This is a genomic window from Paenibacillus sp. FSL R7-0297 (assembly GCF_038009025.1).
Taxonomy (GTDB): Bacteria; Bacillota; Bacilli; order Paenibacillales; family Paenibacillaceae; genus Paenibacillus_AQ.
The window spans coordinates 1,783,470-1,841,140 of sequence record NZ_JBBPAQ010000001.1 but is presented as its reverse complement, the minus strand read 5'-3'; the positions used below and the strand labels follow the sequence as shown (position 1 = coordinate 1,841,140).

The following is a 57,671-nucleotide window of genomic DNA, read 5'->3' as shown; positions in this document are numbered from 1 at the left end:
TCGAAGAACGGAACACGTTCAAACGTGGACGCTCAGTAGTACCCTGGATCTTTTTACGAACACGCAGGTGTCTTTTGAGACGAGCCTTGTTTTTATCCTCTTTTGTAATCATGACTTCCCTTTCACTCCCTTCAGTTTGCCGTAAACAGCTTCACTTTAAGATGCACGGGGTATCTTACAATTTAGGTAGAGCTGGTTATTTCTTCTTACCAGCTTTACCTTCCTTGCGGATGATACGCTCGCCTTCATATTTGATACCTTTACCTTTGTACGGTTCTGGTTCACGTACGGAACGGATTTTGGCAGCATAAGCGCCTACGCGTTCTTTATCGATACCTCTAACGATGATCTTCGTGTTCGCAGGAACATCGAACTCAATGCCCGCTTCCGGTGTAATTTCAACCGGGTGGGAGTAACCAACGTTCAGTACGATTTTATCTCCGGATTTGCTTGCACGATATCCGACCCCAACCAGCTCCAGAGATTTCGAGAAACCTTCAGTCACACCACTCACCATGTTGTTGACAACGGAGCGGGTTGTGCCGTGAAGTGAACGATGCAATTTGTTGTCCGACGGGCGAACAACAGTGATTTCGTTATTTTCAACTGTAATCTTCATGTCTTTATGAAGCTCACGAGTCAAAGTGCCTTTAGGACCTTTTACTGTAATAACGGTGTTGTCCAAAGTGACATCTACACCGCTAGGTACTGCGATTGGTTTGCGACCAATACGAGACATGTGTTGCACCTCCTTATCTTGTGACGTTTATTACCAAATGTAGCAGACAACTTCTCCGCCGGATTTTGATTGACGAGCTTCTTTGTCGGTCATAACTCCCTTAGATGTGGAGATAATCGCGATTCCCAGACCACCGAGTACACGAGGCACTTCATTGCTCTTCGTGTAAACGCGAAGACCTGGTTTACTGATTCTTTTCAGACCAGAGATAACGCGCTCCTGGTTCGGTCCGTATTTCAAGAAAATACGGATAATCCCTTGTTTGCTATCTTCAACGAATTCAGCATCACGGATGAAACCTTCACGTTTCAAGATGTCCGCGATTTGTTTCTTCATAGTAGAAGCAGGCATTTCTACTGTCTCGTGACGCACAGTGTTGGCGTTACGAATACGAGTAAGCATATCTGCAATAGGATCAGACATAGTCATGTGTGTAAACCTCCTTCCCGTTTATAAACTTCTTACCAACTTGCTTTTTTCACGCCAGGAATCTGGCCTTTATAAGCTAATTCACGGAAACAAATTCTGCAAATTTTGAACTTTTGCAATACCGAATGTGGACGACCGCAACGCTCGCAACGTGTATATGCACGTACTTTGAACTTAGGCTCGCGTTGTTGTTTAACTTTCATTGAAGTCTTTGCCACTTAGACTGACACCTCCTAAACATTTTCGGAGAAATGGATGATTCTTATTTTGTGAAAGGCATTCCCAGCTGATTCAGCAGCTCACGGGATTCCTCGTCCGTCTTTGCAGTCGTTACAATAACGATGTCCATACCGCGGACTTTATCCACTTTGTCATATTCGATTTCCGGGAAGATCAATTGCTCTTTAAGACCCAGTGTGTAGTTACCACGGCCATCAAAGGCTTTGTTGGAAATACCACGGAAGTCACGTACGCGTGGAAGCGTTACGTTGATCAATTTATCCAGGAAGTAATACATACGCTCGCCGCGCAGTGTTACTTTAACCCCGATCGGCATATTTTCGCGCAGTTTGAAACCGGCGATGGATTTCTTTGCTTTAGTGATAACTGGCTTTTGACCAGTGATCAATTGCATGTCATTAACTGCAGCATCAAGTACTTTGGAGTTTTGAACAGCGTCACCCACACCCATGTTGATGACGATCTTCTCGATCTTAGGCACTTGCATAACAGTAGTATAGTTAAACTTCTGCATCAGAGCAGGTGTAATTTCATTCAGAAAACGTTCTTTCATTCTTGCTGCCATGAAGATTTACCTCCTTTCTTTAGGACTGTATTAGTCGATAATCTCTCCGGATCGTTTTGCTACCCGAACCTTCTTACCGTTATCGAGCACTTTGTAGCCAATACGTGTTACTTTACCGCTCTTCGGATCGATGTGCATTACGTTGGACACATGAATCGAAGCTTCTTGCTCGATGATTCCACCCTGTGGATTCAACTGGTTCGGCTTCTGGTGTTTTTTCACCATGTTCACGCCTTCTACCAGAACGCGGTTTTCACGAGGATAAGCAGCGATGACACGGCCTTTTTTACCTTTGTCTTTCCCGCTGATCACAAGTACCACATCATCTTTCTTCACGTGCAGTTTATTGTTATGGGATTCCAGAACTTTTTTCACTCTAGGCATTTATTACACCTCCTATAACTGACCTTTTCAATTAAAACCGAGACCGGCTCGATTTATTAGATTACTTCCGGTGCCAAGGAAACGATCTTCATGTAGTCCTTGTCGCGAAGTTCGCGAGCAACTGGTCCGAAGATACGTGTTCCGCGCGGGCTTCTGTCGTCTTTTACAACAACAGCTGCGTTTTCGTCGAATGCGATGTAAGATCCATCTTTACGGCGTACAGAACGTTTCGTACGAACAACTACCGCTTTAACAACATCACCCTTTTTGACAACGCCGCCTGGTGTTGCTTGTTTAACGGAACAAACGATCAAATCGCCGATTGCTGCTGTACGGCGTCCAGTACCACCTAGTACGCGGATACACATCAGTTCCTTCGCACCAGAGTTGTCAGCCACATGCAAACGTGTAAATGGTTGAATCATTATTAATTTCCTCCTTCCGGAAAGGGTTCAGCTTTGTATTAGATGATTACCGCTTTTTCTACCACTTCAACCAGTCTCCACCGTTTGTCTTTGGACAATGGACGAGTTTCCATGACTTTCACGACATCACCAATTTTAGCTACATTCTCTTCATCATGTGCCTTGAATTTCTTCGTGGACTTGATGCGTTTGTGATACAGATTGTGCTTTTTATAGGTTTCAACAGCAATTACGATGGTTTTATCCATTTTATCACTGACTACTTTACCGGTCAGCACTTTACGTGCATTACGTTCTTCGCTCATAGTTAGCCTCCTTCCTGATTACGGATTAAGAATCCGCGGTCACTTAACTGATCCCAAGTACTCTTTGATGGATAACGGTTTTAGCACGAGCTATTTCCTTGCGCACGTCACGAATCCGAGTCGGGTTATCCAGTTGGCCAGTTGCCAATTGAAAACGGAGATTGAAAAGTTCCTCTTTGAATCCAGCGATCTTTTGTTCAATCTCGGCAGTGGTTAAGTTGCGAAGTTCATTAGCTTTCATTTGCTTCACCACCCAATTCTTCACGTTTCACAAACTTAGTCTTTACAGGCAGCTTGTGAGCGGCAAGACGCATCGCTTCACGAGCGATTTCTTCCGACACGCCTCCGAGTTCGAACATAATCTTGCCCGGTTTTACTACCGCTACCCACTTCTCAACGTTACCTTTACCACTACCCATACGAACCTCGAGAGGCTTCTGAGTAATAGGCTTATCTGGGAAAATCTTGATCCAAACCTGACCGCCACGTTTGATGTAACGTGTCATTGCAATACGGGCAGCTTCGATCTGACGGTTAGTGATCCACGATGGTTCCAGTGCCTGCAAACCATATTCGCCGAAGTTCAATTCTGTACCGCCTTTTGCCATACCCTTCATGTGACCGCGTTGTTGCTTGCGGTGTTTAACGCGCTTTGGTACCAACATGATTAGTTGCCTCCTTCCTGAGCAGCTTGTTTCTTAGCTGGGGGAAGAACTTCTCCACGGTAGATCCATACTTTTACGCCGATCAGGCCGTAAGTTGTATGTGCTTCAGCTGTTCCGTAATCGATATCAGCACGAAGCGTATGAAGTGGAACTGTTCCTTCGCTATAACCTTCTGAACGGGCAATCTCAGCGCCGCCAAGACGTCCGCCTACTTGAGTTTTAATTCCCTTTGCGCCGGAACGCATAGTTCTCTGAATAGCTTGTTTCAGTGCACGACGGAACGATACGCGACGTTCCAATTGTTGTGCAATGCTTTCAGCAACCAGAATTGCATCCAGTTCAGGGTGTTTAATTTCATTGATGTTAATGTGTACTTTTTTGCCACCGGCGATAGTTGTAACTGCGCTGCGAAGTACTTCCACTTCTGCTCCGCCTTTACCAATTACCATACCAGGTTTAGCAGTGTGAATTGTAACGTTCACGCGGCTTGCCGCTCTTTCGATTTCAATGCGGGAAACAGCGGAATCCTTCAACTTGCCTTTAAGGTATTCCCGGATTTTGACGTCTTCCATTAAAAGAGTACCGAAATCTTTGCCTGCATACCATTTAGATTCCCAATCGCGAATAATACCGACTCGGAGTCCGACTGGATTTACCTTTTGACCCACGTGTTATCCCTCCTTATTTCTCAGATACCACCAAAGTAATGTGGCTGGTACGTTTGTTAATCCGGCTTGCGCGGCCCATGGCGCGCGGACGGAAACGTTTCATAGTTGGACCCTGGTTAACGAAAACTTCGCTTACGAACAAGCTGTTCACGTCCAAAGAGTAGTTATGCTCAGCGTTCGCAATCGCCGAGTTCAGTAGCTTCTCAACAACCGGAGAAGCGGATTTCGGAGTGTGGCGAAGAATTGCAATTGCTTCCCCCACTTGCTTGCCGCGAATCAAGTCAACAACCAGTTTCGCTTTACGAGCGGAAATCCGCACCGATCTTGCATGTGCTTTTGCTTCCATTGTTTTCCCTCCTTTCAAACGAAGACGTTAATTATCTTCTGGTTTTCTTATCGTCACCCGCGTGGCCTTTGTAAGTACGTGTTGGCGCGAACTCGCCCAACTTGTGACCTACCATATCTTCCGTTACGTATACAGGCACGTGTTTGCGGCCGTCATATACACCAAACGTATGTCCGATAAACTGAGGGAAAATGGTTGAGCGACGGGACCAAGTTTTAACTACAACTTTCTTATCTGCCTCGTTCAAATCCTCAACTTTTTTCAGCAGGTAGCCATCAATAAACGGCCCCTTCTTTAAACTGCGACCCATGTGTGAATCCTCCCTTCATCCGGTTCTTCAAACCGCGAATCGACGCTTCGCGCTAATCTAACTTGCCTGAAGCGTCTTATTTTGTGCGGCGACGAACGATATATTTATCAGATGCTTTGTTTTTCTTACGCGTTTTGTAGCCAAGGGTTGGTTTGCCCCAAGGTGACATTGGCGATTTACGTCCGATTGGAGCACGGCCTTCACCACCACCGTGTGGGTGATCGTTAGGGTTCATGACAACACCGCGAACTTCAGGACGACGTCCTAGCCAGCGGCTGCGTCCGGCTTTACCAATCTTGATCAATTCATGATCTTCGTTACCTACGGATCCGATGGTTGCGCGGCATACGCTGAGGATTCTGCGAACTTCGCCGGAGTTCAAACGAACGGATACGTATTTTTCTTCTTTACCCAACAACTGAGCTTCAGTACCAGCAGCACGAACCAATTGTCCGCCTTTACCTGGTTTCAACTCGATGTTGTGGATAATTGTACCTACCGGAATGTTGATCAGCGGAAGGCTGTTACCAATTTTGATATCCGCAGCAGGGCCGGACTCAACTTTATCCCCAACTTTAAGGCCTTTAGGAGCGATAATATAACGTTTCTCTCCATCAGCATAGTGGATCAAAGCAATATTGGAAGTACGGTTCGGGTCATACTCGATTGTAGCAACGCTACCTGGTATGCCGTCTTTAGTCCGTTTGAAGTCGATGATACGGTATTTACGTTTGTGTCCGCCGCCGTGGTGACGAACCGTAATTTTACCTTGGTTGTTGCGTCCCGCATGTTTGAACAGCGGAGAAAGCAACGATTTCTCTGGCTGGTTTGTTGTGATTTCTTCAAACGTAGACACAGACATGTTGCGTCTTGCCGGAGAGGTCGGTTTGTACTTTTTGATTGGCACTATAGTTTCCTCCTTACTTTAAGAGTATTATTCTACCGCTTCAAAGAATTCGAGCGGCTTGCTGTCCGGGCTAAGCTTAACGATGGCTTTTTTCCACTCCGGAGTGTAACCGGAATATTTGCCGTAACGTTTCAGTTTGCCAGGTACGCGCATTGTGTTCACACTAACAACTTTAACTTTAAAAATAGCTTCAACAGCTTTTTTGATTTCGGTCTTGTTAGAACGGATATCCACTTCAAAAGCGTATTTCAATTCGCTCATGTATTCGGATGTGCGTTCCGTAATCACCGGACGCTTGATAATATCACGCGGATCTTTCATTACGCGAACACCTCCTCTACCTTCAGAACTGCTTCTTTAGTGATAATCAGTTTGTCGTACGTCAGTACGTCAAGAACATTGATGCCGTCAGCCGCTACGAATTTCACCCCAGGGATGTTACGAGCGGAAAGTGCTACATTGTCATCATAGCTAGGAGCTACGATCAATGCTTTTGTACCAACCTTCAGGTTGTTCAGAATAGCTGCGAATTCTTTCGTCTTCGGAGCACTCATAGTCAAGCTATCCAAAACGATGATGTCATTCTCAAGTACTTTCGAGGACAACGCGGATTTGATGGCCAACCGGCGAACCTTCTTAGGCAGTTTCCAGGAATAGCTACGTGGTGTTGGTCCGAAGACTACGCCGCCGCCTTTCCATTGCGGTGAACGAATGGAGCCTTGACGAGCACGACCTGTACCTTTTTGTTTCCAAGGCTTACGTCCGCCGCCACGCACTTCAGAACGTCCTTTTACTTTGTGTGTACCACGACGAAGGGAAGCTCTCTGCATAAGTGCAGCTTCATGCAGCACATGTACGTTCGGTTCAATACCGAAAACTGAATCACTCAGTTCAACTTCGCCAACTTCGTTACCACTAATATTATAAAGTGTTACTTTTGGCATTTCATGTTCCTCCTTTCTTCAGAGATTATTTCTTAACGGTTTGTTTAACTTTCACGAAGCTGTTTTTAGGGCCCGGAATCGCGCCTTTAACCAGCAATACATTACGTTCTACGTCAACTCGGATGATTTCAAGCTTTTGAACCGTTATAGTCGTGTGACCCATATGTCCTGGCAGGCGTTTGCCCTTAGGAACACGGTTAGCTTGAATGGAACCCATGGAGCCTGGTCTTCTGTGGTAGCGCGATCCGTGTGCCATTGGTCCGCGGCTTTGTCCCCAGCGTTTGATGTTACCCTGGAAGCCTTTACCCTTCGAAGTACCTGTTACGTCAACAAATTCGCCTTCTGCGAAGATGTCAGCCTTAAGCTCTTGTCCAACCTCGAGTGACCCGAGGTCAACACCGCGAATTTCGCGAACGTAGCGCTTAGGTGTTGCGTTTGCCTTTTTGGCGTGACCTTGTTCAGGCTTGTTGGAGCGACTTTCCTTTTTATCGGAAAAGCCCAACTGCACTGCTTCATATCCGTCGATATTCAGGTCTTTCTTTTGCAGTACCACACAAGGGCCAGCTTCGATAACAGAAACCGCGATTACGTTACCTTCTGGAGTAAACACTTGAGTCATACCGAGTTTTTTTCCTAAGATACCTTTCAATGTTGACACCTCTTTTCTTTTCCTAGTTGCTTAATAATGAAATTACAATTTGATTTCGATATCTACACCGGACGGTAGATCCAAGCGCATCAAGGCATCCACAGTTTGTGGTGTTGGGTTCACAATATCGATCAAACGTTTGTGAGTCCGTTGCTCAAACTGTTCACGGGAATCCTTGTACTTGTGTACCGCACGGAGAATAGTAATGATTTGCTTCTCAGTTGGCAGCGGGATCGGCCCGGATACACCAGCACCCGAACGTTTTGCTGTTTCAACGATTTTCTCTGCGGATTGATCAAGAATTCTGTGGTCGTATGCTTTCAAGCGAATACGAATTTTTTGCTTTGCCATTTTAGTCCCTCCTTCTATCGCCCAATTTATTATCGGACATACTCCGTGAAAATTTTCTGACGTCGACCTCATGGCAAAGGGGCCGGGTGTGTCAGTAACCTCTCACATCATCGCAACGTCTCAGAACAACATTTATTATTATATATAATAGGCGGCTATATTGCAAGGGGATTTGCAAAAACAAATCAACTTTTTCCGAAAAGAATAGAAAAGGTGCCTTTCTTGTTCAGAAATGCACACTACGAGCTGCAATATAACGTTTTTCTTCTATATAAATAGCTCCGTCTATAAATTATCCGTCGCAGATTTGAATTGTCCTGCCGAAGCTGCTGTCTGCGCAGTTGCAGAACCAATACCTTCAATGGTCTGAATGAGCACCTTGATCTCTTCCTCTACCGTAACAATTCTCTGTGTACTCGTCTGCATGGAGTCTACAATATCACTGAAGAGCCTGCTAGTCTCGAGGGACTGGTGTTTACCGCTCTTCGACAGCTCCTGAACTTTGCGGATCTCCCCAACAACCTACGACGTAAGAGAGCTGGACTGAAGGGTCAGTTCACCGATCCAGACCACCGTGTTCTTGGTATCTTCGGCGAGTCTGGTCAGCAATATCCTGAACAGCCGCCACAATTTTACGGATTTTCTGTGACGAACTGCTCAGTTCATTTACTGACCGCTCCATCTCATTTCGCATATATAAGATTAATCTGACCTGTAAGGTTGTTCAGCTGTACATGTCCCTCCCTGGCCTTCCCCTGTGACTCCAGAGCGGAGGCGGCAGTTCGCTGGAATGTATTGTCGACTTCATTGCTGCTCGTCACCAGCTGCTCCACAGCGGCGTTGGTATCTATGCTAAGATCAATCAGCTCTCCGCTGAATTCAGCTATCTTATGTTTCAATTCGTTCTTAACCAGCAGATACTGTTCTTCCTTTTCCCTAATGTTCTCCTTCTCATATTCCTCAAGGACCAGTTGCTGTTCCAGATTAAGCGATTTGGTTACGGTCTGGACCAGTTTGATCCTCTCGGCATCTGTATGTGTCTCATTATAAATAGCCGTAATGAACACATTCTGCAGATTCTGAAAAGCGGAGAGATACCATTTAGGCTCCAGGCCAATCCTCTTATGAATATTTGCAATTTTTAGCCGCTTGGCTATGTACTCCTCGTTAACATTACCATCAAAAATCTCGATGATATGCTCACGCAAAGTCTTTTTAAGGCGATCAATACTGCTGTGTTCCAGAATAATTGCTTCCAGTTTGTTGACTCCAAGAACCGTATTATAGAATTGATTTGTGATATCGTCGATTCTCTGTTCTACAACAGGTTTCATCAGGCGCAGGAGTCTTAAATCTTCCTCAGTTAAATCGATCATTCGCATTTGCTTGTTCAAATCATCATGCCCGTCAGGGGTATGAAACATCTCTGTGGTAGCGGGTGCAAAGCTTTTGATGTCCATTGATGGAGCGGCGGGAGATTCCTCATTGGTATTCTTTGAAGTCAGACCATGCATAAATGAAAAAGGACATTTCCCCAGATTAGTAGTTCAATCTCTGATTTCTGCAATCTGAATAAGAGCTTCCAGCTCAAGAATATTTACGGTTCTTTTATGCATAGCGATAATCTTCAATGCTTCCAGTTTATTCAGTTTGCGGCTTAGAGTTTCTGCCGTAGTTCCAATCATGGCTGCTACTTCTTTTTGGGCTGACGGCAAATCTACGGAGTGTCCTAAGGATTGTACAGTCACTGCCGATTCGGCAAGATTCCTTGTATACAGGTATACCAACAGCCTGGCCAGTCTCTTCTCAACCTCAAACATGTGCAATGCCCCAGCAGCCTCCTCGGCCTGATGCAGCTGCTCGCTAACAGACATAAGGAAGCTAAAGGCAAGACCTGCATTCTGCTCCAGCAAGGGAATAAAGTCTTTACGGTGCATCCGGCATACCTCTCCGCTCTCAATCACCTCTGCCGTTACATCATTATTTTTATTATGGAGTAAGGCAAACTGGCCGAAATAATCACCCGGGAAAAGAAAACGGACAATATGCTGCTTTCCATCCTTACTGTTCTGAGTCAGCTTGATGAGACCGCTTTTTACTACAAACAATGCTTCAGACGGCTCCCCTTCTCTGCACACTTGACTTCCTTTTTTATAGTTATGGGTCTCTGTAATCGATTCGACCATCACTAATTCCTCATCAGACAAGCTCCGAAATACGGGAACCTGACGTACACAGGCATGCGAATTGCAGGTAGGACAGCTCATGATCCTTCACCCTTCCTTATAGCTGACTCTAATATATCAAAATTCCGGATTCCGGCGGGTGACTGGAAACACATATTTCTCAAAAACTTGATCTGCATCAAGGAATCTTCACCGGCTTATCATTACAATAGAATTATAGAGAGAGTAAAGGAGTTGGAGTAATTGCTGCAGTATTCATTTGAAGATATGCGTCAGATTGATAGGAGTACCCTTGGTAATACGGTGCCCCTTGAGTTGTTCCGTACCATACGTCTGATTGGACTGAACCAGGGACTTCCCCTTGGAGGAAAAGGGACTACGCTTACCATTGGCAGAAAGATTGGTGAAAGCCTGCCTGTAAACTCTGTTGATGATCTTCTACAGATGTTTGAAGAGCTCAAAATCGGTATTCCGCGGATTGTTCATTCTGATAACCGTAAGATCAATATTGCTGTAGAGGATTGCTTTTGCAAAGGACTGCCAACTCTCGAAGAAGAGAAAATGGTATGTGACTTAGAGGGAGCGATTCTTGAAGGGGCACTCGGCAAGATTCTCGGCCGTAAGGTCTCTGTTAAAGAGATCAAATGCAACGTTACCGGTCATGAGCACTGTGAATACGAAGTTAAGCTTTAAAGGATGAGATTGAGATGGATAAATTTATAATTATGAAAGCAGGGATTATCTAATGGAAAAGAAAAGTTTAGCTGACGTGCTGCAGTATCAGGAGGAACGTTTTACAAAGAAAATCCTCTTCCAGCAAGGTGAAAGTGTTGTATTCGTGCTTAATTTCATGCCGGGTCAAAAATTGCCTGTTCATAAGCATCCTGGAGCGGATGTATATATCCTTGCTTTAAAAGGAAATGGAACCATTCATGTAAATGAAGCCGTGCAGCCCCTTATTGAAGGAGAGACTATCTATATCGCCGGAGATGAATCTTTTGCCTACACTAATGACAGCTCTTCCCCTTCCAGTCTGCATGTCATTCTGTCCAAGCTGCCGAGTCCGGCCTATGCCAAAGAAATCTAGATCCTACAGCCAGCAATAAAAACAGGGCCCCTTCATAATGAAGGGGCCCTGACTTATATTCCGGATCTATCCTAACGGATAGAGACGAATTATTTCTGGATGGAAGCTACGGAACCGGCACCAACTGTACGTCCGCCTTCGCGAATGGAGAATTTAGTACCTTCTTCAATAGCGATTGGTGAGATCAGGGAAACAGTTACAGTGATGTTGTCACCAGGCATAACCATTTCAGTACCTTCTGGCAGGTTGATGATGCCAGTTACGTCAGTTGTACGGAAGTAGAACTGTGGACGGTAACCAGTAAAGAATGGTTTGTGACGTCCGCCTTCTTCTTTAGTCAGAACGTAGATCTGAGCAGTGAACTCTGTGTGTGGGTTAACGGAGTTCGGCTTAGCCAATACTTGGCCGCGCTCGATCATGTTACGGTCTACACCACGCAGCAATGCGCCGATGTTGTCGCCCGCTTGTGCGGAATCGAGCAATTTACGGAACATTTCAACGCCTGTAACAACGGATTTTTTCTTTTCTTCGTGAATACCAACGATTTCGATTTCTTCTCCGACTTTAACTGTTCCGCGTTCTACGCGACCAGTTGCCACAGTACCGCGGCCAGTGATGGAGAATACATCTTCGACAGGCATCAAGAATGGTTTGTCAGTCTGACGTTCTGGAAGCGGGATGTACGTGTCGATCGTTTCGAACATTTCAACGATCTTCTGTGCATATTCGCCTTCAGGGTTCTGCAGAGCTTCACGAGCAGATCCACGGATGATTGGAGTATCATCGCCTGGGAAGTCGTATTCGCTCAGCAGGTCGCGAACTTCCATTTCAACCAGTTCAAGCAACTCTTCGTCTTCAACCATGTCGCATTTGTTCAAGAATACAACGATGTAAGGAACGCCTACTTGACGGGACAGCAGGATGTGTTCACGAGTCTGTGGCATAGGGCCATCAGCTGCGGATACAACCAGGATAGCTCCGTCCATTTGCGCTGCGCCAGTGATCATGTTTTTAACATAGTCGGCGTGTCCAGGGCAGTCTACGTGAGCGTAGTGACGATTAGGAGTTTCATATTCAACGTGAGCAGTGGAGATAGTGATACCACGTTCGCGTTCTTCAGGAGCCTTATCGATTTGGTCGAATGCTACAGCAGCGCCACCGTATTTCTTGGACAATACAGTAGTGATTGCAGCAGTCAGAGTTGTTTTACCATGGTCGACGTGACCAATAGTACCAATGTTAACGTGCGGTTTGTTACGTTCAAACTTTGCCTTTGCCATTTGAACAGTTCCTCCTTAATGTGGGGTTCCTTATATTTGAGCCGCCCGCCTACATGCAATTCTTAGATGACTTATGTGATATACCCGGACGGCAAGTTAAAAATGATGATTATTCTCCGCCTTTGTTCTTGGCTACGATTTCTTCAGCAATGGATTTAGGTACTTCTTCATAGTGAGAAAGTTCCATTGAGAATACGCCGCGTCCTTGAGTACCGGAACGAAGTGTTGTGGAGTATCCGAACATTTCGGAAAGAGGTACCTTTGCACGGATAATTTGCGCACCGCCACGGGAATCCATACCTTCGATCCGTCCGCGTCTGGAGTTCAACATACCCATTACATCGCCCATGTATTCCTCAGGAACAGTTACTTCCACTTTCATGATTGGCTCGAGCAGGACAGGTTTACACTTGTCTTTAGCTGCTTTGAGTGCCATCGAGCCGGCGATTTTGAACGCCATTTCGTTGGAGTCAACATCATGATAGGAACCATCTACGATGGTAGCCTTAACGTCAACAAGCGGGAAGCCTGCAATAACGCCGTTTTTCATTTGCTCTTCAATACCGGCAAGTGCAGGAGCGATGTATTCTCTAGGAACAGAACCACCGACAACTTTACTTTCGAACTTGCTGCCAGTACCCGGCTCGAGAGGTTCAAATTCAACCCATACGTGACCATACTGACCGCGACCGCCGGATTGGCGAACGAATTTACCTTCAACACGTGCTGGTGCTTTGAATGTTTCACGGTAAGCAACCTGTGGTTTACCCACGTTGGTTTCTACCTTGAATTCGCGGCGCATACGGTCGATGATAATATCCAGGTGAAGCTCACCCATACCTGCCAGGATCGTTTGGCCAGTTTCTTCATCAGTGTGAGCACGAAGAGTAGGATCCTCTTCAGTCAACTTTCCGAGAGCTACGCCGAGCTTATCTTGGTCAGCTTTGGTTTTTGGTTCAACTGCGATTTCGATAACCGGATCAGGGAAGTTCATGGACTCCAGGATAACCGGATGTTTCTCATCGCAAAGGGTATCGCCGGTACTTGTGTCCTTCAGACCAACGGCTGCCGCGATATCACCGGAATACACAATGGAGATTTCTTGGCGGCTGTTCGCATGCATTTGCAGGATACGGCCGATACGCTCACGTTTGTTCTTGGTAGCGTTAACTACATAAGAACCGGATTCCAGTACACCGGAGTATACGCGGAAGAACGTAAGTTTACCTACATAAGGGTCTGTCATGATTTTAAATGCCAGTGCTGCGAATGGTTCTTCGTCCGAAGAGTGACGAACCGCTTCTGTACCGTCATCCAGATGACCTTGAATAGCAGGTACATCCAGTGGGGATGGCAAGTAATCAACAACAGCATCCATCATGAGCTGAACACCTTTATTACGGTAGGAGGATCCGACAATTACAGGGAAGATTTTAACATCACATACGCCTTTGCGCAATGCTGCCTTAATCTCATCCACTGTGATTTCTTCGCCTTCCAGATACTTCATAGTCAGATCTTCGTCAAGTTCTGCAACCTTCTCGATCAACTCGAGACGCAGTCCCTCAACTTGTTCCAAGTATTCAGCAGGAATATCAGTAACTTCGATGTTTTGTCCCAGGTCATCCTTGAACATGTGAGCTTTTTGCTCAACAAGGTCAATGATACCAATGAAGTCGTTTTCGGCACCAATTGGCAATTGAATTGCAATTGCGTTGGCTTGCAGGCGGTCACGCATGCTGTCGATAACGTTCAGGAAGTCTGCACCGATGATATCCATTTTGTTCACATAAGCGATACGGGGAACGCCGTAACGGTCAGCCTGTCTCCATACGGTTTCGGACTGAGGCTCTACGCCCTCTTTCGCACTAAATACACCAACTGCCCCATCCAATACACGAAGGGAACGTTCAACTTCAACAGTGAAGTCAACGTGCCCAGGGGTATCAATAATATTGATGCGGTGGCCCTTCCATGCAGCGGTCGTAGCAGCGGAAGTAATCGTAATTCCGCGCTCCTGCTCTTGTTCCATCCAGTCCATTGTAGCAGCGCCCTCGTGAACTTCACCGATTTTGTGCGTACGGCCTGTGTAGAAAAGAATCCGCTCAGTAGTGGTAGTTTTACCAGCATCAATATGTGCCATGATCCCGATATTACGTGTATTTTTTAAGGAGAACTCTCTTGACATGAAATGGATCTCCTTTCAAAATAGAAGTTATTTGAACGGCTATAATCCTACCAGCGGTAGTGAGCAAACGCTTTGTTCGCTTCAGCCATTTTGTGCGTGTCTTCACGTTTCTTAACGGAAGCGCCTGTGTTGTTGGAAGCATCGATAATCTCAGCCGCCAAACGCTCTTCCATAGTCTTCTCACCGCGGTTGCGTGAGTAGTTTACAAGCCAACGTAATCCCAAAGCAGTACGTCTTTCAGGTTTAACCTCGATAGGCACCTGGTAGTTAGCACCGCCGACACGACGAGCTTTAACTTCCAATACAGGCATGATGTTCTTGATGGCAGCTTCGAAAACTTCCATTGGTTCTTTACCTGTACGTTCCTGAATCAACTTGAACGAATTGTACAAAATGCTTTGAGCGACACCTCTTTTACCACCCAGCATAATACGGTTGATCAAACGAGTAACCAACTTGCTATTATACAATGGATCTGGCAATACATCTCTCTTAGTAACTGGACCTTTGCGTGGCATGGATATCCCCCTTTCTTAAAATGTTTATTATTCGGATAAGCTTGTCTTATTTCTTAGCCTTAGGACGTTTCGCACCATATTTGGAGCGAGCCTGCATCCGGTTAGCAACACCTGCAGTATCAAGTGCACCACGAACGATGTGGTAACGAACTCCTGCAAGGTCCTTAACTTTACCTCCGCGCAGCAATACTACACTGTGCTCTTGAAGGTTGTGTCCGATACCCGGAATGTAAGCAGTCACCTCAAGACGGTTCGTCAAACGAACACGGGCATACTTACGAAGTGCTGAGTTTGGTTTACGTGGAGTCATTGTGCCTACACGAGTGCACACACCGCGTTTCTGCGGGGCGCTCAAATTTGTAGCCTCACGCTTGAGGGCGTTGAACCCTTTTTGAAGAGCGGGAGATTTGGATTTTTCGATTTTGGCTTGACGGCCTTTACGAACCAGTTGATTAATAGTTGGCATGTTGTGCCACCCCCTTCCTGAAATGATAGTCAATTTACAAACATTAAGTCCACAGACCCAGGTGGTTCATAAAAAGACAAATGAAAAGTCCTTGCTGCCGAAGTGTACCCCGGTACAAAAACGTTCTCTTGTTGCTATTGTTTTAAGACGGCTGCCATAGCAGCACCAACTTCTATACCGCAGGCCTTGCCCAAATTCAGCATGGTGTCCACATATGTGACCTTCACACCTTGTTTGCCGCAAAGCATAACAATTCTGGAAGTAAGCCGTTGATCTCCGTCCTCCGCCACATAGACTTCTGCGGCTTGGCCCAACTCCACCGCCTTGACGGTTTGTTTGGAACCGATCTTGACCTGAGCATCCTGTAACCCTCTATCATCAGTCATGAAAAACATTACCTCCACTGAACAAGAATGACAAGGCTACTCACGCACCTTAGACATATTAGCATCCTCAGCACACGATGTCAAGAAAAACAGCAATAATTATATTAATATTCGTAACAGACAGCCGCGTCACGCAAGGTTATCACGTGACGCGAAAGCTGAATGCCATGATTATTTATTACTCAGCTGGAACCGTTTCTAAAGCGGCTTGCTTGCTTTCTTCATTCGGATCACTAAGCTTCACATTACGGTAACGATTCATACCTGTACCTGCAGGAATCAGCTTACCGATGATAACATTTTCTTTAAGACCGAGCAACTTATCCACTTTACCCTTAATTGCTGCATCCGTCAAGACGCGGGTAGTTTCCTGGAAAGAGGCCGCAGACAGGAAGGAGTCTGTTTCCAGAGAGGCTTTGGTAATACCGAGCAGTACCGGTTTGGCAACTGCAGGTTCTTTACCAGACAGGATAGCTTCCTTGTTGGCTGCTTCATATTCATGAATATCCGCAAAAGCACCCGGCAGGAGAGTGGTATCTCCAGCATCGATAATACGAATTTTACGCAGCATCTGCTTGATCATAACTTCAATATGCTTATCATTGATCTCAACGCCCTGGTTACGGTATACACGCTGTACTTCTTGCAGAATGTAGTTCTGTACCCCGCGGATCCCTTTGATGCGCAGCATTTCTTTAGGGTCGATAGAACCGTCTGTCAATTCATCACCAGCTTCAATCTCCTGGCCCTCACTGACACGCAGACGGGAACCGTAAGTGATGGAATAGGTCTTGGACTCCGCTTCACCCTGGACTTCGATTTCACGACGGTCCTTGGTTTCACGAATTTCCTTAACTACGCCGTCAATTTCACTGATTGTCGCCTGACCTTTAGGGTTACGGGCTTCAAACAACTCTTGGATACGCGGCAAACCTTGCGTGATATCGTCTCCGGCAACACCACCGGTATGGAATGTACGCATGGTAAGCTGTGTTCCTGGTTCACCAATGGATTGTGCAGCAATAATGCCGACAGCTTCCCCGATTTCCACGAATTTACCTGTTGCCAGGTTACGTCCGTAGCACTTCTTGCAGACACCGTGACGGGCACGGCAACTCAGTACAGAGCGGATCTGCAATTTAGTAACGCCAGCATTCACGATTGCTTCAGCCTTATCGGAGTCAATCAGATCGTTACGGTGAACGAGGATTTCCTTCGTTTCCGGATGACGCACAGTTTCGAAGGAATAACGGCCTTCAATACGGTCGTAGAGATCCTCGATAACTTCCTTGCCATCTTGAATCCGGCTGACGGTGAAGCCTTTATCGGTACCGCAATCTTCTTCGCGGACGATTACGTCCTGAGCCACGTCAACGAGACGGCGTGTCAAGTACCCGGAATCCGCTGTACGCAGCGCTGTATCGGCCAGACCTTTACGCGCTCCGTGAGTGGAAATAAAGTACTCGAGGACGGTCAGACCTTCACGGAAGTTCGCTTTGATTGGCAATTCGAAAATCCGGCCCGAAGGGGTAGCCATCAGACCACGCATACCACCGAGCTGGGTGATCTGCGATTTGTTACCACGCGCTTTGGAGTCGACCATGAGCATGATGGAGTTGAAACGATCCATCGATTTCAGCAGGACGTTCGTAAGTTCATCCTTAGTCTTCGACCAGATCTCGATAACACGGTCATACCGTTCATCATTGGTAATCAGACCGCGGCGGTATTGATTCGCTACTACATCAACCTTAGCTTCGGATTCTTTAAGAATTGTAGCTTTTTCCTCAGGCACAATAACGTCTGATACGGCAACCGTAACACCAGAACGTGTAGAGTACGTAAAGCCGAGCTGCTTAATTTTATCCAGAATCACTGAAGTCTTGGTAGTGTGATAGGTTTCGAAGCAGCGGGCAATGATTAGGCCCAGATATTCTTTACCTACAGCACTGGCTTCCGGAGCAGCCATGATCAATTCGCGGACATCCGCGCCTTTTTCATAGATGAAGTACTTCTCTGGTGTACCCTGCAGCAGGTTTGTTTTGGTAGCTTCATTGATATATGGGAAACTGCTTGGATAGATTTCGTTGAAGATAATCTTACCCACCGTTGTAATCAGCAATGCATTCTGCTGCGCTTCTGTAAAGTTGGTTTTACCCAGTGCCTTAACAGGAATAGCAACACGCGCATGCAGACCAGCGGTTCCGCGTTGGTAAGCTGAAACAGCTTCGTTCACGGTACGCAGAATCATACCCGTTCCCTTTTCTTCCTTGTTATCCATGGTCAGATAGAACGTACCAAGGACCATATCCTGGGAAGGTGTAACAACCGGCTTACCATCTTTAGGGTTCAGGATGTTACCGGATGCCAGCATGAGAATACGGGCTTCAGCTTGAGCTTCAGCGGATAGAGGAACGTGTACCGCCATCTGGTCACCGTCAAAGTCGGCATTGTATGCCGTACATACGAGCGGGTGAAGACGGATCGCGTGACCTTCTACCAGAATCGGTTCAAACGCCTGTATACCCAGTCTATGCAGTGTAGGGGCACGGTTCAGCAAAACCGGATGCTCTCTGATTACTTCTTCAAGCACGTCCCAGACTTCAGGACTTACGCGCTCAACCTTACGTTTCGCGCTCTTGATGTTGTGGGCAAGGCCCTTATTAACCAATTCTTTCATTACAAACGGTTTGAAGAGTTCCAGTGCCATCTTCTTTGGAAGACCGCATTGGTACATCTTGAGGTAAGGTCCTACGACGATAACGGAACGTCCGGAATAGTCAACGCGCTTACCGAGCAAGTTCTGGCGGAAACGTCCTTGTTTACCTTTCAGCATATGGCTGAGTGATTTGAGCGGACGGTTACCAGGACCTGTTACAGGACGGCCGCGGCGGCCATTGTCGATCAGGGCATCAACAGCTTCCTGAAGCATCCGTTTCTCATTCTGCACGATAATATCAGGTGCACCGAGATCCAGCAGTCTCTTCAGACGGTTGTTACGGTTAATTACGCGGCGGTACAGGTCATTAAGGTCAGACGTAGCAAAACGGCCGCCATCGAGCTGAACCATAGGGCGAAGCTCCGGAGGAATAACCGGAAGTACATCCATGATCATCCAGTCTGGCTTGTTGCCGGAGTTGCGGAAAGCCTCAATAACTTCGAGACGTTTGATCGCCCGGTTACGGCGCTGGCCTTGGGCCGTGCGCAGCTCTTCTTTGAGGAATTCCAGTTCTTTATCGATATCGATATCCTGAAGCAGTTTTTTGACGGCTTCAGCACCCATGCCAGCCTGGAACCCGTAGCCGTATTTCTCACGGTAGCTGCGGTATTCTTTCTCAGACAGCAGTTGTTTCTTCTCCAAAGGAGTTTCACCCGGATCGGTTACAACATAAGATGCAAAATAGATAATCTCTTCGAGCGATCTTGGAGACATATCCAGTGCCAGACCCATACGGCTCGGAATACCTTTGAAGTACCAGATATGAGATACCGGAGCTGCCAGCTCGATGTGGCCCATACGTTCGCGGCGGACTTTAGCGCGGGTAACTTCCACGCCGCAGCGGTCGCACACAACGCCCTTATAACGGACGCGTTTGTATTTACCACAGTGACATTCCCAGTCCTTTTGCGGTCCAAAGATGCGTTCGCAAAAAAGACCCTCTTTTTCCGGTTTCAAAGTACGATAGTTGATGGTTTCCGGTTTTTTCACTTCTCCGCGGGACCAAGAACGAATTTTTTCCGGGGAAGCGAGCCCGATTTTCATAAATTCAAAATTGTTAACGTCCAACAAGGAGCAACCCTCCTTAACCTATATCCTGATTTAGTACCACAGCCCTCTCTTGACGTTAAGTCAACAGAGGGCGCGGTCCTTTGTGTAATGAAATTAGTGGCTTGCTGGTGAACTACTCTATGCCGACTTCTGCGCCTTCCAAATTGAGGCTCAGCTTGTCGCCTGACGTCTCGTCCTCATCGTCCAGTTCCTTCATCTCGATCTCCTGCTCGTCACCGCTAAGGATTTTGACATCCATACCCAGCGACTGCAGTTCCTTGATCAATACCTTGAACGATTCCGGAACACCCGGTTCTGGAACATTTTCACCTTTGACGATGGACTCGTACGTTTTCACACGGCCAACCACGTCATCGGATTTCACGGTCAAAATTTCTTGCAATGTATACGCCGCGCCGTAAGCCTCAAGCGCCCACACTTCCATTTCCCCGAAACGCTGTCCGCCGAACTGAGCTTTACCACCCAGTGGCTGCTGTGTAACGAGTGAGTAAGGACCTGTAGAACGGGCATGAATCTTATCGTCAACCATGTGCGCAAGCTTGATCATGTGCATAACGCCGACAGTAACTTCACGCTCGAAGCGCTCGCCTGTACGTCCGTCATACAGCACAGTCTTACCGTTACGCTGCATACCGGCTTCTTCCATCGTATCGAACACGTCATACTCACGGGCTCCGTCGAATACCGGAGTAGCCACGTGGATACCCAGACGCAGTGCCGCCATACCAATATGGACTTCCAGCACCTGTCCGATGTTCATACGTGAAGGTACGCCCAGCGGGTTCAGGACAACCTGTACCGGTGTACCGTCCGGAAGGAACGGCATATCTTCTTCTGGCAGGATACGGGCAACGACACCCTTGTTACCATGACGTCCGGCCATCTTGTCACCTTCAGAAATCTTACGCTTCTGAGCGATGTAGACACGAACCAATTGATTCACACCTGGAGGCAGCTCATCGCCGTTCTCACGGGTAAACACCTTAACGTCAACGATAATACCATCACTACCATGCGGAACGCGCAAGGAGGTATCACGGACTTCACGAGCCTTCTCACCGAAGATTGCGTGCAGCAGGCGTTCTTCAGCAGTCAGTTCAGTTACGCCCTTCGGAGTAACTTTACCTACCAGAATGTCGCCGGCATTGATTTCCGCACCGATACGAATGATTCCGCGCTCATCCAAATTGCGGAGCGCCTCTTCACCAACGTTTGGAATATCACGCGTGATCTCTTCAGGTCCTAGCTTGGTGTCACGGGCTTCGGATTCATATTCCTCGATATGGATCGAAGTGTATACATCTTCCTTAACTAGCTTCTCACTAAGCAGGATCGCATCCTCGTAGTTGTAACCTTCCCAAGTCATGAACGCAACGACTACGTTACGACCAAGAGCAAGTTCGCCCATTTCTGTGGAAGGTCCGTCTGCCAGGATATCACCCTTCTTAACAATATCGCCACGTTTAGCCAGCGGACGCTGATTAATGCAAGTCCCTTGGTTCGAACGCATAAATTTGTGTAATTTATATTTAACGATATCGCCTTTAACTTCCTTGCCTTCAACTGCCTCTACACGGCGCAGCCAGATTTCATTGGCAGAGGAGCGTTCAATAATACCGTCATATTTGGAAACAATACATACGCCAGAATCCTTGGCGGATTTATGTTCCATCCCTGTGCCGACAAGCGGAGCTTTCGGAATCAGAAGCGGAACGGCCTGCCGCTGCATGTTCGATCCCATCAGTGCGCGGTTGGAGTCATCGTTCTCAAGGAACGGAATGAGCGCCGTAGCGACCGACACAACCTGCTTAGGTGAAACGTCCATGTAGTCAACACGGTTACTAGGCATAGTAGTAATGTTATCTGAATCCTTGTTGTAACGAACGATAACCATGTCTTCCTTAAATGTACCATTCTCATCAATCAGTACATTCGCCTGAGCAACTACATAGTTATCTTCTTCATCAGCAGTCAGATAATCGATTTGTTCTGTAACCTTACCAGTCTTTGGATCCACCCAACGATACGGAGCTTCGATAAAGCCGTATTCATTGATGCGTGCAAAGGTAGACAAGGAGTTGATCAGACCGATATTCGGACCTTCCGGTGTTTCGATAGGACACATACGGCCGTAGTGACTGTGATGTACGTCGCGGACTTCAAAGCCTGCGCGTTCACGGGTCAGACCGCCGGGTCCAAGTGCCGACAGACGGCGCTTGTGTGTAAGTTCAGCAAGCGGGTTCGTCTGATCCATAAACTGGGACAGCTGCGAACTACCGAAGAACTCTTTGATCGACGCGATAACCGGACGGATGTTGATCAGTGCCTGCGGTGTAATCGCATTAGCGTCCTGAATTGACATTCTCTCCCGCACCACGCGCTCCATACGGGACAGACCGATACGGAACTGATTCTGCAGCAATTCACCTACAGAACGCAGACGGCGGTTACCCAAGTGGTCGATATCATCTGTATTACCGATACCGTGCAGCAAATTAATAAAGTAGCTGATTGAGGATATAATATCAGCCTGGGTAATATGCTTGACCGACTTGTCAATGTTGCCATTGGCGATCAGCTTGATAATCCGGCCTTCTTCAATTGGCGAGAATACGTCAATAGTCTGCAGCGGAATATCTTCACTGTCCATAACCCCGCCGGTAACACGGTAGTTCTTGCCAGCTACATTCTTCTCGAAATAAGGAATCAGCTCGTCAAGCAGGCGGCGGTCAACCATCTGGCCGGATTCTGCCAGGATTTCTCCTGTAGATTCATCAACCAAAGGCTGCGCCAGACGCTGATTGAACAGACGATTCTTAATATGCAGTTTTTTGTTGATTTTGTAACGGCCTACATTGGCCAAATCATAACGTTTCGGATCAAAGAAACGTGCGACCAATAGGCTCTTGGCATTGTCAAGTGTCGGTGGTTCACCCGGACGCAGACGCTCGTAAATTTCAATAAGCGCCTTCTCCGTAGAGTCCGTGTTGTCTTTATCCAGCGTATTGCGAATATATTCATCATTACCAAGCAGTTCCAGAATTTCAGCATCACTGCCGAAGCCTAGAGCACGCAGAAGCACGGTTACCGGGATCTTACGGGTCCGGTCGATACGGACATACATGATGTCCTTAGCGTCGGTCTCCAGTTCCAGCCAAGCTCCGCGATTCGGAATTACTGTGGCGGTGTAGGTTTTTTTGCCGTTCTTATCCACTTTCGTGCTGAAATAGACGCTTGGAGAGCGAACCAACTGGCTGACAATAACCCGTTCCGCACCATTGATAATAAAAGTGCCGGTTTCCGTCATCAGCGGGAAATCTCCCATGAACACTTCCTGCTCTTTGACCTCACCGGTCTCCTTATTGATGAGACGCACCTTTACACGCAGAGGAGCCGCATATGTTACGTCCCGCTCTTTAGCGTCGTCAACCGTATACTTCGGTTCACCCAGGCTGTAATCAATGAACTCTAGTACCAAATTTCCTGTGAAATCCTGGATCGGCGAGATGTCCTGGAACATTTCCCGCAATCCTTCCTCCAAAAACCAGTCATAAGATTTTTGTTGGATCTCGATCAGGTTCGGGACCTCGAGTACCTCGTTAATTCTCGCATAGCTCCGCCGAGTGCGTCGACCATACTGAACAAGATGTCCTGCCAACTTTACTCACCCCTCATGTCTACTCACTTAAAAATTGATTGCGAACCCTTGTTTGGACCCGTATAATGGAACCATAACACAAGGATCCAGCCATAAATACAGAAAAGCCCCTTATCGAAATCTTTCGAAAAAAGAGCGCATCTATCCACGGCCAAAATACTCCTTATCCAGTAGATTTGCCCAAAACGTGTGTATTATACGTCACCAAGCAACAGTTTATGCGCTATTATCTATTGTCCCGGCGACCTTCGCCGTGACAGGAACATAGAGAACGGAATTCGCAAAAACCTGCCGTACGGCATGCGCTTACCGGGCGACAATATATCACTTGACATTTCAGCAAACTAAAGACATGGAGCCTAGCTTAATACTGACATTTTATAATAATAACACTATCAACATTGCATGTCAATAAGTATTATTTATTTTTTACTTCTTCGCTCTGATAATGCGATATCCCTTATCTTTCCCCACTTCTTCTACATCCGAGAATAAGCTTTCCAGCTTGGCGGAGGCCGATGGTGCGCCCTGCTTCTTCTGGATGACTATCCATAGACTTCCACCCTCATTCAAATGCGCATGCGCCTGCTCAAAAATCTCATGAACCACAGCCTTGCCTGCACGAATCGGCGGGTTGGTAAGAACCACATCGAATGTACGCCCCTTCACCGCAGACAGTACATCACTTTCCATAACCGTAACATTGTGGATTCCGTTATGCTGCGCATTCTCGCGGGCAAGCTCTACCGCACGGCTGTTGATATCAATCATCGTCACATGTCCCTTGGGAGTGAGGAGTGCTGCACTAATCCCTATAGGTCCGTAACCACAGCCAACATCCAGCACCTCCGCCCCATCCGAAATTTTCATAGCTTCGATCAGAACTCGGCTACCATGATCGATATCCCCTTTGGAAAAAACACCGGCGTCGCTTGTAAAACGGAGGCTTTTGCCTCTCAGTACCGTATCGATGCTGCGTCTGTCATGACGTGCTTCCGGCTGCTGCGAGTAATAATGCTGCGACATACAATCCTCCCTTTCACATGGCTCTAATATACAAAGCATCTCTTATAGAGCAACCCCCTTGAACAAGTTCAAGGGGGTTGCAAGAACCGGAATGAATCACTTCATATCCGGGGCAGTACCTACTTAAATCAAATTATTTCACTTCTACAGAAGCGCCTGCTTCTTCCAATTTTGCTTTGGTAGCTTCTGCTTCTTCTTTGCTTACTTTTTCTTTGATTGCTTTTGGAGCGTTGTCTACAACGTCTTTAGCTTCTTTCAAGCCAAGACCTGTGATTTCGCGAACGATTTTGATAACGTTGATTTTGGAAGCGCCAGCGCCTGTCAAAATTACGTCGAATTCGGATTGCTCTTCTTCAACAGCTGCTACTGCGCCGCCAGCTGCTACTGGAGCTGCTGCAGTTACGCCGAATTCTTCTTCGATTGCTTTAACCAGGTCGTTCAGTTCCAATACGCTCATGCCTTTAATTTCTTCCAAAATTGTTTCTTTGCTCATGATTGAACCTCCATTATATTTGAATTGGTTTGTGGTAATGATTATGAAGCTAGAAGCAAAGGCTTACGCGCTTTGTTCTTCTTTCTCAGCAACAGCTTTAACTGCAAGCGCGAAGTTGCGCATTGGAGCTTGAAGCACGCTAAGCAGCATGGACAGCAAACCATCGCGGGATGGAAGCTCAGCCAGTGCTTTCAGTTGGTCAGCGTCGATAACGCGACCTTCTACAACGCCGCCTTTAAGTTTCAGAGCGTCGTTCTTCTTAGCGAAGTCGTTCAAAATTTTGGCTGCTACTACCGCATCAGTTTCACTGAAAGCGATCGCTGTAGGACCAGTCAGGACAGCGTCCAGATCAGTCAACTCAGCCGCTGCAGTTGCACGGCGAAGCAATGTGTTCTTCAGGACTTGAAAATCAACGCCAGCTTCACGAAGCTGCTTACGCAGTTCAGTCACTTGCGAAACGTTCAATCCGCGGTAGTCCGCAACAACAGTAGAGATACTGTTCTGCAGTTTGCCAGTTACAACATCAACCGCATCCTGTTTAGCTTGGATTACTTTTGCATTTGCCAATTGTATACACCTCCTGAAAATTTATGTGACGGCGATTCTTCCGGAGAATCCGCGCCGTTCCTACGCAGGCATTAGAAAAGCCTCCGCAGATTCACGAAGGCTTGATAAAACGGAAAGCAGTCAGGCGAGCCTGTTACTTTTTGTTTCTATCACAACACCTCGGTAGGAAATTAAGCCCTACGGCACCTACTGTCTACGGTAAGCATATTCAAATTCAAGATTGATCACCTTAATGTTCACAACTGTTATAGATTATCAAAGATGACTCAAAGAGTCAACCCTTAATTATCTGAAAGCAGCTGCGTTCACGCGAGCGCTAGGTCCCATAGTGGACGAAATAGCGATGCCTTTAAGGTATACACCTTTAGCAGCAGCCGGTTTCGCACGGTTCAGAGCGTCGATGAGGGATTTAAGGTTCTCGTTCAGTTGTTCAGCGTTGAAAGACACTTTGCCGATTGGCGCGTGAATTTGACCCGCTTTGTCAAGACGATATTCGATTTTACCGGCTTTGATTTCTTGAACAGCCTTGGTAACGTCGAAAGTAACTGTACCTGCTTTAGGGTTAGGCATGAGGCCTTTACCACCGAGCAGACGACCCAGTTTACCGACTTCACTCATCATATCAGGTGTAGCTACGCAGACATCGAATTCAAACCAGCCCTGTTGAATTTTGTTGATCATATCAGCATCACCAACAAAATCGGCGCCAGCAGCTTCCGCTTCTTTCGCTTTTTCACCTTTTGCAAATACAAGCACGCGTTGAGTTTTGCCTGTGCCGTGAGGCAGGACAACAACACCACGAACAGCTTGGTCTTGTTTACGCGGGTCTACACCCAGACGAACTGCTGCTTCAACGGTTTCGTCGAATTTAGCAGTTGCTGCCTTTTTCACAAGCTCTACAGCTTCTGAAGGCTCGTAAGTTGCTTCGCTGTTGATCAGCTTAGCAGATTCTTGGTATTTCTTACCATGTTTAGCCATGAAAATGTTCCTCCTTTGTGGTGTTAGCGGAAATTCCTCCCACATATTGCGGTCATGAATGACCGGTTCATCGAATACATATTAGTCTTCGATTGTGATACCCATACTGCGGGCAGTACCTTCAACCATACGCATTGCAGCTTCGATAGATGCAGCGTTCAGATCGGGCATTTTTGTTTCAGCAATTTCACGAACCGCTGCGCGGCCGAGTTTTGCTACTTTCTTCTTGTTTGGTTCACCGGATCCTTTTTCTACTTTTGCAGCGATGCGAAGCAGAACAGCAGCCGGAGGAGTTTTAGTGATGAAGGTAAAGGAACGGTCTTCAAATACTGTAATTTCAACCGGGATGATCAGGCCAGCCTGGTCGGCAGTACGAGCGTTGAATTCCTTACAGAATGCCATGATGTTGACACCTGCTTGACCTAACGCCGGACCTACTGGAGGCGCTGGATTCGCTTTCCCTGCAGGAATCTGCAGTTTCACCATTTTAATAACTTTTTTAGCCATGAGTGACACCTCCTTGCGTAAATAGTGGTATTCGAATGCTAAACAGCATTCTCCCACAAGAAACCCTTGCGCTTGTTATATCTTCTCCACTTGAGTGAAATCCAACTCGAGCGGGGTTTCCCGTCCAAACATGTTGACATGTACCTTGATCTTGCTCTTGTCTGCCAAAATCTCTTCCACGGAGCCCACAAAATTCGCAAACGGACCGACCATAATACGTACGGATTCCTTAATTTCGAAATCAATCTTCGCTTTAGGTTCAACCATGCCCATATGCTTCAGAATTTGTTCAACCTCTTCAGGGAGCAGAGCGGTAGGCTTGGACCCCGAACCAGTTGAACCGACAAATCCGGTAACGCCCGGCGTATTGCGGACTACATACCAGGAATCATCAGTCTGTACCATTTCGACCAAAACGTAACCGGGGTAAACTTTACGCATGACAGTTTTTTTCTTGCCATCCTTGTTTACCAATTCTTCTTCCATAGGAACAAGAACGCGGAATATTTTGTCTTCCATGCCCATGGACTCAACGCGTTTTTCCAAATTGGCCTTGACCTTATTCTCATACCCGGAATAGGTATGAACGACATACCATCTTTTTTCCATATCAAGCCACCTGGGACCTCTCTAAATAATCGCTTCAATCACAGCGGAAATACCGATGTCCAGAACCCAGAAGTAAAGAGCGATAACTACAATTGTACCGAGAACGATCAATGTATAGTTTTTCAGTTCCTTACGGCTAGGCCAGCGAACCTTTTTGAGTTCACTCCAGCTCTCAGTGAAAAAGGAAAACAAAGACTTGAAACTACGTTTCACGCCGACTACACCTCCAAAGACTATCTGGTTTCGCGATGAGGAGTTTGCTCGTTACAAAACTTGCAAAATTTCTTCATCTCCAAGCGGTCGGGGTGATTTCGCTTGTTTTTGGTTGTTGCATAGTTTCTTTGTTTGCAACTTGTACAAGCCAAAGTGATAATTACCCGCATGATATGCACCTCCCGAAGACGTACTTCTAACCGTTAAATTAGAAGACGCAAATATTGATTCAAAAAAAAAGCCGCGAATTTAGGCCTACCTAAAACACTTTAGCATAATATCATCGCCCGTGTCAACGAAAGAATTCCCCCATCGCATTGGGTATTTCCAGGTGGTGTAGCCTGGTGCCGTACATAATCTCTGGTCTTGGCATTCCTTTGCCACTCGCTGTCTTCACTACCATTATGGATCATTCCGCCGTGGTATAAACCTGCAGCCTACTGTTGTCTAACAAAACACATTTCCATCACGATGAAATCTTGCAGGACACTAAAAAAAGACTCGAGTCCCGAGCCTTTCTAGTTCATTATATCATTAATTGTCACGCACTTCCAGATATCTTTCCAACTTACGCTTCACTCGCTGCAGAGCATTGTCAATAGACTTCACATGCCGCTTCAAGTCCTCAGCAATTTCCTGATAGGACCGTCCATCCAGATAGAGCATTAGAACCTTGCGTTCCAGATCACTAAGGATCTCCGCCATCTTATCTTCCAGTCCGATGAACTCCTCCTGGTTGATAATCAGTTCTTCAGGATCAAGCACCTGCGTTCCGCAAATCACATCCATCAGCGTCCGGTCGGAATCCTCATCATAGATGGGTTTGTCGAGCGAGACGTATGAGTTCAGCGGAATATGCTTCTGGCGGGTCGCTGTCTTAATGGCAGTTATAATCTGACGGGTGATGCACAGCTCGGCAAACGCCTTGAACGAGGAAAGCTTGTCCCCCTTGAAGTCACGAATTGCCTTATATAAGCCAATCATGCCTTCCTGTACAATATCTTCACGATCTGCCCCGATCAAAAAATAGGAACGAGCCTTGGCACGTACGAAATTACGGTACTTGTTGATTAAATGTTCCAATGCGCCACTGTCGCCACCACGGAAGATCTCGACAATTTCTTCATCACTTATGAAATCATACTCGGATAGCATTAATTCCTTGAGGTCGACACTCACCAAGAATCCCCCCGGCTGCAACGCAAGACACATCGTTACTTCGCGAAATATAGGATCAGTATATATTATGTTACCTTACAACGTCAACCGAAGATTGTCCAAAAACAATCTTCTATAACATATTATGGCATTTCTTAATCACTGTCTGCGCCAGTCTTCGAGACGTTTCCGCGTTTCCGGAGGCAGCTTGTCTTCCAGGGAGTGACGGGTGCTGCTTACACTTCCCGGTTCAATAGCCTTTTTAACCTGTTTCTGATTCTCTTCAATCTCCAGTCTCAGTTCTCTTGCCGAGATCCGGAGCGCCCCTTGCGCAAAAACAACATGCTGCTCCACAAAATCGCTGGTCGCCACAGAAATCTGTCTGCGGCGGTGAGTGAATTCTCCCACCAGCCGCTCAATGCACTCATCTGCCGTTTCCTTTTCCTTAGTGAAGAATACCTGGACTTTCCCCTGTACAAACGACCGTCCAAGTCCCGGCACACGGTATGCATCGAATACGGCTATGACGCGCAGCCCGGAGAATGCCTGATAATCGGCCAGCATATCGAGCAGCCGGTCGCGGGCCCCCTGCATGCCGGTCTGCGACAGCGCCGCAAGCTCCGGCCAGCCGCCGATCATGTTGTATCCGTCCACGAGCAGTATATCGCGCCAGTCTGCCATAGTTATCCCTGTTCTTGCCGGCGGCGGAGCACCTCGTACATAATTACACCGGCTGCTACGGAAGCATTAAGAGAGTTGATTCTTCCCGCCATCGGCAGCTTCAGGAGCACGTCACATTTCTCACGGATCAGGCGGCCCATTCCTTTATTCTCATTGCCGATAACCACCGCTACCGGTCCGGTAAAAATATCAGATCCGAAGAGATTCTGATCCGTATCCACATCGGTTCCAACCACCCACACCCCAAGTTCCTTCAGGCGGTCTATCGTCTGGCCCAGATTGGTTACGCGTGCAACAGGCACATATTCCACTGCACCGGCAGAGGTTTTGGATACTGTTGCTGTAATCTGCGCAGAACGCCGTTTCGGTACAATGACACCATGCACACCAGTGCAGTCGGCAGTGCGCAAGATAGATCCCAGGTTATGAGGGTCTTCAATTTCATCCAGCAAAAGAAGAAAAGGCGGTTCCCCTTTGGCTTCAGCCGCCGCAAGAATATCAGCAACCTCGGTGTAGGCAAACGGTGCCGCCTGTGCTACCACCCCTTGATGCTGAACTCCCGGTGCGAGCTGATCCAGCTTCCGCTTATCTACATGCTGAATTACAATTCCTGCTTTGCGGGCTTCAGCGACGATAGGTGCCGTTAAGTGCTTTTGTGCAGTTTCGGCGATCCATATTTTATTCAGTGTCCGGCCGGCACGAAGCGCTTCAAGGACTGAATGCTTGCCCGCCAGTATTTCCTCTTCCGTTCTCAATTCTTCCATGTTCATGTCTCCTGTTCTAAGTACCCATATATAACTATAAACTCCGCTGCCTGTTTAAACTCATTTGGTCCGATTCAACATGTATTCGATGCTGCTGTGAACAAGCTCCTGGATTCTCGCCTGCTGTCCTGTATAATATAAATGCCCGATCAGGCATTCAAAAGCAGTCGCGTGGCGGTATTCCAGCACATCTGCGTTTTTGGGAATCGTGCCGGACTTGGCATTGCGCCCTCGTCTTACCACGTCCTTCTCTTCCTCCGTGAGCACCGGCTCAAGGTAGGCAAGAATCGTGCTCTGGGCTTTGGCCGAGACCAGTCCCGTTGCCGAGCGGTGCAGATGATTCGGACGCAGATTGGGCAGCGAAATCAGATACTGCCGCACAGCCACTTCATAAATGGCATCTCCTGCATACGCCAGAACAATCGGCGAGAGCAAACGGGCCGGCTTGGACGGTTCGTACGGAAACCATGCGCTGTTCAGATCAAACTGCCCGCTCATTTACGCCGCCACCGCATTCCCTGTGGAGTGTCTTCCAGCAGAATGCCCAGAGTATTCAGCTCATCGCGGATTTCATCGGACCGGCTCCAGTTCTTATTCTTGCGCGCTTCTGTGCGTTCAGCAATGAGGCGCTCAACCTCTTCACTGGCGACCTCTTCTTCAGCCTCCGGAGTAAGGCGCAGTACCGAATTCATCTCGGCAAAAGCCTTCAGCAGTGCTGCAAAGTCTGCGGAATGCGCGTCATTATCAGCAAGCGTCAAATTAGCCAGGCTTACCCAGTCAAACAGAGCGGTAATCGCATCCGGCGTATTGAAATCATCCTGCATTCTGGCGTGGAAATTGCCAACAATAGCTGCCAGGCGTTCAACGATCTGTGAGCTTGCCGCTCCCTCTGCCCCGTCCGTATCCAGTTCAAGCCGATGCTTCACATTACCTGCTGCCGTAGTGATGCGCTCCACGCTTTTCTCAGCAGAGAGCAGTGCTTCCTCCGAGAAGTTCAGCTGATTGCGGTAATGGCTTGAAAGCATGAAATAACGGATAGTCCCCGCTTTGAAACGTGCACGAATATCCTTCACAAGCAGACCATTTCCAAGTGATTTCGACATTTTCTCCTCACCAATGTTCAAAAATGCGTTGTGCATCCAATACTTCGACAGCGGCTCACCCGTCAGCACTTCTGTTTGCGCGCATTCGCACTCATGGTGCGGGAACTTCAAATCCTCTCCGCCGCCATGGATGTCGATCGTTGTGCCCAAATATTCGCGGACCATTGCCGAGCACTCGATATGCCAGCCCGGACGCCCCTCTCCCCATGGACTGGACCAGTGTACCTCACCCGGCTTGGCTGCCTTCCAGAGCACAAAATCCTCCTGGTTCTCCTTGCGCGAATCCACCTCAACACGGATACCAAAGCGCAGTTCCTCCAGATTCTGGCCTGACAGCTTGCCATAATTGGCAAACTTGCCGGTCCGGTAGTACACATCTCCGCCGTTCTCGTAAGCAAATCCTTTCTCTTCAAGCTCCTTAATGAACTCAATGATCTTGTCCATGCTCTCTGTAACGCGCGGATTCATTGTTGCCGGCTTTACACCAAGTCCGGCCAGGTCTTCCTGATAGGCGGAGATGAACATTTCCGCGACCTCAGCTACAGTAATGTTCATCTCTTCCGCTTTGCGGATCATTTTATCATCCACATCGGTAAAGTTCGTCAGATAGCGGACTTCATTGCCGAGGGCTTCCAGGTAGTTGCGGACCATGTCAAAAACGATAACCGGTCTAGCATTCCCGATATGCATATAGCCGTAAACGGTTGGACCGCATACATACATTTTCACTTTGCCAGGTTCCTGCGGTACGAATTCTTCCTTGCTCCGTGTCATTGTGTTATAAATCTGTACAGCCATTCTGTTCCCAATCCTTTCTGTTCCCCCTGGATTCTCTTAAATCTCCATATGGTTATATTTCATAATCGCCGATATACTGCTGGCTCTCCAGCCGCCGCTGTTCCTTCTTCTGCTTGTCTTCGGTGCCCATCTGCTCGCGCAGCTCTTCGATTTCCTTTTGCAGAAAACGCAGGGAATCAATCAGCGGATCCGGCATCTGGGTATGATCCAGCCGATCGGACACGCGTTCCCCGTTGCGCTTAACCACGCGTCCTGGATTTCCTACAACGGTGCTGTTGCTGGGCACTTCACGCAGAACCACTGAATTGGAACCGATATTGCAATTATCGCCGATTCTAAACGATCCCAGTACTTTGGCACCGGAGCCAATGACAACATTGTTGCCGACGCTAGGATGACGTTTGCCCTTTTCTTTCCCTGTCCCTCCAAGTGTGACCCCCTGATAGATAATGACATCGTCACCAATCTCACAGGTTTCACCAATGACTATACCCATTCCATGGTCGATGAACAACCGGCTGCCGACAACCGCACCCGGATGAATTTCCACTCCGGTCATAAATCTGCTCATCTGCGATACGATGCGTGCCAGTGTAAACCAGCGGCGTTTATATAAAGAGTGGGCAATCCGGTGTGCCCATATAGCATGAAGCCCGGCGTAGGTGAAGACAACCTCGAACTTGCTGCGGGCAGCGGGATCGTTGTCGAATACTGCCCGAATGTCCGACTTGATATGCTTAAACATCAGGGTTCCCCTCTTCTTTGACTTCCCCACCTCCTGTTTACAGGTACGCAAAGGAAGATAGTGTCTTCAGCCCACTTGCTCTATTCATCTGTATGCTGTGAGCATTCAATCGGTATCCTTATAGTTCAACAAAAAACGCCCCTGCAGCATTATGCTGCAGAGACGTTTAACCGCGGTCCCACTCTGCTTGAACATTCGCACAATCAGACTGCCGTTAACTTCGCGGCAGTTGCATGCGGTGTTCCTCTTGGCGTCTGTAACGGCAACGTCCCCGGCACAGTCTACTGTCCCCTGACAGACAGGGACGCTCAACCGTGCAGCTCACAGGTGCATGTTCAGCGGCAGACAAATGAATAACTCCCAGCCTGCAAGGGAAATCTCCCTCAGCGGTTATTCTCTCTGGCAATTGCCCGTATACGCGTACTTTTCCTGATCACAGCTATTATTAGTTATTATATTCTTCTATCTTAGCGAAAAGCCGCAGGGCTGACAAGGGGTTCTACCCTCATATCCCCCGGTTTATGCGCCTTTGATCTGCGATTTCAGACGTTCGATGACCCGGTCCCGGCCAAGCAGCGCGATGGTCGCATTCAAATCACGGCCATGCATCTGACCAGTCAGAGCGACACGGATCGGCATAAACAGCGCTTTGCCTTTGTGTCCGGTTTCTTTCTGGACTTCTTTGATCAGCACAGCCATATTAGCAGCGCCGAAATCCTCAGCAGCTTCCACTTTAGCGAGAAAAGCGGAGAGCACTTCAGGAACCTGGGCTTCGGCAAGTACTTGTGCCGCTTCCGTCTCCAGTTCCAGATGGCTGCGGAAGAAGAGCTCGGAGAGTCCTACAATATCCGAAGCGGAGTTCATCTGTTCCTGATACAGTGCAACCAGGCTTTCTGCCCAGATCTGCTGCTCATCACTCAGAACCTCCGGCAGACGTCCCGCCTTCTGCAGATGGGGAATAGCAAGTGCCGCGATCCGCTTAGGATCGGCATGCTTGATATAGTGATTATTGAGATGTGCCAGCTTGTTCGTATCGAATACAGCCGGGCTCTTCGACAGACGGTCGGCAGTGAAGATAGAGATCAGCTGTTCCTTGCTGAAGATCTCCTCCTCCCCCTCCGGCGACCAGCCGAGTAATGTGATGAAGTTGAAGAGCGCTTCCGGCAGATAGCCAAGCTGGTCATACTGCTCGATAAACTGAATGATCGATTCATTCCGTTTGCTCAGCTTCTTGTGGTCATCGCCGACAATCAGTGTCATGTGGCCGAACAGCGGCGCTTCCCAGCCAAGGGCTTCATAAATCATGAGCTGACGAGGCGTGTTCGAGATATGGTCTTCCCCGCGCAGCACATGGGAGATGGCCATCAAATGATCATCTACAGCTACAGCGAAGTTATAGGTTGGAATACCATCCTTCTTCACAATGACGAAGTCGCCCATTTCTTTGGTGTTGAACGAAATGCTGCCTTTAACGATATCATTGAAGGTATAAGTTCGGTCCTCAGGAACCAGGAAACGGATGCTGGCAATGCGTCCTTCCGCCTCATAGGCAAGGCGCTGCTCCTCCGTCAGATTACGGTGTCTGCCGGAATAACGCGGGGTTTCGCCACGTGCAGTCTGTTCTTCACGCTCTGCTTCCAGCTCCTCTTCTGTACAATAGCAGCGGTAAGCAAGGCCGCGGTCCAGCAGATCCTGCCAGTAGACACGGTACAGATCCAGACGTTCTGTCTGGCGGTAAGGGCCATATTCTCCGCCTACATCTACGCTCTCATCCCAATCCATTCCCAGCCATTTCAAATATTTCAACTGGCTTTCTTCGCCTTCCGCGATATTACGCTTAAGGTCTGTATCTTCGATCCGGATAATGAATTGGCCGCCCAGATTGCGGGCGAACAGGTAGTTAAATAACGCCGTTCTGGCATTTCCGATATGTAAATGTCCCGTAGGGCTCGGTGCGTAACGCACCCGGACTTGATCCGTCATGGGTTTCCCTCCGCTTCATATTGGTTATTATTAGGCTGTTGTTACTTCAGCCATCTCAAGATGATATCACATCTTGGAGCAGACAGACAATAGATTGTGCGGCAATTCCTTCTCCGCGTCCGGCGAAGCCGAGCTGCTCGGTAGTTGTCGCTTTTACATTGACCTTTGAGAGGTCCGCATCCAGTGCACGGGCAATAACCTCGGTCATTTGCGGAATATAAGGCGCCATTTTGGGTTTCTGGGCAATGATGGTCGAATCTATATTTCCCAGCCGGTATCCCCGGTCACGGGCAAGCGCCCATACATGCTCCAGCAGCTTCAGGCTGTCTGCATCCTTGAAGGCAGGATCGGTATCTGGGAAATGTCTGCCGATATCCCCCAGTCCAAGCGCCCCAAGTATAGCATCGCTTACTGCATGCAGGAGCACATCCGCGTCAGAGTGTCCCAGTAACCCCTTCTCATAGGGAATAGTCACTCCCCCAATAATACACGGCCTTCCTTCCACCAGCTGATGCACGTCAAATCCTTGTCCTACAGCGATCATCTCTGTTCCTCTCCCCTGCTTCTTTCTGTGAATTCAGCGAAATCCAGGTCTTCCGGTGTCGTAATCTTAATATTCCTGTAGCTTCCTTCTACTACAGAAACGGTAATTCCGCTGCGTTCCGCCAGACTGGAGTCATCTGTACCGAGGAAGCCGTCACGCTCTGCCTCGTCATAGGCTGACAACAGTTCGGACAAACGAAAAGTCTGCGGGGTCTGAATCGCCCACAGACTTCGCCGGTCCGGCGTAGACAGCACGTTGCCTTCACCATCCACCTGCTTGATCGTATCCTTAACCGGAACTGCAAGCACAGAGGCTCCGGCAGATCTGGCCCGTTCATAACAAGCTTCAATCTCACTGCCCTGTACGAAAGGCCGGACCCCATCATGTACCATTACCCAGGTGGTCGTAAGTTCTCCCAGTCCCCGGCGTACCGAGTGCTGGCGTTCAGCCCCTCCCGGAATAACAACAGACACTTTGTCCAGCTTGTAGGCCTGCACCCATTGCCGGCAGCGCTGCACATCCTCTTCACCGGTGACAAGCACGATTTCAGAGATGAGTTCATGCTTCTGGAATACCTCCAGGGTATGCACGATAATAGGTTTGCCATGAAGCAGCAGATATTGTTTGCTCTCTGCCGTTCCCATTCGTGTCCCTCTGCCTGCCGCCACTATAACGGCGCCTACACTGTTTGACATTCTTTCGGCTCCTGTCTTTCACGTATATCCCCATCATAACGTGTTTGGACGGCATTTCCAAGCCTATAAGACCGCTCCAGGGGCTGATTAACCCTTATTGCGCTTTTTCCAGCAGCTTCGGTTTGGCAAAAATCATCCGGCCTGCGGAAGTCTGCAGCACACTGGTAACCAGAACCTCCATCGTAGTGCCGATATAATCACGGCCGCCTTCCACGACAATCATGGTGCCGTCGTCAAGATAAGCCACGCCTTGTCCATGTTCTTTGCCGTCTTTGATCACCTGCACAATAATTTCCTCACCAGGCAGAACCACCGGCTTCACCGCGTTGGCCAGATCGTTAATATTCAGCACCGATACGCCCTGGAGCTCGCAAACCTTGTTGAGGTTGAAGTCATTGGTAACAACCTTGCCATGCAGCACCTTAGCCAGCTTGACCAGCTTGCTGTCCACTTCGGAAATCTCCTCGAAATCGCCTTCGTAGATCAGCACTTTGACATCCAGTTCTTTCTGAATCTTGTTTAGGATATCCAGCCCTCTGCGTCCGCGGTTGCGCTTCAGCAGATCTGACGAATCCGCAATATGCTGAAGCTCCTCAAGAACAAACTCGGGAATAACGATGGTTCCTTCAATGAAACCCGTTTTGCAGATATCAGCAATCCGGCCATCGATAATAACGCTCGTATCAAGAATCTTATGCTCCTCAGGTCCCCGGCCCTCCGGTTCAGCAGAACGCCCCCAGCGTCCGGTAGTCCATAGCGAAGCCAGCTCTTCCTTCTTCTCCAGCCCGATCCGCAGGCCCATATAACCCAGAGCCAGGGTTGCTGCCACCTGCAGCAGCTCTCCGGCCTTGCCGAGCCAGGCCATGACCGGATACAGCAGCAGTGACAGCAGCAGACCTCCTGTAAGCCCTGCAGCGCCTGCAGCGAGTTCGCTCATCGGTATACGCGAACAATACTGAACCGCCTCCTGCAGTTTTGTACCCGCCCAATCCGCGCATAACGTCCCCGCAAACAAAAAAATAATGGCACCCAGCACCGCAAACAAAATGCTTCCTTCCACGGGCAAGCTATCACCCAGTTTTCCCATGCCTTCCGGGAACCCTCTTTCTGCTGCATGATATAGCGAATAACCGGACCAGGCTCCACATAACCCGGCAAGCGTCAAAATAATCTTTTTCCACATAACCAGCACCTCCTTCTATTCATCCAAAAATCATCTATACCTCACCAGTATGTTCCAATTTTTAGGACGATAATCCGGGGAACCGTTATTTTTTCTGAATCCATTAATTTTCTGGTTTGCAAAGCCCAGCCGTAAACTTCTATTCCTTATTGAAAACAGGGGAGGCCCTGGCATATAATGAACTCAATTACGAACCCAGGGGTGAATGGAAAATGAGCGCACCAAGTTTACAGGCTTTCCAGGATCAAGTTTCCGAACTGCTGCTCCGTCACCGCAGTCTTCTGGATGTAATGTCCAAGAACGGACAGAGCAGTGCATCCGTCAACCGAGCTGTCGTCAAATCCATTACTGAATGCGGCTGCATTCAGCTTCACGCAACCAAGCAGGTCTTCGAACCGGCTTTGGGACTTGAACAAGCCAAAGAGCTTGCCGGAACCCACCTAGAAGGTGAACTGTGTGAGAACTGCCGGGAGGTCATTGCCTCAGAACTGGGCCGGGAGCTGTTCTATATGTCTGCACTTTGCAATTTGCTCGATATTAATATGGACGAGGTTGTGTCTAAGGAATCGCAAAAATGCGCTACACTCGGATTATTTAACTTGTCCTAGCAGGGCTGCCCGCGCTCTCCTTCATCCGTTACCAATGCAGAAAAGGCTGTGCCTTCCCCTGAGTCAGGAAGGGCACAGCCTTTTCTGTATAGATAAAAAAAAGTAATACGTACGTAGTTAGAATTATCCGTTCTTGGAGTGATACACCTTATCCTCCGCATGTCTCTTCCTGCGGCGGCGTTGACGGCGGGCTGTCAAGAGGCCCAGGCTCTGTCTGAACCCGTATAGGGCATATAACGCAAGCAAAGCAAAGATCAGCTTGGCAATCTGTTCAGGGAAAACAACAGCTACCGCTACGGCGATCACAATTACTACAGGGGCACCTATAACTGCCTTTTTGGGAAAGCCGATCTTCTTGAAGTTAGGGTACTTCACTGTGCTGACCATCAGGTAAGACAACAGCAGGGTAGCGACAATCATAAACGGTGCAGATACATCTTTATGAAAAAGTGCCAGCGTGGCCAGAACGCCACCTGCAGCAGGAATCGGCAATCCTACAAAATATCCCGGAATTCCCGGGCGGACATTAAACCGGGCCAGACGCAAAGCTCCAAACACCGGGAAAATCGCTGTAATGGTCCATCCTAGTGCAGAGTTTAAATCCTGCAGGCTTGTGAGATACATAATGAGCGCTGGTGCCACGCCGAAAGATACTACATCGGATAAGGAATCCAGTTCCTTGCCGAACTCGCTCTCACACTTCAGCGCGCGCGCAACACGGCCATCGAGCCCGTCGAGCAGCATAGCGATAATCACCATGATAGCGGCCATGCTCAGCTTACCGTCAAACGCCATCATGATACCAAACATTCCAAGCATCAGATTACCGATGGTAAAAAGACTCGGAATTGATTTTTGTATCATTTCTTCACCTCAATTTTCCTACTTTGAACTTCATGGGTTCCCAATATTACGTGATTGTATGTTATTTACATTTGCCTGTCAATAAGAACTTGTTTCTGGAGCCGCTTCAGTCCGTCCTGAATATTGCGTGCCCGCACCTCGCCAATGCCGTCCACTTCATCAAGTTCAGCAATGCTCGCTGTCATCAGATTAGGCAACATTTCAAAGCGTTCCACCAGATTGTGGATGATCACATTCGGCAGCCGCGGAATTTTGTTGAGCAGACGGTAACCGCGCGGAGTTACGGCTTCCTCGGATGCAATAGCCGTGGAGGAATAGCCCAGCAAGCGGGCAATATGGTTGTCATCCATCAGTTCATCGTCACTGCTTCTCTTCAGCCCGGCGATAATTTCGCGGATTTTGTCCTCCTGCTCCTCTCTTGCATAGTCTCTGTACAGAAGCCAGGCTTCTTCCTCTGTATTTCCGACCAGTTCTTCCATCTGCATGCTGATCAGCCGGCCTTCATTGCCGAGTTCGTTAATATAACGCTTAATTTCCATTTTGATCCGCAATACCATTTCTACCCGCTGGATCACGCCGACTACCTCAGCCACCGTCACAAGCCCCTCATATTCGGCAGCAGAAAGGTTAGTCAACCCCTGTGTCAGCACGGCTTTGTACTTCTCTAGGGTCTGAATCGCCTGATTGGCTTTGGCCAGAATCGCTCCGATCTCCTTCAGCGCATAGCGGATAGAGCCCTGATACAGGGTGATTATATTCCGCCGCTGGGAAATGGAAACAACCAGTTTGCCGGTCTGTTTAGCCACCCGTTCAGCGGTCCGGTGACGGATGCCGGTCTCGATGGATGAAATGGAGGAATCGGGGATCAGCTGGGTGTTGGCATACAGAATCCGCTTCAGATCCTCACTCAGGATGATCGCTCCGTCCATTTTGGCCAGCTCGTATAAATAATTGGGTGAAAAATCGCAGTTAATGGAGAATCCGCCATCGACAACTTCCATCACTTCCGGACTGTATCCGACAACAATAAGTGCCCCTGTCTTCGCGCGCAGCACATTCTCCAGCCCCTCCCGGAAAGGTGTTCCGGGTGCGGCCATTCTAAGCAGATCATTCATATTATCTAATGGATTGTATTCTTTCATGTCCCTGTGCCCCCTAATCTAACGCGACCGCTAGTGCATCTGCTACGGTGCTGACGCCTATAATCTGGATATCCTGCGGATGCTTCCAGCCTTTCATGCTTTTCTCAGGCATAATTACCCGCCGGAAGCCGAGCTTAGCGGCCTCCTTCACCCGCATCTCTGCGCGTGACACCCCTCTCACCTCGCCGGTAAGTCCTACCTCCCCAAAAAACACATCATACGGCTTGGTCGGAATATCCCGGAAGCTGGAAGCAATACTGACGGCGACTGCCAGATCCACCGCCGGCTCATCCAGCTTAACACCTCCGGCAACATTGAGGTAAGCATCCTGATTCTGCAGGAACATGCCCATCCGTTTCTCCAGGACAGCAATGATCAGCGCCATTCTCTGATGATCCATACCTGTGCACATTCTGCGGGGCGAAGGGAAATGGGTTGCTGCAACCAGCGCCTGTAATTCGACAAGCACCGGTCTTGTGCCTTCCATGCTGGCTACAACCGCGGAACCAGCCACTCCGAGCGGCCGTTCAGAAAGGAACAGCTCGGAAGGGTTCTCCACCTCGGTAAGGCCAACCTCACCCATCTCGAAAATACCGATTTCATTGGTTGAGCCAAAGCGGTTCTTCACCGCCCGTAGCAACCGGTACGTATGATGACGTTCTCCTTCGAAATAGAGCACACAGTCCACCATATGCTCCAGCATCCGTGGACCGGCAATTGCGCCTTCTTTCGTTACATGTCCTACAAGTACCGTTGCAATTCCACGGATCTTGGCAATCCGCATAAATCTTGTCGTACATTCCCGCACCTGTGTTACACTGCCTGGCGCACTGGTCACTTCAGGCATAAATACGGTCTGGATCGAGTCGATGACCAGAAACTGCGGCTTAATCTGCTCGATTGCTTCTTCAATGCTCTCCATGTTCGTCTCACAGAGAACGTACAGTTCCGCCGACAACGCCCCGAGGCGGTCAGCCCGAAGCTTAGTCTGGCGCACCGATTCTTCCCCGGAGATATACAGAACGCGGAGCCCCTGTATTGTAAGGGCGTGCGATGTCTGCAGCAGCAGTGTGGACTTCCCGATTCCGGGGTCACCACCGACCAGTACTAGCGAGCCGGGAACGATACCGCCGCCAAGCACACGGTTAAGCTCTCCGATGCCTGTAAGGATACGCGGCTCTTTGTCACTTTCTATATTTATGATCGATTGCGCCTTTTCTTTACTCTGAAAAATAGGTGCATTCATGCCTTGGGTTTTGACTACGCTTTCCGTTTCTTCCACCATGGAGTTCCATTCCTGGCAGCCCGGGCATTTCCCGAACCATTTCGGTGATTCGTAACCACATTCGGTGCAGAAAAATTTTGTTTTTGGTTTGGCCATGTGCGCTCCTTACGGTCCGAACTTGCTAAAATTGCGGATAATTTTCTCTTAATCAAAGTTTACCATTTCTGCACACTGAACGAAAGGTCACTTAAGATCTACTTTTCGTTTGCGTCCTCCTTAACCTGCCTGATTCGGGGCAGAATTAATCACTCCGGACATATAAAAGCTCCCGCCCCTCTATACGGAGGAGCGGGAGCTTTGTTTCATATTGCTGGAAAATTATTCAGTTTCGACTTCCTTCTCTTCCTTCTCCAGGGAGAGCTCGGCCGGCACTTCCACTTTGGTTACCACAAGCTCACCGTTCACCTCATCAATGTTGAGGGAATCACCTTTCTTGATGTTGCCCTTAAGCAGCTCTTCGGAAAGGCGGTCTTCGATGTGCTTCTGAATCGCCCGGCGGAGCGGGCGGGCACCGAAGGCCGGGTCATAGCCCTCTTTGGCCAGGAACGCCTTGGCGCCGTCGGTAAGCAGGAAGTCTACATCATACTCACGCAGACGCTTGCGCAGCTCCTCGGACATCAGGGTAACGATCTCGGCGATATGCTTCTCATCCAGAGAGTGGAAGACAATGATCTCGTCGATCCGGTTCAGGAACTCAGGGCGGAAGCTCTTCTTCAGCTCTTCCATTACCTTGCCCTTCATATTGCCGTAATCGGCACCGGCATCCTGCACCGCCGTGAAGCCCAGAGTCGAATTCTTACGGATCGCTTGTGCGCCTACGTTAGAGGTGAGGATAATTAAGGTATTGCGGAAATCGACTACACGGCCTTTGGAGTCGGTCAGACGGCCGTCTTCCAGTACCTGCAGCAGAATATTGAATACTTCAGGGTGAGCCTTCTCAATCTCATCCAGCAGGACAACGGAATACGGTTTGCGGCGTACCTTCTCAGTCAGCTGTCCGCCTTCTTCATATCCTACATAGCCTGGAGGAGCCCCGACCAGACGGGATGTAGAGTGCTTCTCCATGTACTCCGACATATCGATACGGATTACCGCATTCTCGTCACCGAACATTGCTTCGGCAAGTGCCCGTGCCAGCTCTGTTTTACCGACCCCGGTTGGACCGAGGAAGATGAAGGAGCCCATTGGACGTTTCGGATCCTTCAGACCCGCACGCGCCCGGCGGAGTGCCCGGCTGACAGCCTTAACGGCTTCATCCTGCCCGATTACACGTTCATGCAGCAAAGACTCCATGTTCAGCAAACGGTCTGTCTCTTCTTCTTTCAGCTTGCTGACCGGAATGCCGGTCCAGCTGGCAACCACCTGTGCGATATCCTCAGGTGTAACCTGGGAGTCCGTACGGCCCTGTTTCTCTTTCCATTGGTTCTTCGTTGTGTCCAGCTCTTCACGGATCTTCTGCTCGGTATCGCGCAGCGCTGCAGCCTTCTCGAATTCCTGGCTTTGTACAGCGGAATCCTTCTCCTTGCGGATATCATCCAGACGCATTTCGAGTTCCTTCAGATTCGGCGGGATCGTGTAAGAGTTAAGTCTTACCTTGGAGCCTGCTTCATCAATCAGGTCAATCGCTTTGTCCGGCAGGAACCGGTCAGGGATATAGCGGTCGGACAGCTTCACAGCTTCCACAATAGCTTCATCCGTAATCTTCACCCGGTGATGGGCTTCATAACGGTCCCGAAGACCGAATAAGATCTGTACAGCTTCTGCAGGAGAAGGCTGATCCACCGTAATCGGCTGGAAACGGCGTTCAAGTGCAGCGTCTTTCTCAATGTATTTGCGGTATTCGTCAAGCGTTGTGGCACCGATGCACTGCAATTCACCACGGGCCAGAGCGGGCTTCAGGATGTTGGAGGCATCAATTGCACCTTCCGCACCACCGGCTCCGATCAGGGTATGCAGCTCATCGATGAAGAGCACGATATTGCCTGCCTGGCGAATCTCATCCATGATTTTTTTGAGGCGGTCTTCGAACTCACCGCGGTATTTCGTACCGGCAACAACAGAACCCATATCCAGGGTCATTACGCGTTTGTCGCGCAGGGTTTCGGGAATTTCATTGTTGATGATCTTTTGGGCCAGGCCTTCAGCAATTGCTGTCTTACCAACCCCTGGCTCACCGATCAGTACCGGATTATTCTTGGTACGGCGGCTGAGCACCTGAATGACACGTTCAATTTCCTTGCTGCGGCCGATAACCGGGTCGAGGTTGCCGTCCTTGGCATAGGCAGTCAAGTCACGGGCCAGACCATCCAGCGTTGGTGTGCTGACATTTACCGGAGCACCGCTATGACTTGAAGTGGCTTCACTGCTGCCCAGAAGCTGCAGCACCTGCTGACGGGCCTTATTCAGACTGATCCCGAGATTGTTCAGCACACGGGCAGCTACGCCCTCTCCTTCACGGATGAGTCCGAGCAGGATATGCTCAGTGCCCACGTACGTATGTCCCAGCTTGCGGGCTTCGTCCATAGACAGCTCGATAACTTTTTTGGCACGAGGAGTATAAGCGATGTTGGTCGGTTGTTCCTGACCTCTGCCAATCAGCGTTTCCACTTCATCCTGAATCTTCTCCAGACCCAGACCGAGTCCGATCAGTGCCTTGGCGGCAATGCCGTCACCTTCACGAATCAATCCGAGCAAAATATGTTCTGTCCCAATGTTGTTGTGTCCCAAACGAACGGCTTCTTCCTGCGCCAGCGCCAGCACCTTTTGTGCTCGTTCCGTAAATCTTCCAAACATCATATCTCCTGCACCTCCACGGATAATATATATCTATAATTAATGTTGTGATCCCAGTGTCTCCCGGAGCAGCTTCGCCCGGTACATATCGCGTTCGGTAGACGAAAGCTCGTCGCCGAACAGCTTTTGCAGAAAGCCCGGCTGCGTCTTGACATTCAGCTCATTAAGCACTGAAATCGATGGCCCTTCCAGTATCCCCAAATCTACACCAAGCCTCAGATCGGAGAGCCGCTGTGCAGACTCTTTAAGCTCCATCACAGCCGCGTAGGCTAGAATCCCGTATGAACGTTTGATGCGGTCGGTAATCCGCAGGGCGGAATCCACAAGCAGGCGTTCCCGCGCGTTCCGCTCATGCTCTATAATCTGGGTGACTACGCTGTGGAGATTCTCAATAATCTCATTCTCGGTCTGACCAAGGGTAATCTGGTTGGAGATCTGAAAGATATTCCCTACTGCTTCGCTGCCTTCACCATAAATTCCTCTAACGGTAAGACCAACCTGATTAACTGCGGATAGAATCCGGTTAATCTGATGGGTCATGACCAGCGCCGGCAGATGAACCATTACTGAAGCCCTAAGCCCTGTCCCCACATTGGTGGGACAACTGGTCAGGTACCCTCTGCGGTCATCAAAGGCGTAATTCACAGCAGCCTCAAAGATATCGTCGATGGCTGTTGCCCTTACCCAAGCCTCTCTGACCTGCAGGCCCGGAAACAGGCATTGAATGCGGAGATGATCCTCCTCGTTGATCATAATGCTGACTGACTCGTCCTCATTAAGAATGACTGCTCCACCTTTGGAATCATCAGCCAGATTAGGACTGATCAGATGCTTCTCCACCAGTACTTTTTTATCCAGCTCATCGAGCTCATCCAGCCTCAGCAGCTGAAAGTTGCCGAAATCCGCAGAGGCTTCTCCCTGAAATACAGGAGCAAGCTGCTCCAGCACCTCTTCCGACTGCTGCGCAGACGCTAGTAGCGGGAAAGGAAGGTGCTCCAGATTACGGGCAATACGCATGCGGCTGCTGATAACAATCTCGGAATGACTCCCGCCGCAGCGCATCCAGTCACTGAGTGCTTGTTCGGTAAACCGGAGACTTGACATGTGGAATCCCCTCCTATATATCAAAGACTTTACTCTTGTGGCATTTCTTTTTCAAGTTTGCGGATTCTGTCCCTCAGCTCAGCTGCAGTTTCAAACTCCTCCTGCATAATGCTCTGCTGTAATTCCTGCTTCAGCTCGTCAATTTGGCGTTTACACATGATCTGTGCACCGGCGCGTTTGGGAAGCTTGCCCACATGGGCCGTACTTCCGTGTACCCGTCTGAAGAGCGGGTCTAGCGTGCTGTCAAAATATTTGTAGCAGGAGCTGCAGCCGAAACGTCCCAGCTTGCTGAACTGTGAATAGGTCATACCGCAGTTCTCACACTGCAGCCCCTGCACAGTCTGTGCGGCCTCTGACTTGCCCTTGCCTGCGCTCTCCAGATCAAGCAGTCCGGAAAGCAAGCTGTGTATGGAGAATCCTCCGGCAGTACCGGGGATAAGCTCCCCCTTTTCCCGCGCACAGCTTTCACAAATATGAAATTCTGTCTTCTCTCCGTTCACGATCTTCGTGAAGTGGAGTGTAGCCGGTTTGACCCCGCATTCCTGGCATAGCATAAGCGGTGTCCCTCCCTCACATTTTGACAATTATTTACCTAACAAAGAGATTAGCATGGCCTTCATTAGCTTGGCACGAATCTCATCCCGGTACGGCAGATTAACCGTCAGGCATTCCCGGGAAACAGCGGACCGCATAAGACACGCTTCACGCTTGGAGAGAAAACGGGCCTCCTCCAGCTGATAAATCAGTCCTTCGGCGGAATTCTGGTCAATATCATTCCCTATTGTGGAGTTCAGGTGTGCATACAGTGCCACATTCTGAGGCAGCTCGAAGCGCTGAATCCGGATATACCCTCCACCGCCGCGTTTGCTCTCCACTACATATCCCTTTTCCAAAGTAAAGCGTGTACTGATGACGTAATTGATCTGTGACGGCACACAGGAGAACTGGTCCGCCAGATCATTGCGCTGAATTTCCACCGTACCTTCGGGACTTTCATGCAAAATATTCTTCAGATATTGTTCAATAATATCGGAGATATTACGCATCACTCATCCTCCAGTGTGTAAGCCTTGGTTAAGCTTGTGCTGTGCCAACGTCCGCCGTCCATACATAGCTCTAAAGAATTTAACCCGGGGACTGAAGTGCGAATCGGCTGCAATAGCCTTCGTACGTAGCCCGACCACCAACTGTTACAATCCTAAGAACACTGCTGCCAGGCTCGCGTTGACTTTGACTTTCTTTGACTTTTTTCATATTATAACATATTCTCACTGAATTCCAAGTGGTTGCTCTTATTTTTTACTTTTTAACCGTATTGTATTCCGAATAGCTTCACGGATCCCATTGCAAGGAGTTATGTATATAAGGCTCCCCCTGCTTCTACGGTAAGCGGAAGAGCCTTCAGGTTTGTCAGAAAAAATCAAATAAAGCCGTTTGCGCCTGCGGGATCAGCCCCTCCAGCCAATCTACAGCTTCATGTGTACCGGATAACTGTCCATATCGGGCCATTTCAGCTGGACGTCTATATCCCATCAACAGCGCGGTAAGTGTACCAATATTGCATATAAGATCAGCGTTTGATCTATCCCCCTGGATCTGAGTAAATGATACCTCCCCATGTTCAGCTGCTGTCCAACGCCACAGGCCGTTATTCCAGGGGGCATGCTCATCTTCAATATAAAGCAGCCGTTCCTGAACGCCGCTTAGCACGTTTAAAGTCATGTTCTCCACAAAAGCCTTAGCATTAACAATACGTGCCATGAAATATGGATAATTCTCCTGCGTAATCCGCGGATCGGGAAGGAGATACGGCAGGATATCATCAGAAGGCACCAGCTTCAATGAAGCTCCGGTGATCATCGAGTCATGGTTAGCCAGAAAAGTCCACAGCCCTTGGCGGGCCTTCTCATTCAGATAGACAAATTCATCAATGACCAGTTCTTTGTTCACTATTTTATATAGCACATACCCTTCCGGTTCACCCTGCTGCGAATAAAATACACACTGATGTGTATCTTCATCGAGTACTTTTTCCTTCCACCATTCCTCCGTACGCTGCAGTGTCCCGTTGTACCGGGCTGCAAATGAGACATACAGCTGTTGCAATACTTTAATATCAGCCACCCCGCGCTTCACAGAGCCTCGTATTTCAGCCTTCCGCGGAAATTTATCCACAGGTATGTTGTATTTCTTATATTCACAATAGACTTCCCAGCCGAATTTCCGGTAAAAGGGGATTAAAAACGGGTGCAGAAAAGACAGCGTTTGACCCGCCTCGTTCATTGTTTGCAGCGCATGGGTCAGCAGCTTGGCCACATATCCCTGCCTGCGGTCCTCCGGCCACGTGGCTACACCGGCTATTCCGCCCATAGATACGGGCTTGCCCTGTATGTATGCCTGCAGGGGAAGAAGTACCAGCTTGGCACATAAACTCGGTCCTTCGAATACTCCCCATATTTGTTCGGGCTTGAACTTCTCTCTGGCGCGTTCCCTGTCTTCTCCGGACACCTTGTACTGAAAAGCATATTCAGACAAGCCTAAGCCTTCTTCAAAATCATCTGCATGCAATTGCCTTATTTCCATGCTGCTCACCCCGTTAATGAATTTATAGAGATAGAGTCCAATAGTTGCTCAGATTGAGTATATCAAGCAAATTGCCCAGAAGCTAATGAGGTACAAAAATAGCCCGTGAACAAAAGTTATCCACAGGCTTGGTACAGTAAAACAAAAAACCGGAAAGAGTTTCTTCCCCGCAAAAATTAGTTATCCACGATTCATATTTATCTATCCACAAAATTCACTTTTTATCCACAAAAACAGTGGATTACTTAGGTTTTTTCTTGACTCATTCGCCTGAATATGCGTTTCAGTCCACATTATCAGGGAAAAGACTTCTTCCTGAAATTGTATCCACATGTGCGTAAGTTTTCAGCAGTTGCTGAAATTTATCCACAGCTTTTCCACAACCCTGCACAAACCAAAAAAGCCATTGTCGATTGCTCAACAATGGCTTCATGTGCTTGGCGGCGTCCTACTCTCCCAGGACCCTTCGGTCCAAGTACCATCGGCGCTGGAGGGCTTAACGGTCGTGTTCGGGATGGGTACGCGTGGAACCCCTCCGCTATCGCCACCAAACATGCGTCTGTGAAACAGACGCTGCCGCTTGAAATTCGGTTCATCACGGATGTGTGAATGAATTTCATGGCGTACAGGCTTGATCGCCTGAAAACTGAATCCGAAACGAATCTGCGCTCTAAGAAATTTGGATAAGCCCTCGACCGATTAGTATTGGTCAGCTCCATGCATTGCTGCACTTCCACCTCCAACCTATCTACCTCGTCGTCTTCAAGGGGTCTTACTAGTTGGGAAATCTCATCTTGAGGGGGGCTTCACGCTTAGATGCTTTCAGCGCTTATCCCGTCCGTACGTAGCTACTCAGCCATGCTCCTGGCGGAACAACTGATGCACCAGCGGTACGTCCATCCCGGTCCTCTCGTACTAAGGACAGCTCCTCTCAAATTTCCTGCGCCCACGACAGATAGGGACCGAACTGTCTCACGACGTTCTGAACCCAGCTCGCGTACCGCTTTAATGGGCGAACAGCCCAACCCTTGGGACCTACTTCAGCCCCAGGATGCGATGAGCCGACATCGAGGTGCCAAACCTCCCCGTCGATGTGGACTCTTGGGGGAGATAAGCCTGTTATCCCCAGGGTAGCTTTTATCCGTTGAGCGATGGCCCTTCCATGCGGTACCACCGGATCACTAAGTCCGACTTTCGTCCCTGCTCGACTTGTAGGTCTCGCAGTCAAGCTCCCTTATGCCTTTGCACTCTGCGAATGATTTCCAACCATTCTGAGGGAACCTTTGAACGCCTCCGTTACTCTTTAGGAGGCGACCGCCCCAGTCAAACTGCCCGCCTGACACGGTCCCCGTACCCGCTTAGGGTACTAGGTTAGAACCTAGATACGATCAGGGTGGTATCCCAACGGCGCCTCCGCAGAAGCTTGCGCTCCTGCCTCAACGGCTCCCACCTATCCTGTACAGATCGTACCCAAATTCAATATCAAGCTGCAGTAAAGCTCCATGGGGTCTTTCCGTCTTGTCGCGGGTAACCTGCATCTTCACAGGTATTAAAATTTCACCGGATCTCTCGTTGAGACAGCGCCCAAGTCGTTACGCCATTCGTGCGGGTCAGAATTTACCTGACAAGGAATTTCGCTACCTTAGGACCGTTATAGTTACGGCCGCCGTTTACTGGGGCTTCGGTTCACAGCTTCGGGTTGCCCCTAACCACTCCCCTTAACCTTCCAGCACCGGGCAGGCGTCAGCCCGTATACTTCGCCTTGCGGCTTCGCACAGACCTGTGTTTTTGCTAAACAGTCGCTTGGGCCTTTTCACTGCGGCCCCCTCGGGCTATTCACCCTACCGAGGCACCTCTTCTCCCGAAGTTACGAGGTCATTTTGCCGAGTTCCTTAACGAGAGTTCTTCCGCGCGCCTTAGAATTCTCTTCTCGCCTACCTGTGTCGGTTTGCGGTACGGGCACCTTCTCCTGGCTAGAGGCTTTTCTTGGCAGTGTGAGATCATGACCTTCGCTACTACAATTTTCGCTCCCCATCACAGCCCAGCCTTATTGATGTGCGGATTTGCCTACACATCAGCCTCACTGCTTAGACGGACACATCCATCAGTCCGCGTCACTACCCTCCTGCGTCACCCCATCGCTCATAGCGGATTACGGTGGTACAGTAATTTCAAACTGTTGTCCTTCGACTACGCCTTTCGGCCTCGCCTTAGGTCCCGACTTACCCTGAGCGGACGAGCCTTCCTCAGGAAACCTTGGGCTTTCGGCGGATCAGATTCTCACTGATCTTTTCGTTACTCATACCGGCATTCTCACTTGTATGCTGTCCAGCGCTCCTTACGGTACACCTTCAACCTACATACAACGCTCCCCTACCCCAGATACAAAGTATCTAGCCATAGCTTCGGTGGTGTGTTTAGCCCCGTTACATTTTCGGCGCAGAGTCACTCGACCAGTGAGCTATTACGCACTCTTTCAATGGTGGCTGCTTCTAAGCCAACATCCTGGTTGTCTGTGCAACTCCACATCCTTTCCCACTTAACACACACTTGGGGACCTTAGCTGATGGTCTGGGCTGTTTCCCTTTTGACAATGGATCTTAGCACTCACTGTCTGACTCCCGGCAAGAAGTTAATGGCATTCGGAGTTTGACTGAGCTTGGTAACCCTTGCGGGCCCCGCACCCAATCAGTGCTCTACCTCCACCACTCCATTCACCGAGGCTAGCCCTAAAGCTATTTCGGGGAGAACCAGCTATCTCCGAGTTCGATTGGAATTTCTCCGCTACCCCCACCTCATCCCCGCATTTTTCAACATGCGTGGGTTCGGGCCTCCAGTGCGTGTTACCGCACCTTCACCCTGGACAGGGGTAGATCACACGGTTTCGGGTCTACGTCCACATACTCATTCGCCCTATTCAGACTCGCTTTCGCTGCGGCTCCGTCTTCTCGACTTAACCTTGCATGTTAAACGTAACTCGCCGGTTCATTCTACAAAAGGCACGCCATCACCCAGTAATAGGGCTCTGACTTTTTGTAAGCACACGGTTTCAGGTTCTATTTCACTCCCCTTCCGGGGTGCTTTTCACCTTTCCCTCACGGTACTGTTTCACTATCGGTCGCCAGGTAGTATTTAGCCTTAGCAGATGGTCCTGCTGGATTCATACGGGGTTTCACGTGCCCCGCACTACTCGGGATCCGTCTCGGAGAGAACACAGTTTAGGCTACAGGGCTTTTACCTCTATCGCGGGCCTTTCCAGACCTCTTCGCCTACCATATTCCTTTGTAACTCCATGTGAGACGTCCCACAACCCCAAGGGGCAAGCCCCTTGGTTTAGGCTGTTCCGCGTTCGCTCGCCGCTACTGACGGAATCACTATTGTTTTCTCTTCCTCAGGGTACTTAGATGTTTCAGTTCCCCTGGTCTGCCTCTGCGTATCCTATGTATTCAGATACGAGTAACTGCGAATTACCACAGCTGGGTTTCCCCATTCGGACACCCCCGGATCAAAGCTTGCTTACAGCTCCCCGAGGCAGTTTCGTTGTTCGCCACGTCCTTCGTCGGCTCCTGGCGCCTAGGCATCCTCCGTGTGCTCTTATTAGCTTAACCGTCACTCCGGTGTTTCGCTTGCTTGCTCATCTTGTTTTGAATGCTGCTCATGGATTACTCCATTCACCAACACATTCAAAGCCAAAGGTCGCTGCACAATCGAAAACCTTCGTTCTGCACTAATAACTATTTCAACTTGCTTACACAAGTTTCAGCTAAAAGATGTTCTAAAACGCAAATTCGTTTCGGTATCCAGTTTTCAAGGATCAAGGTGCTGAAATTTCGGGACAATCACGACTGTGATGTTCAAAAATTCAGACGATATTAAAGTTTCTAGACATAACAAATTGATGAAGTTTGTTGGTGGAGCCAAGCGGGATCGAACCGCTGACCTCCTGCTTGCAAGGCAGGCGCTCTCCCAGCTGAGCTATGGCCCCGCAAATTCCATCAAAACCGAACAAATGGATACGCGTTAAGTATCTTTTGGAAGCTTTAGCTTCCGATTTGAATGTTTCCGTTGCAGGAAACGATTCTCCATAGAAAGGAGGTGATCCAGCCGCACCTTCCGATACGGCTACCTTGTTACGACTTCACCCCAATCATCTACCCCACCTTCGGCGGCTGGCTCCCTTGCGGGTTACCCCACCGACTTCGGGTGTTGTAAACTCTCGTGGTGTGACGGGCGGTGTGTACAAGACCCGGGAACGTATTCACCGCGGCATGCTGATCCGCGATTACTAGCAATTCCGACTTCATGCAGGCGAGTTGCAGCCTGCAATCCGAACTGAGACCGGCTTTGCTGGGATTGGCTCCACCTCGCGGTTTCGCTTCCCGTTGTACCGGCCATTGTAGTACGTGTGTAGCCCAGGTCATAAGGGGCATGATGATTTGACGTCATCCCCACCTTCCTCCGGTTTGTCACCGGCAGTCACTCTAGAGTGCCCAGCCTTACCTGCTGGCAACTAAAGTCAAGGGTTGCGCTCGTTGCGGGACTTAACCCAACATCTCACGACACGAGCTGACGACAACCATGCACCACCTGTCTCCGATGCTCCGAAGAGGGGCACTATCTCTAATGCTTTCATCGGGATGTCAAGACCTGGTAAGGTTCTTCGCGTTGCTTCGAATTAAACCACATACTCCACTGCTTGTGCGGGTCCCCGTCAATTCCTTTGAGTTTCAGTCTTGCGACCGTACTCCCCAGGCGGAGTGCTTACTGTGTTAACTTCGGCACCAAGGGTATCGAAACCCCTAACACCTAGCACTCATCGTTTACGGCGTGGACTACCAGGGTATCTAATCCTGTTTGCTCCCCACGCTTTCGCGCCTCAGCGTCAGTTACAGCCCAGAAAGTCGCCTTCGCCACTGGTGTTCCTCCACATATCTACGCATTTCACCGCTACACGTGGAATTCCACTTTCCTCTTCTGTACTCAAGTCACCCAGTTTCCAGTGCGACCCCAGGTTGAGCCCAAGGTTTAAACACCAGACTTAAATGACCGCCTGCGCGCGCTTTACGCCCAATAATTCCGGACAACGCTTGCCCCCTACGTATTACCGCGGCTGCTGGCACGTAGTTAGCCGGGGCTTTCTTCTCAGGTACCGTCACTCCGGTAGCAGTTACTCTACCGGACGTTCTTCCCTGGCAACAGAGCTTTACGATCCGAAAACCTTCATCACTCACGCGGCATTGCTCCGTCAGGCTTTCGCCCATTGCGGAAGATTCCCTACTGCTGCCTCCCGTAGGAGTCTGGGCCGTGTCTCAGTCCCAGTGTGGCCGTTCACCCTCTCAGGTCGGCTACGCATCGTCGCCTTGGTGAGCCGTTACCCCACCAACTAGCTAATGCGCCGCAGGCCCATCCCCAAGTGGCAGATTGCTCCGCCTTTCATTCTCTCTTCAGGAGAGGAAAGAAATTATCCGGTATTAGCTACCGTTTCCGGTAGTTATCCCAGTCTTGAGGGCAGGTTGCCTACGTGTTACTCACCCGTCCGCCGCTAAATTCATTTGAAAGCAAGCTTTCAAATGAACTCCGCTCGACTTGCATGTATTAGGCATGCCGCCAGCGTTCGTCCTGAGCCAGGATCAAACTCTCCAAATTGGTTTTAGAAAGAGCGATTGCTCATTTTGAAACTGACGATTCATTAAATGAATCTTGTAAAAATTAACGCGTTCCATTTGTTCAGTTTTCAAAGAACTTGCTCCCGGCATTTCAACACTATGTATCTTGCACAGGAATTATATCATATCATGTTTGCGTTTTTCTTGTCAACTTATTTTTTCTTCGCCGCTTGTTTCAGCGCCGATGTCTCATAAGCACAAGACATAATATATCATGCGAATCAGATGTTTGCAAGCCTTTTTTATAAATAAAATCAAGAACGCATAAATACCCTCTATACCGCACAAATTGATTCCCATAATACATCGCTTATGGCTACAATAGGATTTATCTTCATCTTATAGATGCTCCTGCTAATTCCCGTCTCTGAAAGGAGTCCTTATGTCCAACAAGTCTATACCCGCTGCTCCTGCCACCGCTATTGAGGAATCCCGCAATTTGCAGCAGGCAACCATTTACCGGATTTTACTCGCAGTCAGTTTTGTTCATCTGTTCAATGATTCCATCCAGGCGCTTATTCCGGCGATGTTTCCTGTACTGAAGGATAACATGCTGCTCTCTTATGCCCAGATTGGCTGGATTGCGTTCGCGCTTAACCTCACCTCCTCGGTGATTCAGCCCATTATCGGCTTTGCCGCTGACCGCAAACCCCGCCCAATTCTGCTTCCTCTGGGGATGTGCTGCACTTTTGCCGGCGTCTTCTTACTCGCTTTTGCCGGGAACTACGTACTTGTCATCATATCCGTGATGCTCGTAGGCTTTGGTTCAGCCGCCTTTCATCCGGAAGGCATGCGTGTAGCCCATATGGCCGCCGGTCAACGGAAGGGGCTGTCGCAATCTATTTTTCAGGTGGGCGGCAACGCCGGTCAGTCCTTGGGTCCGCTTCTGATGAAATGGGTATTCATCCCCTTCGGGCAGATGGGGGCCCTCGGGTTCACCGTAATCGCCGCTGCCGGGATCGCCATCCAGACTTATGTGGCCCGCTGGTACCGGGAGATGCTTGATTCCGGGTATACTTTTCGCAAAAAATCAGTGTCCCGCTCCATTGACCCCGCCCGCAGCAAACGTATTCTGATTACAACGGTCATTCTGGTCTTCATTGTGTTCGTGCGATCCTGGTACGGTGCCTCCATCGGCGGCTATTATGCCTTCTACTTAATGGACAAATACGGAATGACACTTGATGATGCTCAGATCTATATTTTCATGTATCTCGCGGCTGGTGCAGTCGGGACGTTCTTCGGGGGGCCGCTCGCGGACCGTTTCGGCCGCCGCAATCTCATCCTGGTCTCGATGATCGGGACGGTGCCGTTTGCGCTGGCTCTGCCTTTTGTGAGCCAGTTCTGGGCGGCAGTGCTGCTGATCATCTCCGGGTTCATCCTACTATCCAGTTTCTCCGTAACTGTGATCTACGCGCAGATGCTGTATCCCGGCAATATCGGTACGGTCTCAGGTCTGATTACCGGACTTGCCTTCGGTCTTGGCGGTATAGGATCTGTTGTAATCGGACATTTCATTGATACGATCGGAATCGGGACGGTGTTCGTAGCCTGCGGATTCCTTCCTCTGCTTGGCCTGCTGGCCCTCCTCCTGCCAGGGGACAGGAAGCTTGAGGAATGGGCGGCAGAGTAAACAACTGGACCCGCTATCTCTGTATGAGAACAGTCCATCCTTCCCTGAGCGGGAAAGATGGGCTATTTTTGTAAAAAACGCGGTCAATCGCAGAGAATTATTCAGGGGACTTTTTTTGCGGTACAATTAGTTTAAACTTTAATTAATCATCGTCAGGCTGAAGACTCCTAAGGAGGTAGGCAATTGAAGAATATACTTACGAAAATCCGCAAAGGGTACGGTAAAAAGCTAGTATCCATTCACATGTGGAATGCCTGGCTGGTCTTGTTCCTCGCGCTCAGCGGCCTGATGCTGGTGGGCGGCTTCTGGAGGGAGATACTGGGGGAAGGCAGAGTGTGGCTGAAATGGGGCCATATTGTGTTTGGAGTGGCGCTGCTGATCCCTGTAGTCTACTATTTACTGCTGGCTGCGAAGCATTGGAAGCGATTGAAGGGCAAAACGGGACAAAAGGCTAATGTCATCTTCGTCCTTACTCTTTTGACCGGCTGGCTGGTCTCCGGAGTTGTCCTGTGGCAATTCAGGCTTGCCGGGCCCAGAGCGGCTAATAGTGCGCTGTTCATTCATGATCTGCTGACTTGGATAGGACTCCCGGTGATCATCTACCATTCCGTTACCCGGGTTAAATGGCTGAAGGAGCCTAAGAAGCGCTCTATCGTAGCGGAGACGTTACCTGTAGAGAGTAATACTGAACCTACTGTACGGCCACGACCCGCAGCTTCGTCAGAAGCTCAGCCTATGTACACACGCCGCGGTTTCATCAAAGTGGCTGTAGGAGCAGGTCTCGCCGTAACGCTAGGCCCAACCTTTGTACGCTGGATCGGCAAATCCCTGCAGCTTCCGGGTACAGCCGATTATGCGGCCTCTAATGCCAATGCCCTGATTCCCGATCCGGTTCCGCTGGCGGAATCAGCCCCTCCCATCGGCGGGGGTGCCGAAGGCAGCTTTCGTGTATACACCGTCACTGACATTCCCGCCTTCGATAACTCCAACTGGTCCTTTACTATCGATGGTCTGGTGGACAAAAAGTTCACCTGGAACTGGGAAGAATTCGTCAAGCTGCAGCGCGAGGTGCAGGTCAGTGATTTTCACTGTGTAACCGGCTGGTCCGTCTATAAAAACACATGGGAGGGTCTTCCACTCTATAAGCTGCTGGATATGGCCGGTGTGCAGGATGAAGCTGTCACGGTCAAGCTCTACTCGGGAGACGGGGTCTACACGGACTCACTAACGCTGGCTCAAGCGCGGATGGAGGATATCATGGTGGCTGTAATGCATGACGGCAAACCTATCCCTAATCAGCTCGGGGGACCTGTACGCTTGGTTACTCCGCAAATGTATGCCTACAAGTCAGTTAAATGGCTCAACCGCATCGAATTGATCGCAGGTGATCATGTCGGCTATTGGGAACAGCGCGGGTATGACATTGATGCCTGGCTGCCTAATGCCAAACGGGTATAACTGCTGCTGGCGCCTCCATATCATGCGGGTTTGAACCGCAGCTGTGGTCATCAAGATAACAAGCCTCCATTCCCATCAGGGTACGGAGGCTTGTTTTCATGTACTATAAGTTTTTGAATGAAGCATCATATAGACGGAACATGGTTTTGTAGCCTGACTCATCAATCTTGATACCTACATCCAGACGGCCCGATATTTCCAGCGGACCGGAAGTATGACGGAGCTTGCTGCCTTCAGGGACAAAGACGATCATAATCTTGTTCCAGTAGGTCTCATCACCATTATCAAACGGGCACTCTGCACCCGGTTCTGGAATAAGGAGAAACCAGTTCTTTTCAAAAGAAAGGACTTCGCCCATAAAGCCCTTGATCGTAACGTGGCTGCCGCTTAGATCCCAGAACTTCTCTGAGGGCCGGGTCTGATCGTCACCGTCAAAGAAACCGTTCCAGTCAATATCAGTCTTCCCTGCAGGGGCTGCTGCCGCTGTATTCGGCGTATTGGCAGGCTGTGCCGGGCTGGACGCCGGGACATCGCCGGCTTTAGCTGCTGCTGGCTCAGCACTAGGATTCCCCGCGTCCTTTACCTTTGCCGGTTGCCCGGGTGACGGCTGCGGCTTTGTGCTCTCCACAGGAGAAGGAGATGCAGAGCTTGTGACAGCATCATCAGCAGTCTTCTTGGGAGACTCCTGAGCCACAGCAGATTCAATTGCCGAAGTTGCAGAAGGCATAGCTGAAGGTTGGGACGTGACACCCGCTTGAGCCTCTGCTATCTCAGATCCGGAGTCTGCATTTGTTGATTGCACTACCGGAGCATCCTTCACAGCAGGGGAGGGTGAGGCCGGAGCCCGGGCAATTTGAGAAGCTGGTTGCGGGACATCCGCCGCTTGTGCTTCCGTTGCTGGCTCGTCCGTTCTATCTGATGCCTCTACTGCCGCAGCAAAGGATTGTCCGCTGCCCTCCGCTGCGTTGTTCTGTCCGCAGGCCGGAAACAGCAGCAGACTTA

General features: G+C 49.1%; 60 protein-coding genes, 1 tRNA gene, 3 rRNA genes and 1 other annotated feature (2 of these 65 cut by a window edge). Of the genes, 5 read left to right on the top strand and 59 right to left on the bottom strand.

Translation table 11 applies throughout. The annotated features are described in order from the left end of the window. From rplR to MKZ24_RS07940, 21 genes are all read right to left on the bottom strand, one after another. Nucleotides 1-112 carry the beginning of a 50S ribosomal protein L18 gene (rplR, locus tag MKZ24_RS08040; protein WP_042140134.1) on the bottom strand. Its footprint begins 257 nt before the window's first position, so the window shows 112 of its 369 coding nt (coding positions 1-112); its start codon is at nt 110-112; the stop codon falls past the left edge of the window. 84 nt (nt 113-196) lie between these two features. Continuing rightward, on the bottom strand, nt 197-739 hold the full coding sequence (gene rplF / locus MKZ24_RS08035) for a 50S ribosomal protein L6 (RefSeq protein WP_036692405.1): 543 nt from the start codon (nt 737-739) through the stop codon (nt 197-199). Between the two features lie 30 nt (nt 740-769). Continuing rightward, nucleotides 770-1,168 (bottom strand): 30S ribosomal protein S8, encoded by a 399-nt coding sequence (rpsH, locus tag MKZ24_RS08030; RefSeq protein WP_019908239.1) that lies wholly within the window; start codon nt 1,166-1,168, stop codon nt 770-772. Nucleotides 1,169-1,200: 32 nt separating this feature from the next. Then, nucleotides 1,201-1,386 (bottom strand): type Z 30S ribosomal protein S14, encoded by a 186-nt coding sequence (locus MKZ24_RS08025; protein WP_036589425.1) that lies wholly within the window; start codon nt 1,384-1,386, stop codon nt 1,201-1,203. Between the two features lie 44 nt (nt 1,387-1,430). Next, on the bottom strand, nt 1,431-1,973 hold the full coding sequence (gene rplE / locus MKZ24_RS08020) for a 50S ribosomal protein L5 (RefSeq protein WP_039298657.1): 543 nt from the start codon (nt 1,971-1,973) through the stop codon (nt 1,431-1,433). Nucleotides 1,974-2,003: 30 nt separating this feature from the next. Then, nucleotides 2,004-2,357: a 50S ribosomal protein L24 gene (gene rplX, locus MKZ24_RS08015; protein ID WP_019908235.1), complete on the bottom strand. Its 354-nt coding sequence runs from the start codon at nt 2,355-2,357 to the stop codon at nt 2,004-2,006. Nucleotides 2,358-2,413: 56 nt separating this feature from the next. Next, nucleotides 2,414-2,782 carry a 50S ribosomal protein L14 gene (gene rplN, locus MKZ24_RS08010; RefSeq protein WP_019908234.1) on the bottom strand — a complete coding sequence of 123 codons (369 nt, stop codon included), beginning with the start codon at nt 2,780-2,782 and terminating at the stop codon, nt 2,414-2,416. Nucleotides 2,783-2,820: 38 nt separating this feature from the next. Beyond that, complete coding sequence (gene rpsQ / locus MKZ24_RS08005; protein WP_039298654.1) at nt 2,821-3,087, bottom strand: 30S ribosomal protein S17; 267 nt, start codon at nt 3,085-3,087, stop codon at nt 2,821-2,823. Nucleotides 3,088-3,130: 43 nt separating this feature from the next. Further along, nucleotides 3,131-3,328 (bottom strand): 50S ribosomal protein L29, encoded by a 198-nt coding sequence (gene rpmC / locus MKZ24_RS08000; RefSeq protein ID WP_019908232.1) that lies wholly within the window; start codon nt 3,326-3,328, stop codon nt 3,131-3,133. Beyond that, nucleotides 3,318-3,752 carry a 50S ribosomal protein L16 gene (rplP, locus tag MKZ24_RS07995; RefSeq protein ID WP_039298647.1) on the bottom strand — a complete coding sequence of 145 codons (435 nt, stop codon included), beginning with the start codon at nt 3,750-3,752 and terminating at the stop codon, nt 3,318-3,320. Before rplP ends, rpmC begins: the two co-directional genes overlap by 11 nt. A gap of 2 nt (nt 3,753-3,754) precedes the next feature. After that, complete coding sequence (rpsC, locus tag MKZ24_RS07990; protein ID WP_039298645.1) at nt 3,755-4,420, bottom strand: 30S ribosomal protein S3; 666 nt, start codon at nt 4,418-4,420, stop codon at nt 3,755-3,757. A gap of 13 nt (nt 4,421-4,433) precedes the next feature. Continuing rightward, the gene (gene rplV, locus MKZ24_RS07985) at nt 4,434-4,766 is read right to left on the bottom strand and encodes a 50S ribosomal protein L22 (RefSeq protein WP_036680546.1); all 333 of its coding nucleotides are present in this window, start codon (nt 4,764-4,766) and stop codon (nt 4,434-4,436) included. Nucleotides 4,767-4,797: 31 nt separating this feature from the next. Further along, nucleotides 4,798-5,076, bottom strand: a complete 279-nt coding sequence (rpsS, locus tag MKZ24_RS07980; protein ID WP_039298640.1) for a 30S ribosomal protein S19 — start codon at nt 5,074-5,076, stop codon at nt 4,798-4,800. Nucleotides 5,077-5,152: 76 nt separating this feature from the next. Continuing rightward, nucleotides 5,153-5,983 (bottom strand): 50S ribosomal protein L2, encoded by an 831-nt coding sequence (gene rplB / locus MKZ24_RS07975; RefSeq protein ID WP_039298637.1) that lies wholly within the window; start codon nt 5,981-5,983, stop codon nt 5,153-5,155. A 27-nt stretch (nt 5,984-6,010) separates the two neighbouring features. Next, nucleotides 6,011-6,304 carry a 50S ribosomal protein L23 gene (gene rplW / locus MKZ24_RS07970; RefSeq protein ID WP_039298634.1) on the bottom strand — a complete coding sequence of 98 codons (294 nt, stop codon included), beginning with the start codon at nt 6,302-6,304 and terminating at the stop codon, nt 6,011-6,013. Next, nucleotides 6,304-6,927, bottom strand: coding sequence for a 50S ribosomal protein L4 (rplD, locus tag MKZ24_RS07965; RefSeq protein ID WP_042239980.1), 624 nt, complete (start codon nt 6,925-6,927; stop codon nt 6,304-6,306). The genes rplW and rplD overlap by 1 nt, the downstream gene beginning before the upstream one ends. A 25-nt stretch (nt 6,928-6,952) precedes the next feature. Beyond that, the gene (gene rplC, locus MKZ24_RS07960) at nt 6,953-7,576 is read right to left on the bottom strand and encodes a 50S ribosomal protein L3 (protein WP_036692386.1); all 624 of its coding nucleotides are present in this window, start codon (nt 7,574-7,576) and stop codon (nt 6,953-6,955) included. 42 nt (nt 7,577-7,618) lie between these two features. Next, the gene (gene rpsJ / locus MKZ24_RS07955) at nt 7,619-7,927 is read right to left on the bottom strand and encodes a 30S ribosomal protein S10 (protein ID WP_017692074.1); all 309 of its coding nucleotides are present in this window, start codon (nt 7,925-7,927) and stop codon (nt 7,619-7,621) included. A gap of 285 nt (nt 7,928-8,212) precedes the next feature. Beyond that, entirely contained in the window at nt 8,213-8,353 is a 141-nt protein-coding gene (locus tag MKZ24_RS07950) for a hypothetical protein (RefSeq protein ID WP_156123403.1), read from the bottom strand. 257 nt (nt 8,354-8,610) lie between these two features. Beyond that, nucleotides 8,611-9,387, bottom strand: coding sequence for a protoglobin domain-containing protein (locus MKZ24_RS07945; protein ID WP_340781927.1), 777 nt, complete (start codon nt 9,385-9,387; stop codon nt 8,611-8,613). A gap of 87 nt (nt 9,388-9,474) precedes the next feature. Further along, nucleotides 9,475-10,113 carry a Crp/Fnr family transcriptional regulator gene (locus MKZ24_RS07940; protein ID WP_052416756.1) on the bottom strand — a complete coding sequence of 213 codons (639 nt, stop codon included), beginning with the start codon at nt 10,111-10,113 and terminating at the stop codon, nt 9,475-9,477. Between the two features lie 243 nt (nt 10,114-10,356). On the opposite strand from MKZ24_RS07940, the gene MKZ24_RS07935 reads away from it, so the two are divergent. Together MKZ24_RS07935 and MKZ24_RS07930 are read left to right on the top strand one after the other, a co-directional pair. Then, nucleotides 10,357-10,806, top strand: a complete 450-nt coding sequence (locus MKZ24_RS07935) for a V4R domain-containing protein (protein ID WP_231637732.1) — start codon at nt 10,357-10,359, stop codon at nt 10,804-10,806. A gap of 52 nt (nt 10,807-10,858) precedes the next feature. After that, the gene (locus MKZ24_RS07930) at nt 10,859-11,200 is read left to right on the top strand and encodes a cupin domain-containing protein (RefSeq protein WP_042239986.1); all 342 of its coding nucleotides are present in this window, start codon (nt 10,859-10,861) and stop codon (nt 11,198-11,200) included. 89 nt (nt 11,201-11,289) lie between these two features. On the opposite strand, the gene tuf is transcribed toward MKZ24_RS07930, so the two are convergent. The 25 genes from tuf to MKZ24_RS07805 form a co-directional block, all read right to left on the bottom strand. Further along, nucleotides 11,290-12,480: an elongation factor Tu gene (gene tuf / locus MKZ24_RS07925; protein WP_039298612.1), complete on the bottom strand. Its 1,191-nt coding sequence runs from the start codon at nt 12,478-12,480 to the stop codon at nt 11,290-11,292. A gap of 109 nt (nt 12,481-12,589) precedes the next feature. Then, nucleotides 12,590-14,668 (bottom strand): elongation factor G, encoded by a 2,079-nt coding sequence (gene fusA / locus MKZ24_RS07920; protein ID WP_340781926.1) that lies wholly within the window; start codon nt 14,666-14,668, stop codon nt 12,590-12,592. A 47-nt stretch (nt 14,669-14,715) separates the two neighbouring features. After that, complete coding sequence (gene rpsG / locus MKZ24_RS07915; protein ID WP_020427074.1) at nt 14,716-15,186, bottom strand: 30S ribosomal protein S7; 471 nt, start codon at nt 15,184-15,186, stop codon at nt 14,716-14,718. Between the two features lie 46 nt (nt 15,187-15,232). After that, nucleotides 15,233-15,652, bottom strand: coding sequence for a 30S ribosomal protein S12 (rpsL, locus tag MKZ24_RS07910; protein WP_020427075.1), 420 nt, complete (start codon nt 15,650-15,652; stop codon nt 15,233-15,235). 134 nt (nt 15,653-15,786) lie between these two features. After that, nucleotides 15,787-16,038, bottom strand: a complete 252-nt coding sequence (locus tag MKZ24_RS07905) for a ribosomal L7Ae/L30e/S12e/Gadd45 family protein (protein ID WP_039298604.1) — start codon at nt 16,036-16,038, stop codon at nt 15,787-15,789. A gap of 178 nt (nt 16,039-16,216) precedes the next feature. Continuing rightward, nucleotides 16,217-19,828, bottom strand: a complete 3,612-nt coding sequence (gene rpoC / locus MKZ24_RS07900; protein ID WP_042239992.1) for a DNA-directed RNA polymerase subunit beta' — start codon at nt 19,826-19,828, stop codon at nt 16,217-16,219. Nucleotides 19,829-19,940: 112 nt separating this feature from the next. Next, the gene (rpoB, locus tag MKZ24_RS07895) at nt 19,941-23,486 is read right to left on the bottom strand and encodes a DNA-directed RNA polymerase subunit beta (protein ID WP_042239995.1); all 3,546 of its coding nucleotides are present in this window, start codon (nt 23,484-23,486) and stop codon (nt 19,941-19,943) included. Nucleotides 23,487-23,915: 429 nt separating this feature from the next. Beyond that, nucleotides 23,916-24,512: a class I SAM-dependent methyltransferase gene (locus MKZ24_RS07890; protein ID WP_340781925.1), complete on the bottom strand. Its 597-nt coding sequence runs from the start codon at nt 24,510-24,512 to the stop codon at nt 23,916-23,918. Between the two features lie 133 nt (nt 24,513-24,645). Next, nucleotides 24,646-25,005, bottom strand: coding sequence for a 50S ribosomal protein L7/L12 (gene rplL / locus MKZ24_RS07885; protein WP_039298590.1), 360 nt, complete (start codon nt 25,003-25,005; stop codon nt 24,646-24,648). 63 nt (nt 25,006-25,068) lie between these two features. Then, nucleotides 25,069-25,572 (bottom strand): 50S ribosomal protein L10, encoded by a 504-nt coding sequence (gene rplJ, locus MKZ24_RS07880; protein ID WP_042240002.1) that lies wholly within the window; start codon nt 25,570-25,572, stop codon nt 25,069-25,071. Between the two features lie 64 nt (nt 25,573-25,636). Then, nucleotides 25,637-25,789, bottom strand: a sequence feature (ribosomal protein L10 leader region). A gap of 68 nt (nt 25,790-25,857) precedes the next feature. Beyond that, nucleotides 25,858-26,550 carry a 50S ribosomal protein L1 gene (gene rplA / locus MKZ24_RS07875; protein ID WP_039298583.1) on the bottom strand — a complete coding sequence of 231 codons (693 nt, stop codon included), beginning with the start codon at nt 26,548-26,550 and terminating at the stop codon, nt 25,858-25,860. A gap of 81 nt (nt 26,551-26,631) precedes the next feature. Then, a complete protein-coding gene (gene rplK, locus MKZ24_RS07870; RefSeq protein ID WP_020427083.1) occupies nt 26,632-27,057 on the bottom strand; it encodes a 50S ribosomal protein L11 in 426 nt (141 codons plus the stop codon). Nucleotides 27,058-27,132: 75 nt separating this feature from the next. Next, nucleotides 27,133-27,666: a transcription termination/antitermination protein NusG gene (nusG, locus tag MKZ24_RS07865; protein WP_020427084.1), complete on the bottom strand. Its 534-nt coding sequence runs from the start codon at nt 27,664-27,666 to the stop codon at nt 27,133-27,135. A gap of 21 nt (nt 27,667-27,687) precedes the next feature. Further along, a complete protein-coding gene (gene secE / locus MKZ24_RS07860; protein ID WP_020427085.1) occupies nt 27,688-27,879 on the bottom strand; it encodes a preprotein translocase subunit SecE in 192 nt (63 codons plus the stop codon). A gap of 20 nt (nt 27,880-27,899) precedes the next feature. Continuing rightward, the gene (gene rpmG, locus MKZ24_RS07855; RefSeq protein ID WP_074086515.1) at nt 27,900-28,049 is read right to left on the bottom strand and encodes a 50S ribosomal protein L33; all 150 of its coding nucleotides are present in this window, start codon (nt 28,047-28,049) and stop codon (nt 27,900-27,902) included. A gap of 364 nt (nt 28,050-28,413) precedes the next feature. After that, nucleotides 28,414-29,058, bottom strand: a complete 645-nt coding sequence (sigH, locus tag MKZ24_RS07850; protein ID WP_020427086.1) for an RNA polymerase sporulation sigma factor SigH — start codon at nt 29,056-29,058, stop codon at nt 28,414-28,416. Between the two features lie 138 nt (nt 29,059-29,196). Then, on the bottom strand, nt 29,197-29,718 hold the full coding sequence (locus MKZ24_RS07845) for an NYN domain-containing protein (protein ID WP_042240004.1): 522 nt from the start codon (nt 29,716-29,718) through the stop codon (nt 29,197-29,199). 2 nt (nt 29,719-29,720) lie between these two features. Beyond that, nucleotides 29,721-30,482, bottom strand: a complete 762-nt coding sequence (gene rlmB, locus MKZ24_RS07840) for a 23S rRNA (guanosine(2251)-2'-O)-methyltransferase RlmB (protein ID WP_042140140.1) — start codon at nt 30,480-30,482, stop codon at nt 29,721-29,723. A 60-nt stretch (nt 30,483-30,542) separates the two neighbouring features. Beyond that, nucleotides 30,543-30,980, bottom strand: a complete 438-nt coding sequence (locus MKZ24_RS07835; RefSeq protein ID WP_039298565.1) for a Mini-ribonuclease 3 — start codon at nt 30,978-30,980, stop codon at nt 30,543-30,545. Further along, nucleotides 30,977-32,383 (bottom strand): cysteine--tRNA ligase, encoded by a 1,407-nt coding sequence (gene cysS / locus MKZ24_RS07830; protein WP_340781924.1) that lies wholly within the window; start codon nt 32,381-32,383, stop codon nt 30,977-30,979. Before cysS ends, MKZ24_RS07835 begins: the two co-directional genes overlap by 4 nt. Nucleotides 32,384-32,435: 52 nt before the next feature. Continuing rightward, nucleotides 32,436-33,128 (bottom strand): serine O-acetyltransferase, encoded by a 693-nt coding sequence (cysE, locus tag MKZ24_RS07825; RefSeq protein ID WP_340781923.1) that lies wholly within the window; start codon nt 33,126-33,128, stop codon nt 32,436-32,438. A gap of 519 nt (nt 33,129-33,647) precedes the next feature. After that, nucleotides 33,648-35,111 (bottom strand): glutamate--tRNA ligase, encoded by a 1,464-nt coding sequence (gene gltX, locus MKZ24_RS07820; protein ID WP_042240012.1) that lies wholly within the window; start codon nt 35,109-35,111, stop codon nt 33,648-33,650. A gap of 55 nt (nt 35,112-35,166) precedes the next feature. Continuing rightward, a complete protein-coding gene (gene ispF, locus MKZ24_RS07815; RefSeq protein WP_042140144.1) occupies nt 35,167-35,655 on the bottom strand; it encodes a 2-C-methyl-D-erythritol 2,4-cyclodiphosphate synthase in 489 nt (162 codons plus the stop codon). After that, entirely contained in the window at nt 35,652-36,350 is a 699-nt protein-coding gene (ispD, locus tag MKZ24_RS07810) for a 2-C-methyl-D-erythritol 4-phosphate cytidylyltransferase (protein ID WP_042240015.1), read from the bottom strand. Before ispD ends, ispF begins: the two co-directional genes overlap by 4 nt. A 94-nt stretch (nt 36,351-36,444) precedes the next feature. After that, complete coding sequence (locus MKZ24_RS07805; protein WP_042240017.1) at nt 36,445-37,533, bottom strand: PIN/TRAM domain-containing protein; 1,089 nt, start codon at nt 37,531-37,533, stop codon at nt 36,445-36,447. A gap of 212 nt (nt 37,534-37,745) precedes the next feature. Between MKZ24_RS07805 and MKZ24_RS07800 the strand changes: the two genes are divergently transcribed. Next, entirely contained in the window at nt 37,746-38,141 is a 396-nt protein-coding gene (locus MKZ24_RS07800) for a hypothetical protein (RefSeq protein WP_039298549.1), read from the top strand. A gap of 123 nt (nt 38,142-38,264) precedes the next feature. On the opposite strand, the gene pssA is transcribed toward MKZ24_RS07800, so the two are convergent. The 12 genes from pssA to MKZ24_RS07740 form a co-directional block, all read right to left on the bottom strand. Next, complete coding sequence (gene pssA / locus MKZ24_RS07795; RefSeq protein ID WP_039298546.1) at nt 38,265-39,005, bottom strand: CDP-diacylglycerol--serine O-phosphatidyltransferase; 741 nt, start codon at nt 39,003-39,005, stop codon at nt 38,265-38,267. 65 nt (nt 39,006-39,070) lie between these two features. Next, the gene (gene disA / locus MKZ24_RS07790) at nt 39,071-40,147 is read right to left on the bottom strand and encodes a DNA integrity scanning diadenylate cyclase DisA (RefSeq protein WP_039298543.1); all 1,077 of its coding nucleotides are present in this window, start codon (nt 40,145-40,147) and stop codon (nt 39,071-39,073) included. A gap of 13 nt (nt 40,148-40,160) precedes the next feature. Further along, nucleotides 40,161-41,528 (bottom strand): DNA repair protein RadA, encoded by a 1,368-nt coding sequence (gene radA / locus MKZ24_RS07785; RefSeq protein WP_042240020.1) that lies wholly within the window; start codon nt 41,526-41,528, stop codon nt 40,161-40,163. Nucleotides 41,529-41,750: 222 nt separating this feature from the next. Beyond that, nucleotides 41,751-44,228 carry an ATP-dependent protease ATP-binding subunit ClpC gene (gene clpC, locus MKZ24_RS07780; RefSeq protein ID WP_042240021.1) on the bottom strand — a complete coding sequence of 826 codons (2,478 nt, stop codon included), beginning with the start codon at nt 44,226-44,228 and terminating at the stop codon, nt 41,751-41,753. Between the two features lie 36 nt (nt 44,229-44,264). Continuing rightward, complete coding sequence (locus MKZ24_RS07775) at nt 44,265-45,329, bottom strand: protein arginine kinase (protein ID WP_039298534.1); 1,065 nt, start codon at nt 45,327-45,329, stop codon at nt 44,265-44,267. 29 nt (nt 45,330-45,358) lie between these two features. Next, nucleotides 45,359-45,883, bottom strand: coding sequence for a UvrB/UvrC motif-containing protein (locus MKZ24_RS07770; protein WP_039298531.1), 525 nt, complete (start codon nt 45,881-45,883; stop codon nt 45,359-45,361). Between the two features lie 30 nt (nt 45,884-45,913). Further along, on the bottom strand, nt 45,914-46,375 hold the full coding sequence (locus MKZ24_RS07765; RefSeq protein ID WP_039298529.1) for a CtsR family transcriptional regulator: 462 nt from the start codon (nt 46,373-46,375) through the stop codon (nt 45,914-45,916). A gap of 364 nt (nt 46,376-46,739) precedes the next feature. After that, the gene (locus MKZ24_RS07760) at nt 46,740-47,912 is read right to left on the bottom strand and encodes a GNAT family N-acetyltransferase (protein ID WP_340781922.1); all 1,173 of its coding nucleotides are present in this window, start codon (nt 47,910-47,912) and stop codon (nt 46,740-46,742) included. Nucleotides 47,913-48,347: 435 nt separating this feature from the next. After that, a 5S ribosomal RNA gene (gene rrf, locus MKZ24_RS07755) occupies nt 48,348-48,464 on the bottom strand. A gap of 127 nt (nt 48,465-48,591) precedes the next feature. Beyond that, nucleotides 48,592-51,520: ribosomal RNA gene (locus tag MKZ24_RS07750) — 23S ribosomal RNA — on the bottom strand. Nucleotides 51,521-51,821: 301 nt separating this feature from the next. Then, a tRNA-Ala gene (locus tag MKZ24_RS07745) sits at nt 51,822-51,897 on the bottom strand. Between the two features lie 103 nt (nt 51,898-52,000). After that, a 16S ribosomal RNA gene (locus tag MKZ24_RS07740) occupies nt 52,001-53,558 on the bottom strand. Together the 16S, 23S and 5S rRNA genes with 1 tRNA gene alongside form the textbook arrangement of a ribosomal RNA operon. 402 nt (nt 53,559-53,960) lie before the next feature. Between MKZ24_RS07740 and MKZ24_RS07735 the strand changes: the two genes are divergently transcribed. Further along, on the top strand, nt 53,961-55,211 hold the full coding sequence (locus tag MKZ24_RS07735) for an MFS transporter (RefSeq protein ID WP_042240029.1): 1,251 nt from the start codon (nt 53,961-53,963) through the stop codon (nt 55,209-55,211). Between the two features lie 183 nt (nt 55,212-55,394). Beyond that, nucleotides 55,395-56,669 carry a molybdopterin-dependent oxidoreductase gene (locus tag MKZ24_RS07730; protein WP_340781921.1) on the top strand — a complete coding sequence of 425 codons (1,275 nt, stop codon included), beginning with the start codon at nt 55,395-55,397 and terminating at the stop codon, nt 56,667-56,669. Between the two features lie 103 nt (nt 56,670-56,772). Here MKZ24_RS07730 and MKZ24_RS07725 read toward each other — a convergent pair whose 3' ends face one another. Continuing rightward, on the bottom strand, nt 56,773-57,671 hold the 3' portion of the coding sequence (locus MKZ24_RS07725) for a hypothetical protein (RefSeq protein WP_340781920.1). It continues 46 nt past the right edge of the window; the window shows 899 of its 945 coding nt (coding positions 47-945); its start codon lies off the right edge, out of view; its stop codon occupies nt 56,773-56,775.

Coding starts and splice junctions, on each gene's coding strand:
- rplF (WP_036692405.1), bottom strand. CDS start 739: ATGTCTCGTATTGGTCGCAAACCAATCGCAGTACCTAGCGGTGTAGAT.
- rpsH (WP_019908239.1), bottom strand. CDS start 1,168: ATGACTATGTCTGATCCTATTGCAGATATGCTTACTCGTATTCGTAAC.
- rplE (WP_039298657.1), bottom strand. CDS start 1,973: ATGGCAGCAAGAATGAAAGAACGTTTTCTGAATGAAATTACACCTGCT.
- rplX (WP_019908235.1), bottom strand. CDS start 2,357: ATGCCTAGAGTGAAAAAAGTTCTGGAATCCCATAACAATAAACTGCAC.
- rplN (WP_019908234.1), bottom strand. CDS start 2,782: ATGATTCAACCATTTACACGTTTGCATGTGGCTGACAACTCTGGTGCG.
- rpsQ (WP_039298654.1), bottom strand. CDS start 3,087: ATGAGCGAAGAACGTAATGCACGTAAAGTGCTGACCGGTAAAGTAGTC.
- rpmC (WP_019908232.1), bottom strand. CDS start 3,328: ATGAAAGCTAATGAACTTCGCAACTTAACCACTGCCGAGATTGAACAA.
- rplP (WP_039298647.1), bottom strand. CDS start 3,752: ATGTTGGTACCAAAGCGCGTTAAACACCGCAAGCAACAACGCGGTCAC.
- rplV (WP_036680546.1), bottom strand. CDS start 4,766: ATGGAAGCAAAAGCACATGCAAGATCGGTGCGGATTTCCGCTCGTAAA.
- rpsS (WP_039298640.1), bottom strand. CDS start 5,076: ATGGGTCGCAGTTTAAAGAAGGGGCCGTTTATTGATGGCTACCTGCTG.
- rplW (WP_039298634.1), bottom strand. CDS start 6,304: ATGAAAGATCCGCGTGATATTATCAAGCGTCCGGTGATTACGGAACGC.
- rplD (WP_042239980.1), bottom strand. CDS start 6,927: ATGCCAAAAGTAACACTTTATAATATTAGTGGTAACGAAGTTGGCGAA.
- rpsJ (WP_017692074.1), bottom strand. CDS start 7,927: ATGGCAAAGCAAAAAATTCGTATTCGCTTGAAAGCATACGACCACAGA.
- MKZ24_RS07950 (WP_156123403.1), bottom strand. CDS start 8,353: ATGCAGACGAGTACACAGAGAATTGTTACGGTAGAGGAAGAGATCAAG.
- MKZ24_RS07945 (WP_340781927.1), bottom strand. CDS start 9,387: ATGGACATCAAAAGCTTTGCACCCGCTACCACAGAGATGTTTCATACC.
- MKZ24_RS07940 (WP_052416756.1), bottom strand. CDS start 10,113: ATGGTCGAATCGATTACAGAGACCCATAACTATAAAAAAGGAAGTCAA.
- MKZ24_RS07930 (WP_042239986.1), top strand. CDS start 10,859: ATGGAAAAGAAAAGTTTAGCTGACGTGCTGCAGTATCAGGAGGAACGT.
- tuf (WP_039298612.1), bottom strand. CDS start 12,480: ATGGCAAAGGCAAAGTTTGAACGTAACAAACCGCACGTTAACATTGGT.
- fusA (WP_340781926.1), bottom strand. CDS start 14,668: ATGTCAAGAGAGTTCTCCTTAAAAAATACACGTAATATCGGGATCATG.
- rpsG (WP_020427074.1), bottom strand. CDS start 15,186: ATGCCACGCAAAGGTCCAGTTACTAAGAGAGATGTATTGCCAGATCCA.
- rpsL (WP_020427075.1), bottom strand. CDS start 15,652: ATGCCAACTATTAATCAACTGGTTCGTAAAGGCCGTCAAGCCAAAATC.
- MKZ24_RS07905 (WP_039298604.1), bottom strand. CDS start 16,038: ATGACTGATGATAGAGGGTTACAGGATGCTCAGGTCAAGATCGGTTCC.
- MKZ24_RS07890 (WP_340781925.1), bottom strand. CDS start 24,512: ATGTCGCAGCATTATTACTCGCAGCAGCCGGAAGCACGTCATGACAGA.
- rplL (WP_039298590.1), bottom strand. CDS start 25,005: ATGAGCAAAGAAACAATTTTGGAAGAAATTAAAGGCATGAGCGTATTG.
- rplA (WP_039298583.1), bottom strand. CDS start 26,550: ATGGCTAAACATGGTAAGAAATACCAAGAATCTGCTAAGCTGATCAAC.
- rplK (WP_020427083.1), bottom strand. CDS start 27,057: ATGGCTAAAAAAGTTATTAAAATGGTGAAACTGCAGATTCCTGCAGGG.
- nusG (WP_020427084.1), bottom strand. CDS start 27,666: ATGGAAAAAAGATGGTATGTCGTTCATACCTATTCCGGGTATGAGAAT.
- rpmG (WP_074086515.1), bottom strand. CDS start 28,049: ATGCGGGTAATTATCACTTTGGCTTGTACAAGTTGCAAACAAAGAAAC.
- MKZ24_RS07845 (WP_042240004.1), bottom strand. CDS start 29,718: ATGGCAGACTGGCGCGATATACTGCTCGTGGACGGATACAACATGATC.
- rlmB (WP_042140140.1), bottom strand. CDS start 30,482: ATGGAAGAATTGAGAACGGAAGAGGAAATACTGGCGGGCAAGCATTCA.
- MKZ24_RS07835 (WP_039298565.1), bottom strand. CDS start 30,980: ATGAGCGGGCAGTTTGATCTGAACAGCGCATGGTTTCCGTACGAACCG.
- cysS (WP_340781924.1), bottom strand. CDS start 32,383: ATGGCTGTACAGATTTATAACACAATGACACGGAGCAAGGAAGAATTC.
- cysE (WP_340781923.1), bottom strand. CDS start 33,128: ATGTTTAAGCATATCAAGTCGGACATTCGGGCAGTATTCGACAACGAT.
- gltX (WP_042240012.1), bottom strand. CDS start 35,111: ATGACGGATCAAGTCCGGGTGCGTTACGCACCGAGCCCTACGGGACAT.
- ispF (WP_042140144.1), bottom strand. CDS start 35,655: ATGATCGCTGTAGGACAAGGATTTGACGTGCATCAGCTGGTGGAAGGA.
- ispD (WP_042240015.1), bottom strand. CDS start 36,350: ATGTCAAACAGTGTAGGCGCCGTTATAGTGGCGGCAGGCAGAGGGACA.
- MKZ24_RS07805 (WP_042240017.1), bottom strand. CDS start 37,533: ATGTGGAAAAAGATTATTTTGACGCTTGCCGGGTTATGTGGAGCCTGG.
- MKZ24_RS07800 (WP_039298549.1), top strand. CDS start 37,746: ATGAGCGCACCAAGTTTACAGGCTTTCCAGGATCAAGTTTCCGAACTG.
- pssA (WP_039298546.1), bottom strand. CDS start 39,005: ATGATACAAAAATCAATTCCGAGTCTTTTTACCATCGGTAATCTGATG.
- disA (WP_039298543.1), bottom strand. CDS start 40,147: ATGAAAGAATACAATCCATTAGATAATATGAATGATCTGCTTAGAATG.
- radA (WP_042240020.1), bottom strand. CDS start 41,528: ATGGCCAAACCAAAAACAAAATTTTTCTGCACCGAATGTGGTTACGAA.
- clpC (WP_042240021.1), bottom strand. CDS start 44,228: ATGATGTTTGGAAGATTTACGGAACGAGCACAAAAGGTGCTGGCGCTG.
- MKZ24_RS07775 (WP_039298534.1), bottom strand. CDS start 45,329: ATGTCAAGTCTCCGGTTTACCGAACAAGCACTCAGTGACTGGATGCGC.
- MKZ24_RS07770 (WP_039298531.1), bottom strand. CDS start 45,883: ATGCTATGCCAGGAATGCGGGGTCAAACCGGCTACACTCCACTTCACG.
- MKZ24_RS07765 (WP_039298529.1), bottom strand. CDS start 46,375: ATGCGTAATATCTCCGATATTATTGAACAATATCTGAAGAATATTTTG.
- MKZ24_RS07760 (WP_340781922.1), bottom strand. CDS start 47,912: ATGGAAATAAGGCAATTGCATGCAGATGATTTTGAAGAAGGCTTAGGC.
- MKZ24_RS07735 (WP_042240029.1), top strand. CDS start 53,961: ATGTCCAACAAGTCTATACCCGCTGCTCCTGCCACCGCTATTGAGGAA.